This window comes from Streptomyces sp. NPDC058457 (genome assembly GCF_042720695.1).
GTDB lineage: Bacteria > Actinomycetota > Actinomycetes > Streptomycetales > Streptomycetaceae > Streptomyces.
The window spans coordinates 1-55,853 of the sequence record NZ_JBHXLU010000071.1 but is presented as its reverse complement, the minus strand read 5'-3'; the positions used below and the strand labels follow the sequence as shown (position 1 = coordinate 55,853).

The 55,853-nt window shown below is 71.5% G+C and carries 52 protein-coding genes and 2 riboswitches; of the genes, 19 read left to right on the top strand and 33 right to left on the bottom strand.

All coding sequences use genetic code 11. The annotated features are described in order from the left end of the window. Positions 1-24: 24 nt before the first annotated feature. A riboswitch (TPP riboswitch) is annotated at positions 25-136 on the top strand. The 5 genes from thiO (at position 134) to ACFWPS_RS39110 (ending at position 5,437) form a co-directional block, all read left to right on the top strand. After that, entirely contained in the window at positions 134-1,294 is a 1,161-nt protein-coding gene (thiO, locus tag ACFWPS_RS39130) for a glycine oxidase ThiO (RefSeq protein WP_383714631.1), read from the top strand. It overlaps the preceding riboswitch by 3 nt. Next, positions 1,291-1,503: a sulfur carrier protein ThiS gene (thiS, locus tag ACFWPS_RS39125; RefSeq protein ID WP_383714628.1), complete on the top strand. Its 213-nt coding sequence runs from the start codon at positions 1,291-1,293 to the stop codon at positions 1,501-1,503. The genes thiO and thiS overlap by 4 nt, the downstream gene beginning before the upstream one ends. Positions 1,504-1,506: 3 nt before the next feature. Next, a complete protein-coding gene (locus ACFWPS_RS39120; RefSeq protein WP_383714626.1) occupies positions 1,507-2,301 on the top strand; it encodes a thiazole synthase in 795 nt (264 codons plus the stop codon). 264 nt (positions 2,302-2,565) lie between these two features. After that, a complete protein-coding gene (gene pknB, locus ACFWPS_RS39115; protein ID WP_383714624.1) occupies positions 2,566-4,524 on the top strand; it encodes a Stk1 family PASTA domain-containing Ser/Thr kinase in 1,959 nt (652 codons plus the stop codon). Between the two features lie 34 nt (positions 4,525-4,558). Beyond that, positions 4,559-5,437: a deoxyribonuclease IV gene (locus tag ACFWPS_RS39110; protein ID WP_383714621.1), complete on the top strand. Its 879-nt coding sequence runs from the start codon at positions 4,559-4,561 to the stop codon at positions 5,435-5,437. A gap of 18 nt (positions 5,438-5,455) precedes the next feature. Here the strand turns inward: ACFWPS_RS39110 and ACFWPS_RS39105 are convergent, their stop codons facing one another. From ACFWPS_RS39105 to ACFWPS_RS39085, 5 genes are all read right to left on the bottom strand, one after another. Further along, entirely contained in the window at positions 5,456-5,947 is a 492-nt protein-coding gene (locus ACFWPS_RS39105; protein ID WP_383714619.1) for a Pycsar system effector family protein, read from the bottom strand. Further along, positions 5,944-7,062, bottom strand: coding sequence for a hypothetical protein (locus ACFWPS_RS39100; protein ID WP_383714616.1), 1,119 nt, complete (start codon positions 7,060-7,062; stop codon positions 5,944-5,946). Before ACFWPS_RS39100 ends, ACFWPS_RS39105 begins: the two co-directional genes overlap by 4 nt. Continuing rightward, positions 7,059-9,263 carry a hypothetical protein gene (locus tag ACFWPS_RS39095; protein ID WP_383714613.1) on the bottom strand — a complete coding sequence of 735 codons (2,205 nt, stop codon included), beginning with the start codon at positions 9,261-9,263 and terminating at the stop codon, positions 7,059-7,061. Before ACFWPS_RS39095 ends, ACFWPS_RS39100 begins: the two co-directional genes overlap by 4 nt. After that, positions 9,260-10,072 (bottom strand): hypothetical protein, encoded by an 813-nt coding sequence (locus tag ACFWPS_RS39090; protein ID WP_383714611.1) that lies wholly within the window; start codon positions 10,070-10,072, stop codon positions 9,260-9,262. The genes ACFWPS_RS39095 and ACFWPS_RS39090 overlap by 4 nt, the downstream gene beginning before the upstream one ends. A 110-nt stretch (positions 10,073-10,182) precedes the next feature. After that, entirely contained in the window at positions 10,183-10,851 is a 669-nt protein-coding gene (locus ACFWPS_RS39085) for a Crp/Fnr family transcriptional regulator (protein ID WP_383714608.1), read from the bottom strand. Positions 10,852-11,115: 264 nt separating this feature from the next. On the opposite strand from ACFWPS_RS39085, the gene ACFWPS_RS39080 reads away from it, so the two are divergent. Then, positions 11,116-11,625 carry a DUF4396 domain-containing protein gene (locus ACFWPS_RS39080; RefSeq protein WP_383714605.1) on the top strand — a complete coding sequence of 170 codons (510 nt, stop codon included), beginning with the start codon at positions 11,116-11,118 and terminating at the stop codon, positions 11,623-11,625. A 12-nt stretch (positions 11,626-11,637) separates the two neighbouring features. Here ACFWPS_RS39080 and ACFWPS_RS39075 read toward each other — a convergent pair whose 3' ends face one another. After that, complete coding sequence (locus tag ACFWPS_RS39075; RefSeq protein WP_383714602.1) at positions 11,638-12,270, bottom strand: sulfite oxidase-like oxidoreductase; 633 nt, start codon at positions 12,268-12,270, stop codon at positions 11,638-11,640. Positions 12,271-12,469: 199 nt separating this feature from the next. On the opposite strand from ACFWPS_RS39075, the gene bfr reads away from it, so the two are divergent. After that, complete coding sequence (bfr, locus tag ACFWPS_RS39070; protein ID WP_383714600.1) at positions 12,470-12,952, top strand: bacterioferritin; 483 nt, start codon at positions 12,470-12,472, stop codon at positions 12,950-12,952. A gap of 1 nt (position 12,953) precedes the next feature. On the opposite strand, the gene ACFWPS_RS39065 is transcribed toward bfr, so the two are convergent. Both ACFWPS_RS39065 and ACFWPS_RS39060 read right to left on the bottom strand, forming a co-directional pair. Next, positions 12,954-13,190 carry a bacterioferritin-associated ferredoxin gene (locus ACFWPS_RS39065; RefSeq protein WP_383714597.1) on the bottom strand — a complete coding sequence of 79 codons (237 nt, stop codon included), beginning with the start codon at positions 13,188-13,190 and terminating at the stop codon, positions 12,954-12,956. Between the two features lie 148 nt (positions 13,191-13,338). Next, complete coding sequence (locus tag ACFWPS_RS39060) at positions 13,339-14,691, bottom strand: class II 3-deoxy-7-phosphoheptulonate synthase (RefSeq protein WP_383714594.1); 1,353 nt, start codon at positions 14,689-14,691, stop codon at positions 13,339-13,341. Positions 14,692-14,719: 28 nt separating this feature from the next. Between ACFWPS_RS39060 and ACFWPS_RS39055 the strand changes: the two genes are divergently transcribed. Both ACFWPS_RS39055 and ACFWPS_RS39050 read left to right on the top strand, forming a co-directional pair. Next, on the top strand, positions 14,720-14,854 hold the full coding sequence (locus tag ACFWPS_RS39055) for a trp operon leader peptide (protein WP_383714591.1): 135 nt from the start codon (positions 14,720-14,722) through the stop codon (positions 14,852-14,854). A gap of 109 nt (positions 14,855-14,963) precedes the next feature. Next, positions 14,964-16,844 (top strand): anthranilate synthase family protein, encoded by a 1,881-nt coding sequence (locus tag ACFWPS_RS39050; RefSeq protein ID WP_383714589.1) that lies wholly within the window; start codon positions 14,964-14,966, stop codon positions 16,842-16,844. 61 nt (positions 16,845-16,905) lie between these two features. On the opposite strand, the gene ACFWPS_RS39045 is transcribed toward ACFWPS_RS39050, so the two are convergent. The 4 genes from ACFWPS_RS39045 to ACFWPS_RS39030 form a co-directional block, all read right to left on the bottom strand. Next, positions 16,906-17,934, bottom strand: a complete 1,029-nt coding sequence (locus ACFWPS_RS39045) for a 6-phosphofructokinase (RefSeq protein ID WP_383714586.1) — start codon at positions 17,932-17,934, stop codon at positions 16,906-16,908. A gap of 150 nt (positions 17,935-18,084) precedes the next feature. Next, positions 18,085-18,747: a response regulator gene (locus ACFWPS_RS39040; protein ID WP_383714583.1), complete on the bottom strand. Its 663-nt coding sequence runs from the start codon at positions 18,745-18,747 to the stop codon at positions 18,085-18,087. After that, positions 18,744-19,964 carry a MacS family sensor histidine kinase gene (gene macS / locus ACFWPS_RS39035; protein ID WP_383714580.1) on the bottom strand — a complete coding sequence of 407 codons (1,221 nt, stop codon included), beginning with the start codon at positions 19,962-19,964 and terminating at the stop codon, positions 18,744-18,746. The genes ACFWPS_RS39040 and macS overlap by 4 nt, the downstream gene beginning before the upstream one ends. 27 nt (positions 19,965-19,991) lie before the next feature. After that, positions 19,992-20,717, bottom strand: a complete 726-nt coding sequence (locus ACFWPS_RS39030) for a lysophospholipid acyltransferase family protein (RefSeq protein ID WP_383714577.1) — start codon at positions 20,715-20,717, stop codon at positions 19,992-19,994. A gap of 178 nt (positions 20,718-20,895) precedes the next feature. On the opposite strand from ACFWPS_RS39030, the gene ACFWPS_RS39025 reads away from it, so the two are divergent. The 4 genes from ACFWPS_RS39025 to ACFWPS_RS39010 all read left to right on the top strand — a co-directional run bounded on the left by ACFWPS_RS39025 (position 20,896) and on the right by ACFWPS_RS39010 (position 24,075). Next, positions 20,896-21,675 carry an alpha/beta hydrolase gene (locus ACFWPS_RS39025; RefSeq protein ID WP_383714574.1) on the top strand — a complete coding sequence of 260 codons (780 nt, stop codon included), beginning with the start codon at positions 20,896-20,898 and terminating at the stop codon, positions 21,673-21,675. Next, positions 21,668-22,258 (top strand): hypothetical protein, encoded by a 591-nt coding sequence (locus ACFWPS_RS39020; protein WP_383714571.1) that lies wholly within the window; start codon positions 21,668-21,670, stop codon positions 22,256-22,258. The genes ACFWPS_RS39025 and ACFWPS_RS39020 overlap by 8 nt, the downstream gene beginning before the upstream one ends. 196 nt (positions 22,259-22,454) lie before the next feature. After that, on the top strand, positions 22,455-23,078 hold the full coding sequence (locus tag ACFWPS_RS39015; protein ID WP_383714568.1) for an RNA polymerase sigma factor: 624 nt from the start codon (positions 22,455-22,457) through the stop codon (positions 23,076-23,078). After that, positions 23,071-24,075, top strand: a complete 1,005-nt coding sequence (locus tag ACFWPS_RS39010; protein WP_383714566.1) for a CU044_5270 family protein — start codon at positions 23,071-23,073, stop codon at positions 24,073-24,075. The genes ACFWPS_RS39015 and ACFWPS_RS39010 overlap by 8 nt, the downstream gene beginning before the upstream one ends. Before the next feature lie 4 nt (positions 24,076-24,079). Here the strand turns inward: ACFWPS_RS39010 and ACFWPS_RS39005 are convergent, their stop codons facing one another. The 6 genes from ACFWPS_RS39005 to ACFWPS_RS38980 form a co-directional block, all read right to left on the bottom strand. Then, a complete protein-coding gene (locus ACFWPS_RS39005; RefSeq protein WP_383714563.1) occupies positions 24,080-24,829 on the bottom strand; it encodes an endonuclease/exonuclease/phosphatase family protein in 750 nt (249 codons plus the stop codon). A gap of 148 nt (positions 24,830-24,977) precedes the next feature. Further along, the gene (locus tag ACFWPS_RS39000) at positions 24,978-25,931 is read right to left on the bottom strand and encodes an ROK family glucokinase (protein WP_217544645.1); all 954 of its coding nucleotides are present in this window, start codon (positions 25,929-25,931) and stop codon (positions 24,978-24,980) included. Positions 25,932-26,065: 134 nt separating this feature from the next. Then, entirely contained in the window at positions 26,066-26,527 is a 462-nt protein-coding gene (locus tag ACFWPS_RS38995) for a DUF5304 domain-containing protein (RefSeq protein WP_383714560.1), read from the bottom strand. A 63-nt stretch (positions 26,528-26,590) separates the two neighbouring features. Further along, the gene (locus ACFWPS_RS38990) at positions 26,591-27,745 is read right to left on the bottom strand and encodes an ArsA family ATPase (RefSeq protein ID WP_383714558.1); all 1,155 of its coding nucleotides are present in this window, start codon (positions 27,743-27,745) and stop codon (positions 26,591-26,593) included. 271 nt (positions 27,746-28,016) lie between these two features. Beyond that, the gene (locus ACFWPS_RS38985; RefSeq protein ID WP_383714555.1) at positions 28,017-28,460 is read right to left on the bottom strand and encodes an SRPBCC family protein; all 444 of its coding nucleotides are present in this window, start codon (positions 28,458-28,460) and stop codon (positions 28,017-28,019) included. A 141-nt stretch (positions 28,461-28,601) separates the two neighbouring features. Then, positions 28,602-29,399 carry a metallophosphoesterase gene (locus ACFWPS_RS38980; RefSeq protein WP_383714553.1) on the bottom strand — a complete coding sequence of 266 codons (798 nt, stop codon included), beginning with the start codon at positions 29,397-29,399 and terminating at the stop codon, positions 28,602-28,604. Positions 29,400-29,715: 316 nt separating this feature from the next. On the opposite strand from ACFWPS_RS38980, the gene ACFWPS_RS38975 reads away from it, so the two are divergent. Next, positions 29,716-31,512, top strand: a complete 1,797-nt coding sequence (locus tag ACFWPS_RS38975) for an AMP-dependent synthetase/ligase (RefSeq protein WP_383714550.1) — start codon at positions 29,716-29,718, stop codon at positions 31,510-31,512. Positions 31,513-31,531: 19 nt separating this feature from the next. Here the strand turns inward: ACFWPS_RS38975 and ACFWPS_RS38970 are convergent, their stop codons facing one another. After that, a complete protein-coding gene (locus ACFWPS_RS38970; RefSeq protein ID WP_383714654.1) occupies positions 31,532-33,115 on the bottom strand; it encodes a GMC oxidoreductase in 1,584 nt (527 codons plus the stop codon). 157 nt (positions 33,116-33,272) lie between these two features. Here ACFWPS_RS38970 and ACFWPS_RS38965 point away from each other — a divergent pair, with 157 nt between their 5' ends. Next, a complete protein-coding gene (locus ACFWPS_RS38965) occupies positions 33,273-34,742 on the top strand; it encodes a hypothetical protein (protein WP_383714548.1) in 1,470 nt (489 codons plus the stop codon). A 102-nt stretch (positions 34,743-34,844) separates the two neighbouring features. Here the strand turns inward: ACFWPS_RS38965 and ACFWPS_RS38960 are convergent, their stop codons facing one another. Then, positions 34,845-35,987 (bottom strand): glycosyltransferase family 4 protein, encoded by a 1,143-nt coding sequence (locus ACFWPS_RS38960; RefSeq protein WP_383714546.1) that lies wholly within the window; start codon positions 35,985-35,987, stop codon positions 34,845-34,847. Between the two features lie 114 nt (positions 35,988-36,101). On the opposite strand from ACFWPS_RS38960, the gene ACFWPS_RS38955 reads away from it, so the two are divergent. After that, on the top strand, positions 36,102-37,337 hold the full coding sequence (locus ACFWPS_RS38955; protein ID WP_383714543.1) for a glycosyltransferase 87 family protein: 1,236 nt from the start codon (positions 36,102-36,104) through the stop codon (positions 37,335-37,337). Positions 37,338-37,416: 79 nt separating this feature from the next. On the opposite strand, the gene ACFWPS_RS38950 is transcribed toward ACFWPS_RS38955, so the two are convergent. The 5 genes from ACFWPS_RS38950 to ACFWPS_RS38930 form a co-directional block, all read right to left on the bottom strand. Continuing rightward, on the bottom strand, positions 37,417-38,613 hold the full coding sequence (locus tag ACFWPS_RS38950; protein ID WP_383714540.1) for a hypothetical protein: 1,197 nt from the start codon (positions 38,611-38,613) through the stop codon (positions 37,417-37,419). A gap of 30 nt (positions 38,614-38,643) precedes the next feature. After that, positions 38,644-39,660 carry an NlpC/P60 family protein gene (locus ACFWPS_RS38945; protein WP_383714538.1) on the bottom strand — a complete coding sequence of 339 codons (1,017 nt, stop codon included), beginning with the start codon at positions 39,658-39,660 and terminating at the stop codon, positions 38,644-38,646. Between the two features lie 269 nt (positions 39,661-39,929). Then, positions 39,930-40,964: an NlpC/P60 family protein gene (locus tag ACFWPS_RS38940; protein WP_383714536.1), complete on the bottom strand. Its 1,035-nt coding sequence runs from the start codon at positions 40,962-40,964 to the stop codon at positions 39,930-39,932. 210 nt (positions 40,965-41,174) lie between these two features. After that, a complete protein-coding gene (locus ACFWPS_RS38935; protein WP_383714533.1) occupies positions 41,175-42,518 on the bottom strand; it encodes an NYN domain-containing protein in 1,344 nt (447 codons plus the stop codon). A gap of 40 nt (positions 42,519-42,558) precedes the next feature. After that, positions 42,559-42,798, bottom strand: coding sequence for a hypothetical protein (locus ACFWPS_RS38930; protein ID WP_189947664.1), 240 nt, complete (start codon positions 42,796-42,798; stop codon positions 42,559-42,561). A gap of 153 nt (positions 42,799-42,951) precedes the next feature. On the opposite strand from ACFWPS_RS38930, the gene ACFWPS_RS38925 reads away from it, so the two are divergent. Next, entirely contained in the window at positions 42,952-43,695 is a 744-nt protein-coding gene (locus tag ACFWPS_RS38925; RefSeq protein WP_383714651.1) for a rhomboid family intramembrane serine protease, read from the top strand. Next, positions 43,692-43,973: an Lrp/AsnC family transcriptional regulator gene (locus tag ACFWPS_RS38920; RefSeq protein ID WP_020137395.1), complete on the top strand. Its 282-nt coding sequence runs from the start codon at positions 43,692-43,694 to the stop codon at positions 43,971-43,973. The genes ACFWPS_RS38925 and ACFWPS_RS38920 overlap by 4 nt, the downstream gene beginning before the upstream one ends. Here the strand turns inward: ACFWPS_RS38920 and ACFWPS_RS38915 are convergent. The 7 genes from ACFWPS_RS38915 to ACFWPS_RS38885 all read right to left on the bottom strand — a co-directional run bounded on the left by ACFWPS_RS38915 (position 43,970) and on the right by ACFWPS_RS38885 (position 53,780). Further along, the gene (locus ACFWPS_RS38915) at positions 43,970-46,120 is read right to left on the bottom strand and encodes a PQQ-binding-like beta-propeller repeat protein (RefSeq protein WP_383714530.1); all 2,151 of its coding nucleotides are present in this window, start codon (positions 46,118-46,120) and stop codon (positions 43,970-43,972) included. The genes ACFWPS_RS38920 and ACFWPS_RS38915 overlap by 4 nt on opposite strands. Before the next feature lie 68 nt (positions 46,121-46,188). Further along, the gene (locus ACFWPS_RS38910; RefSeq protein ID WP_383714528.1) at positions 46,189-47,565 is read right to left on the bottom strand and encodes an aminotransferase class V-fold PLP-dependent enzyme; all 1,377 of its coding nucleotides are present in this window, start codon (positions 47,563-47,565) and stop codon (positions 46,189-46,191) included. 171 nt (positions 47,566-47,736) lie between these two features. Further along, a riboswitch (SAM riboswitch) is annotated at positions 47,737-47,853 on the bottom strand. Between the two features lie 524 nt (positions 47,854-48,377). Then, positions 48,378-49,442, bottom strand: a complete 1,065-nt coding sequence (trpD, locus tag ACFWPS_RS38905) for an anthranilate phosphoribosyltransferase (RefSeq protein ID WP_383714525.1) — start codon at positions 49,440-49,442, stop codon at positions 48,378-48,380. Positions 49,443-49,574: 132 nt separating this feature from the next. Next, positions 49,575-51,212, bottom strand: coding sequence for a cytochrome bc complex cytochrome b subunit (locus tag ACFWPS_RS38900; protein WP_383714522.1), 1,638 nt, complete (start codon positions 51,210-51,212; stop codon positions 49,575-49,577). Further along, the gene (locus tag ACFWPS_RS38895) at positions 51,209-52,273 is read right to left on the bottom strand and encodes a Rieske 2Fe-2S domain-containing protein (RefSeq protein ID WP_383714519.1); all 1,065 of its coding nucleotides are present in this window, start codon (positions 52,271-52,273) and stop codon (positions 51,209-51,211) included. Before ACFWPS_RS38895 ends, ACFWPS_RS38900 begins: the two co-directional genes overlap by 4 nt. Then, complete coding sequence (locus ACFWPS_RS38890; RefSeq protein ID WP_351715862.1) at positions 52,270-53,082, bottom strand: c-type cytochrome; 813 nt, start codon at positions 53,080-53,082, stop codon at positions 52,270-52,272. Before ACFWPS_RS38890 ends, ACFWPS_RS38895 begins: the two co-directional genes overlap by 4 nt. Before the next feature lie 77 nt (positions 53,083-53,159). Next, positions 53,160-53,780 carry a heme-copper oxidase subunit III gene (locus ACFWPS_RS38885; protein ID WP_383714517.1) on the bottom strand — a complete coding sequence of 207 codons (621 nt, stop codon included), beginning with the start codon at positions 53,778-53,780 and terminating at the stop codon, positions 53,160-53,162. Between the two features lie 178 nt (positions 53,781-53,958). On the opposite strand from ACFWPS_RS38885, the gene ACFWPS_RS38880 reads away from it, so the two are divergent. After that, positions 53,959-54,360 carry a hypothetical protein gene (locus tag ACFWPS_RS38880; RefSeq protein WP_383714515.1) on the top strand — a complete coding sequence of 134 codons (402 nt, stop codon included), beginning with the start codon at positions 53,959-53,961 and terminating at the stop codon, positions 54,358-54,360. 110 nt (positions 54,361-54,470) lie between these two features. On the opposite strand, the gene ACFWPS_RS38875 is transcribed toward ACFWPS_RS38880, so the two are convergent. Beyond that, positions 54,471-55,733, bottom strand: a complete 1,263-nt coding sequence (locus ACFWPS_RS38875) for an Ig-like domain-containing protein (RefSeq protein ID WP_383714512.1) — start codon at positions 55,731-55,733, stop codon at positions 54,471-54,473. Between the last annotated feature and the right edge of the window lie 120 nt (positions 55,734-55,853).

The following is a 55,853-nucleotide window of genomic DNA, read 5'->3' as shown; positions in this document are numbered from 1 at the left end:
GAGCTCCGCGGGCTAGGGTGACGGGGAAGCACACGCGGGAGCCCGGACGCACCGGGCTGAGAGGGAGGCTGGCGGCCTCCGACCGTACGAACCTGATCCGGGTCATGCCGGCGAAGGGAGGGGCTGGACGCCCATGTCCTCACGTACGTCCGACGTCCTCGTCATCGGGGGCGGAATCATCGGCCTGGTCACGGCCTGGCGCGCCGCGCAGCGCGGGCTCGCCACCGCCCTGGTGGACCCCGCGCCCGGCGGCGGGGCCGCGCAGGTCGCGGCCGGGATGCTGGCCGCGGTCACCGAACTGCACTACGGCGAGCAGACCCTGCTGGGGCTCAACCTGGCCTCCGCGCGCCGCTATCCGAGCTTCGCCGCCGAGCTGACCGAGCTCACCGGCCACGACCTCGGCTACCGGCGCTGCGGCACGCTCGCGGTCGCGCTGGACGCCGACGACCGCGCCCATCTGCGTGAGCTGCACGCGCTCCAGCAGCAGTCGGGACTGGAGTCCGAGTGGCTGTCCGGGCGCGAGTGCCGGCGCCTGGAGCCGATGCTCGCGCCGGGCGTGCGCGGCGGGCTGCGGGTCGACGGCGACCACCAGATCGACCCGCGCCGACTGGCGGCCGCGCTGGTGGCCGCGTGCGAGCGGACCGGGGTGGTCCTCCACCGCGACTGGGCCGAGCGCCTGGAGGTGGCACGGGGACGCGCCGCCGGTGTCCGCACCCGTGCGGGTGACACGTTGGGTGCCGGGCAGGTGGTGCTCGCCGGCGGGAGCCTGAGCGGGCGGCTGGCGGGCGTGCCGGACGACGTGCTGCCGCCGGTGCGGCCGGTGAAGGGGCAGGTGCTGCGGCTGACCGTGCCCGCGCGGTACGCGCCGTTCCTCAGCCGGACCGTACGGGCCGTGGTGCGCGGCGGGAACGTCTACCTGGTGCCCCGGGAGAACGGCGAACTGGTCGTCGGCGCGACCAGCGAGGAGCTCGGCTGGGACACGACGGTCACGGCGGGCGGGGTGTACGAGCTGCTGCGCGACGCGCACGAGCTGGTGCCCGGGATCACCGAACTGCCCCTGACCGAGACCCGGGCCGGGCTGCGCCCCGGCTCCCCCGACAACGCGCCGCTGCTCGGGCCGACCCGCCTCGACGGGCTGCTGCTGGCCACCGGGCACTACCGCAACGGGGTGCTCCTCACGCCGGTCACGGGGGACGTGATGGCGGAGCTGCTGGCCGGCGGCGAGCTGCCGGAGGAAGCCCGTCCGTTCACGCCGAGGCGATTCGGCGCCGTCCTTGTGGAGCAGACCGCATGAACATCTCCGTCACCATCTCCGTCAACGGGGAGCGCCGGGAGATCGCCCCGGGCACCGCTCTCGACACGCTCGTGAAGTCCCTCACCGCCGCGCCCTCCGGGGTGGCCGCGGCCGTCAACGAGACCGTCGTACCGCGCGGGCAGTGGGCGGCGACCGGGCTCGCCGAAGGCGACCGCGTGGAAGTCCTCACCGCCGTACAGGGAGGCTGAGCCATGGCCGACGACCCGTTCGTCCTCGGGGGTACGACCTTCTCCTCCCGGCTGATCATGGGGACCGGGGGTGCGCCCAGCCTGGAGGTGCTGGAGCGGGCGCTCGTCGCGTCCGGGACCGAGCTGACCACGGTCGCGATGCGGCGGGTGGACCCGGGGGTACGGGGATCCGTGCTGTCGGTCCTCGAACGGCTCGGGATCCGGGTGCTGCCGAACACGGCGGGGTGCTACACCGCCGGGGAGGCCGTGCTGACGGCCCGGCTGGCGCGGGAGGCGCTGGGGACCTCGCTGATCAAGCTGGAGGTCATCGCCGACGAGCGGACGCTGCTGCCGGATCCGGTCGAGACGCTGGACGCGGCGGAGACGCTGGTGGACGACGGGTTCACGGTGCTGCCGTACACGAACGACGATCCCGTGCTGGCCCGGAAGCTGGAGGACGTGGGGTGCGCCGCGGTGATGCCGCTCGGGTCGCCGATCGGGTCCGGGCTCGGGATCCGCAACCCGCACAACTTCCGGCTGATCGTCGAGCACGCGCGGGTGCCGGTGATTCTGGACGCGGGAGCCGGTACGGCGTCGGACGTGGCGCTGGCGATGGAGCTGGGGTGTGCGGGGGTGATGCTGGCGTCTGCGGTGACGCGGGCACAGGATCCCGAGCGGATGGCTCACGCCATGCGGGCCGGGGTGGAGGCGGGGCGGCTGGCCCGGCTGGCGGGGCGGATTCCCCGTCGGTACCTCGCGGAGGCGTCGTCTCCTGCGGAGGGCCTGGCCGTGCTGGACCCCGAGCGTCCTGCGTTCTGAGCGCCGGCCCGCTCCCGCCTCGTCTCCCACCCACGCACCACCCGAAACCGTCTGCTGAGAAGCGGGACTCTCCCGTGGGGGCCGAGCACCGTCGGCGGCTGCGGGAAGGGGGAGAAAGCATGCCCGAGGCCGGTCGGTGTCGGCGGTCGCGGGTGGGTAGGTGCATATTTCAGCCAGGTGCGAAGCGTCACAGGTGCGCTGCAGTCCCCGGGGGAAAGCGGTCTCACCTGTGGGGCTGTCAGTCGGTCCTCGTACACTCGCTGGGTGGATACGACCCTTCAGGACCCCCTCGTCGGGCAGGTGCTCGACGGCCGGTATCGCGTCGACGCGCGGATCGCCGTCGGCGGGATGGCCACGGTGTACCGGGCCCTGGACATCCGGCTGGACCGCGTGCTCGCGCTGAAGGTGATGCACCCGGCGCTCGCCGCCGACGGGTCCTTCGTGGAGAGGTTCATCCGGGAGGCCAAGTCGGTCGCCCGGCTGGCCCACCCGAACGTCGTCCAGGTCTACGACCAGGGGGCCGACCGGTCGTACGTGTATCTCGCCATGGAGTACATCGCCGGCTGCACCCTGCGTGACGTGCTGCGCGAGCGCGGCGCGCTGCAGCCGCGGGCCGCGCTGGACATCCTGGAGCCGGTGCTGGCCGCGCTGGGCGCCGCGCACCGCGCCGGGTTCGTGCACCGGGACATGAAGCCCGAGAACGTGCTGATAGGGGACGACGGGCGGGTCAAGGTCGCGGACTTCGGGCTGGTGCGGTCCGTGGACAGCGTCACCAGTACGACGGGGGCCGTGCTCGGGACCGTGGCCTACCTCGCGCCCGAGCAGGTCGAGAACGGCACCGCCGATCCGCGCGTCGACGTGTACGCGTGCGGTGTCGTGCTGTACGAGATGCTCACCGGGCAGAAGCCGCACGACGGGGACTCGCCCGCGATCATCCTGTACAAGCATCTGCACGAGGACGTGCCGGCGCCGTCCGCCGTCGTGCCGGGGCTGGCCTACGAGCTGGACGAGCTGGTCGCCCTCGGCACCGCCCGCAACCCCGAGGTCCGGCCGTACGACGCGGTCGCGCTGCTCGCCCTGCTGCGGCAGGCGCGGAGCGCGCTCGGCGCCGAGCAGCTGGACGCCGTGCCGCCGCAGGCGCTGACCGAGGCGCATGACATCGCCGAGGACCGGACCAGTGTCATACCCCGGTCGCTCACCGTGCCCCGCCCCCTGCCCGTCAACGAGGAGGACGAGGGGGTGCTGCGGACCAGCCGGTTCGAGGCGCCGCCCTCCCCCACGCTCGGCTTCGCTCGCGCGGGGGCACCCCCATCCGACCGGCGGCGCGGGGGCCGTCGGTCCCGGCGCGGGCTGCTGACGCTGGTCGTCGCCGTACTGATCGTCTTCGGGGCGGGCGCCGGCGTCTGGTACATCAACACCGGGCAGTTCACCAAGGTCCCGCCCCTGCTGTCGAAGACCGAGGCCCAGGCCACCGCGCGGCTGAAGGAGGCCGGGCTGGACGTCGGATCGGTCGAGCACGCCTACAGCGACACGGTGAAGCGGGGCACGGTGATCAGCACCGACCCGGCGGCCGGCCACCGGATCCGCAGCAACGACTCGGTGAAGCTGACCGTCTCGGACGGCCCCGAGACGGTGAACGTGCCGGATGTGCAGGGGCGGACGCTGGCCAGGGCCAAGTTGCTGCTCACGGCGGACGGGCTCGAACCGGGCATGGTGACCCGCGAGTTCAGCGAGGACGTGCCCAGGGGCTCGGTCATTTCGACTGATCCGGGGGCGGGTACCGAGCGGCACGCGGGGACCGCGATCGCGCTCGTCGTCAGCAAGGGTGCCCCGGTCGACGTCCCGGACGTCACCGGCGACGACCTGGACGACGCCCGGCAGGAGCTTCAGGAGGCCGGGCTGAAGGTGACGGTGTCCGCCACCGAGATCAACTCCGAGTACGACCAGGGGCAGGTCGCCCAGCAGACCCCGGCGGGCGACGCGCAGGCCGCCGAGGGCGACACCGTGACGCTGACGCTGTCCAAGGGCCCGGAGCTGGTGGAGGTTCCGAACGTGGTCGGGGCGAGCGTCGACGCCGCGACCAAGCTGCTGGAGCAGTCCGGTTTCCAGGTCAAGGAGAACCGCGGGCTGCTCGGGCTGTTCGGCGACACCGTGAAGAAACAGTCGGTGGACGCCGGGGAGCAGGCACCCAAGGGGTCGACGATCACCATCACCATCCGGTGACGGGGGCCAGGCCGCGGCGTGACACCCTGGACGGGTGAAGAGCGAGCAGTCAGGTCCCTCCCGCAACCCCGTCGGCGGCCATGTCCCGGTGGCCGGCGGTCTGCACTCCGTGGGGCTGTCGTACGCCCGTGAGCTGAAGGCCGAGACCGTGCAGGTCTTCGTCGCCAACCCGCGCGGCTGGGCCACCCCGGCGGGCAGCCCGAAGCAGGACGAGGCGTTCCGCGCGGCCTGTGCGGAGGAGGCGGTCCCGGCGTATGTGCACGCCCCGTACCTGATCAACTTCGGCTCGCACACCGAGGCGACCGTGGAGAAGTCGGTGGAGTCGCTGCGGCACTCGCTGCGGCGCGGCCGGGAGATCGGGGCGCTCGGGGTGGTCGTGCACACCGGGAGCGCGACCGGCGGGCGGGCCCGGGACGTGGCGCTGAAGCAGGTACGGACGCATCTGCTGCCGCTCCTCGACGAGCTGACCCACGACGACGACCCGTTCCTGCTCCTGGAGTCCACCGCCGGACAGGGCGCCTCGCTCTGCTCCCGGACCTGGGACTTCGGGCCGTACTTCGAGGCGCTGGACGCCCATCCGAAGCTGGGCGTCTGCCTGGACACCTGTCACATCTTCGCCGCCGGGCACGACCTGACCGGGCCGAGCGGGATGCACCAGACGCTGGACCTGCTGGTGGACACCGTCGGCGAGGGGCGGCTGAAGCTGATCCACGCCAACGACTCCAAGGACGTCGTCGGCGCGCACAAGGACCGGCACGAGAACATCGGCGCCGGGCACATCGGCGAGGATCCGTTCCGCGCGCTGATGACCCACCCGGCGACCGCGGGCGTACCGCTGATCATCGAGACGCCCGGCGGCACGGAGGGGCACGCCGCCGACGTCGAGCGCCTCAAGCAGCTCCGGGGCGGCTGACGCCCCCCGCCGGACGGCTCACCCCACCGCCAGCGGTACCGCCGCCAGCAGCAGCCCCGCGCCGAGCAGCGCCATCGACCGGCGCAGCCAGCGGTACTTCGCCGACAGGATCACGCTGACGTCCTGGAGCTGGGTGAGCAGCCAGCCCACCTGGTCCGCCCCGGCGTCGGCGGCGGCGCGGCGCAGCGCCTCCGGGTCGATGCCGTGCAGGGCGTCGGCGTAGAAGGTCGGGCCGGGTGCCGAGCGGACCGTGCGGGTGCGGGGCACGATCACCGCGAGCAGCAGCAGGGTGCCGGCCGCCCAGAGCGTCCCGCCCGCCGCGAGGAAGGCCAGGGCGACGCCCGACGCGCCGGACGGCGCCCCCCTGCCGAGCACCAGCGCCGGTACCGCGACGGCGCCCGAGAGCAGGACGGACGCCTTCACGTCCGCCCTGCCCAGGTCCTCGCGCACGGTCCCCAGCAGCCGTTCGGCGACGTAGTACGCGGCGGCGTCGGGCTCGCCCGGGGTCATCGGCGTGCCTCGGGGCTGGAGTCGTCCTCCACCCCCGTCCCCTGCCCGGGGATGGCGTCCGCCGGCGGCACGGGCGGAACCGGCGGAACCGGCGGGGGCGCGTCGGCCGGGAGGAGCGGAGGTGCGTCGGCCGGGAGCAGCGGGGGCGCGGGCGGCATCGGGGGCAGGGGCGGCACCGGCAGCGAGGTCGGGGCCTGCGGCAGGCCGCCCGGGAAGACGCCGGTGGAGACCGTGCGGCTGTAGTCGATGAGGGCCTGGACCTGGTCGTCGATCTGGTGGCGCTGGACCACGCCCTGGTTGATCAGGTTGGTCAGGTAGTCCAGGGCGCCCTGGCGCTGGTCGCGGGCCTGCTGCTGGAGCACGCCGAGGATCTCGGCCGCCCGGCCCGGGTCCGAGGCGAGCAGGTGGGCGTACTGGACGGTCTCGCCGGCCGTGATCAGCTTCTGGGCGTCGTCCATGTTGGCCGCGATACGCGCCTTGGTGACGTTGTCCATGGCCTCCTGGACCACGCCGCCCTTCTCCACCGCGACCATCTGGGCCTGGTGGTCGGCGGCAGCCTGCCCGAGGTCGATGCGGACGAACACCTGGGTGGCGAGGCCCAGTTCGGCACCGAAGTCGTTCCACCGGCCGCTGGCCAGCTCGTCCTGGATGGCCTCGTCGACCTGCTGGGCCGAGTCCAGGCTGTAGCGGCGGCTGAGCCCGCGCAACCGGGCCTCAAGGGACGGGCGGAGCATCCGCTCCACGTCGACCACGCGCTTCTCGGCGGCGGTGTAGAAGTCGCGGACCTCCCAGTTGACGTCCGCTCCCGCCCGGAACTGGGCCCGGTCGCCGAGGGTGGGCAGCGCCAGCTGGAAGGAGACCTGGTGCTGACCGCGCGCGATCCAGCACACCGAGGTCGGCCTGCCCATCAGCGGCTTGTTGAAGTGCTCGGCGCCGCGGACGGTGAGGATGCTGTGCCCGCCGTTCTTGTAGTAGAGCACCGAGGCCACCTGGCTGTTGCGGTGCCGGTAGGTGGCCTGCGGGGCGAACTCGCGGACGAAGGGGCCTCTGAGGTCGTGCGGCAGGACGAACTCCTCGTCCTGGGGCGGCCACGGCTGCCACTGGTTGTGCGTCATGGTGTACTCGCTCCCTGGACCGCCCCCCACAAGCGGCGGACCTGCTGTTCGTTCAGTGGTTGGTCGGGGTCTTCGGTGAGTTCCCTGATGAGGGCCAGCAGCCGGTTGCGGTCGTCGTGGCTGTGCACGAGGAGCGGCAGGAACCGCTCCAGGGGCTCGGCCCAAGGCTGGTCGGCCGAGCCGCTCAGCCAGTCGGACAGGGTCTCGATCGCCGCCTCGTAGGACCGTGGGGTCTGCAGCGCGGTCCACAGGAGCCCGGCGAGTTCCGGGGCGAGGGCGGGCCGGACGGCGGCCAGGGCCAGCATCAGCGGCCAGTCGCCGTAGCCCTCCAGGTCCTCGTGCTGGTTCCAGAGGTCGGTGACGGGGACGGAGGCGAGGTAGACCGTGGACTGCAGGCCGAGGTCCTGCTGGGGCCGGCGTTCGTCGGAGAGCCAGGCGCGGATCCGGCGCAGGGTCTGTGCCTCGGGGTGGGCGCCGGCGAAGTGGGCCACTTGGACGGCGGCGCCGGACCGCAGCCTGCCCTCGTCCCAGACGCCGACCCCGCCGAGCAGGTCGAGGCTCTCGCGGACGGTGTCGGTGGCCCTGCCCCGGCCGAGCACGGCGCCCGCCGTCCAGCGCAGCTGTTCGTCGCCGTAGCGGGCCCAGGAACCGACCAGGGCGCGGATCGCGGTGCCGACCTCCGGGGAGCGCAGCGCCACGTCGAGGACGGTCGCGGCGAACAGCCGACGGCGGGCCCGCTCGGCCTGGGCCATGGGCTGCACCAGTTCGTGCACGGTGTGCGACAGGTCGAGTCGGCACAGCTGGCCGGCCGCCACCGCGGCCCGCACCCAGACCTGGGGCCGGTCGTCCTCGCAGAGTCCGGCCAGCCAGCGCAGCACGGGTCCGCGCGCGTTGTGCCGGTGCTGCCAGAGGTGGCCGAGGACGGCCGGGGCGAGGGCCTCGCCGCCGAACCGCACGGTGCGCACCGGCACTTCCTCGGTGCCGACCTCCTCGGTGCCGAGTTCGGCGACCGCGCGGGCGGAGACCAGCCGGGCGTCGACGCCGTCGCTGAACAGCGGGCGGCCGGGCGTGGCCTCGGGGTCGACGGTGACGGCCAGTTCCCAGGCGAGCACCTCGGCGGCCTCGGCGACGGCGCTGAGCGAGGCCCCGTCGAGGACGGCGACGGCGATCCGGTAGGCCGCGTCCCGCAGCCGCTCCGGGGTCTCGGAGCGGACCCCGCCGGCGAACCATTCGGCGGCCTGGTTCTCGGCGAACTTCCGGCATTCGGCGAGGAGTTCGTCGTGCGTGAGCTCGTCCCTGGTGTGCCGGGCGAGGAGCCGCGCGTAGTGGGCGGCCTCCGCGGGCCGCAGTTCGTCGAGGCCGCGCGCCTCCAGGACGTCGGGGTCCAGGGCGGTCGCCCTGGCCCGCTCGTACAGCTCGGGGGCCTTGTCGGCCAGTTCGACGGCGAGGTGGCCCTCGAGTACGGCGGTCTGGGCGGCCGGGGTGTGGGCGCGGTAGTAGCGGCCGCTGCGGGAGAGCACGTCTCCGGGTTCGGGGGTGGCCAGCAGGACCGCGTACGCGTCCTTCTCGCCGAGCAGTTGGCAGAGCCGGTCGAGGCCGGTCTCGTCCGGTAACCCGGTGGCGCTCGGCTCCAGGGCGTAGCCGTGGCCGTCGCTGATCTGGTCGTCGTCGAGTCGATCCAGGTCGGTGCGCGGGTCGAGCCGGGAGACCCGGCCGCCGGTCAGGCCGTCCAGCAGGGACAGGGCGGTGTAGGCGCGGCCGGTGCCGGGCTGGCCGTACAGCACCAGGAGGCGTCCGTCGCGCAGTTGCTCGCGGTGTTCGCCGTAGTCCGCCGGTTCCTGGAAGACCTCGCGCAGTCTGCGCAGCTGGTCTTCCGGGAGCGGGCCGGCGAGGACGCGTTCGGCCGCCTGCCGGCTGTAGAAGTTCATGGTGCCGACGGATCCGGAGCTGATGAGGGTGCCGGTGCCGTGCTGGCTGACGGTCGAGCGGTAGATCCGGGAGGCGGCGGCCGCGGCGCCGGGCAGCGCCTCCTCGCCGAGCGGGTCGGCGGCGGAGCCGCCGATGACGTCGGCCTTCTCCGGCTCGAGCGCGCCGCCGGACTCGGCGCCCTGCGGCTTGTCCGGCTCGGCCTTCTGCTGCGGCTGCGGTTGCTGCGGCGGTTTCGGGCCGCCCTGGGGCGGCGGGGGGTTCTGGGCGTTCACCGGCCACCGCCGCGGCGGTCGATGTTGAGGGTCTCGATCCGTTCGGCGGCGACGACCTCTCCGTCGCCGTGCTGGTGGATGTTCTGGACGAAGCGGCCCCCGGTGTCCGGGGCAGCCGTCGGCCGCGGCGGGGTGCTCACCTTCGTGCCTTCCGCAGCGGCCGGCGCGGCCGCCTCGGACAGCTCCGCCGGCTCCGCCGGCTCGGACAGCTCGGGCGGCTCGGGCGGCTCGGGCGGCTCCGAGCGGCCGGGGACCATGAACCAGGCGGTGGTGCGGCCCTCCTTGAGTTCCACGTCGTGCCGGCGGTAGTGCCCGGGGTCCACCCAGCGCCCGCCGGGCAGGACGAAGTCCTCGTGCACGCGGTCGGAGGCGATCACCACCAGGGGCGAGCCGTCCGCGGCCTTGAGGATCGCCTTCGCGGTGCCGCAGTCGCACAGCCGGCAGGCCAGGTCCACGGCACGCCCGGAGCGGCCGTAGGCGTCGGCCGTGACCCGGCCGATGTGCAGTCCCACGCGCAGCCGGAGCGGCTTCCTGAGGTCCCGGTTGCTCTCCCGGAGGTTCTGGTGGAGCTGCTCCACCCACTCCCCCACGACCCGGGCGGGCGGCACGTCGGGCGCCAGCACGCTGAGGATGCCGTCGCCGCGGTCCTCCTGGTAGAGGCGCGGCGGGCGGATGCCTGCCTGTTCGAAGGCGGTGCCCGTGACGTCGTAGAGTCTGCGCCGCATCTCGGGTTTCTCGGTGTCGGACAGCAGGCCCGAGCCCTGCGCGTCCACGTTGACGATGAAGCCGTACGCGGCTTCCCCCTCCATCGTTCTCTCCTCCCTGCCGTCCCGCCGGACCATCGGCCCCTCGGCTGTGATGGTCGCGGAGCCGGACGGTCACCGCTGTAGCCGTTTACACAGCGCGGGACGTGTGCTTGTCAGGTCTCCGTGCCGTGTGGTTGTCCGGCGGCGAGCAGGCGGAGCGGGTCCAGGTCGGCCACGGCCAGGGTGCCGGGGCCGGTGCGGACCAGGCCCTGTTCCCGTAACAGGCGCAGGGCCTTGGCGACGGCCTCGCGGGTGGAGCCCACGGACGCGGCCAGTTCGTGCTGCGCGAGGGGCAGCCGTATGGTCACGGCCTCGTTCTCCGGCCGGCCGGTGCGGTCGGCGAGTTCGACCAGGCGCTCGGCGAGCCGTTGCAGCACGGTCATGGAGGCCAGGGCCCGGCGCTCGTGGTCCGCGCTGCGCAGCCGCTCGGTGAGCTGGTTCATCATCAGCGCGTTGGCGTGCGGCCGGGAGGCGAGGAACCGCCGGAACCGCTCCCCGGGTACGACCAGTCCGGTCATCTGGCCGAGGGTGCTCACCGAGGCGCTGCGCGGGCGACCGTCGAGCGCCGCCATGTCGCCGACGACCTCGCCGGCCCGGCGCAGTGCCAGGATCAGCCGGCCACCGCGCTCGGTCGGCGTCCACACCGTGCACCAGCCGCTGAGCAGGACCACCGCGAACGTGGTGCGGTCGCCTTCCGCGACGACCGTGTCGTACGGCGGGTACTCGTGCCGGGTGCCGAGTCCCGCCAGCGCCTCCCGGTCCCCCGGACCCAGGCCCCCCATGAAGGTATGCCGCTCTCCGAACAGCCCCACCGTCGTCCCCCGACCGCTCGCCCCCGAACCGGATCACAAGCGGAACCCCAAGGGTCCCCCGGATCCGTCTCCGCCCGGCGCGTCTCCCGCCAGGCAAGAATCTCAGCGTAGCGCTCTGGGCACGGAATGTGCGTGCAGTTACCGGAACGAGCCCGACCCCTTCCCCGGAATACCCCTGGGGGGTATACATGTTGGCGTCACAGAAGGATTCGCACCTGACGCCGGGGGTCAGCCATGGACCACGAGCACGCCGTCCACGAGCACACCGAACACACTCACGCACACCAGGAGGCACACGGCGGCACCGGGGCCTCCTGGGCCATGGCCGCCCAGGCCACCCTGCACTGCCTCACCGGCTGCGCCATCGGCGAGGTGCTCGGCATGGTCGTCGGCACGGCGTTCGGCTGGGGGAACCTGCCGACCACACTGCTCGCGATCGTGCTGGCGTTCTTCTTCGGCTACGCGCTCACCATGCGCGGGGTCCTGAAGGCGGGCGTCGACGTCCGCACCGCCCTGCGTGTGGCGCTGGCCGCGGACACCCTCTCCATCGCCGTGATGGAGCTGATCGACAACGGCACGATCCTGGTCTGGCCGGCCGCGATGGACGCCCAGCTGGACGACGCCCTGTTCTGGGTCTCGCTGGCCGTCTCGCTCGTGCTCGCGTTCACGGTGACCGCGCCGGTCAACAAGTGGACGATCGGGCGGGGCAGGGGGCACGCGGTGGTGCACCGGTACCACCACTGAGCGGGCGGGAGCTCAGAGCTCCGGACCGTCTCCCGGCCCCTCCTGGTAGGAGTAGCGCTGCTCCCTCCAGGGGTCGCCGATGTTGTGGTAGCCGCGCTCCTCCCAGAAGCCACGGCGGTCGGCGGTCATGTACTCGATACCGCGGACCCACTTGGGGCCCTTCCAGGCATAAAGGTGGGGGACGACCAGGCGGACCGGGAAACCGTGCTCGGCGGTGAGGAGTTCGCCGTCCTTGTGGGTCGCGAAGAGGGTGTGCTCGGCGGCGAAGTCCGCGAGGCGCAGGTTGGAGCTGAAGCCGTACTCCGCCCAGACCATCACATGGGTGACATCGGGGGCGGGCGGCGCGAGCTCCAGGACGGTCCGCGCCGGGACCCCGCCCCACTCCGCGCCGAGCATGCTGAACTTCGTCACGCAGTGCAGATCGGCGACCACGGTGGTGTACGGCAGGGCCGTGAACCGCTCGTGGTCCCAGATGTGCGCGTCGCCGTCGGCGGTGGCGCCGAAGACCCGGAACTCCCAGCGCTCGGGCCGGAACTTGGGCACCGGGCCGTAATGCGTGACCGGCCAGCCGCGCTGCAGTCGCTGCCCCGGCGGAAGCCCGGCTCCCGCGGCTTCCCGAGACGCGTGCTCCACCGGATGACCCATGCCTTCCATCCTGACAGACCACGAGCGGTGCACCTGACCAGGCAGACCACTCAAAGATCAGCAAATCGCTCAACTAGCACCAGGCATGCACTTACTTACTAAGTACGCACTTACTGGACGATCTTCCGCACCGGTGCAATCATGCGCCGCAAACGTCCCATCTGTCCGGTACGGAACCCATGCGGAAGGAGCCTCTGCGATGCAGGGCGACCCCGAGGTCATCGAATTCCTCAACGAGCAGCTCACCGGCGAGCTCACCGCGATCAACCAGTACTTCCTGCACGCGAAGATGCAGGAGAACTTCGGCTGGTACAAGCTCGCGAAGTACACCCGGCACGAGTCGTTCGACGAGATGAAGCACGCCGAGGTGCTCACCGACCGGATCCTGTTCCTGGAGGGGCTGCCCAACTACCAGCGGCTGTTCCACGTCCGCGTGGGGCAGACCGTGAAGGAGATGTTCGAGGCCGACCGGCAGATCGAGGTGGAGGCGATCGACCGCCTCAAGCGCGGGATCAAGGTGATGCGCGAGAAGGGCGACATCACGTCCGCGAACATCTTCGAGGACATCCTCAAGGACGAGGAGCACCACATCGACTATCTCGACACCCAGCTGGAGCTGGTGGAGAAGCTCGGCGAGGCGCTCTACATCGCGCAGCTCATCGAGCAGCCCGAGAGCAGCTGAGTCACGCCGCTTCGTCGAGCCCGGAGAGATCGGCGGCGAGCACCGGGCGGCCCTGGTCGGCCAGCTCGCGGCGGGGGCAGGCGCCCCGGCCGAGAATCGCCTGGATACGACGGACGCACGAACCGCAGTCCGTGCCCGCCTTGCAGGCGGACGCTATCTGGCGAGGGGTGCAGGCACCGTCCTCCGCGTGCTGCTTGACCTGCGCCTCGGTCACCCCGAAACAGCTGCAGACGTACACGCGGATTCACCTCCCGCCGGGATCGATCAGTGGCGCCGTCCCGATTAATCGGTGAGGCTAACCTAACCTTACCCGTCACTCGGGGGCCGCAAAAGTGGAAGGGGCGCGGATCATTTGTGATCCGCGCCCCACTTCACGCAAAGACCGGTTACTGGTCCCGGTACATCTCCGCGACGAGGAACGCCAGGTCCAGGGACTGGCTGCGGTTCAGCCGCGGGTCGCAGGCCGTCTCGTAGCGCTGGTGCAGGTCGTCGACGAAGATCTCGTCGCCGCCGCCCACGCACTCGGTGACGTCGTCACCGGTGAGCTCCACGTGGATGCCGCCCGGGTGGGTGCCGAGGCCCTTGTGGACCTCGAAGAAGCCCTTGACCTCGTCGAGCACGTCGTCGAAGCGGCGGGTCTTGTGGCCCGAGGCCGCCTCGAAGGTGTTGCCGTGCATCGGGTCCGTCACCCAGGCCACGGTGGCGCCCGAGGCGGTGACCTTCTCGACCAGCTCGGGGAGCTTGTCACGGACCTTGTCCGCGCCCATCCGGACCACGAAGGTCAGCCGGCCCGGCTCGCGGTCGGGGTCGAGGCGGTCGATGTACCGCAGCGCCTCCTCGGCCGTCGTCGTCGGGCCGAGCTTGAGGCCGATCGGGTTGCGGATCTTCGAGGCGAACTCGATGTGCGCCCCGTCCAGCTGCCGGGTGCGCTCACCGATCCACACCATGTGCGCCGAGACGTCGTACAGCTTGCCGGTGCGCGAGTCGACCCTGGTCAGGGCGGACTCGTAGTCAAGCAGCAGCGCCTCGTGCGAGGAGAAGAACTCGACCGTCTTGAACTCCTCGGGCTCCGCGCCGCAGGCCCGCATGAAGTTCAGCGCGTTGTCGATCTCGCGGGCGAGCTGCTCGTAGCGCTGACCGGACGGGGAGGACTTCACGAAGTCCTGGTTCCAGGCGTGCACCTGGCGCAGGTCCGCGTAACCGCCGGTGGTGAAGGCACGCACCAGGTTCAGCGTCGAGGCGGACGCGTTGTACATCCGCTTCAGCCGCTCGGGGTCCGGGATGCGGGCCTTCTCGTCGAAGTCGAAGCCGTTGACCGAGTCGCCGCGGTACGTCGGCAGGGTCACGCCGTCGCGGGTCTCGGTCCCCTTGGAGCGCGGCTTGCTGTACTGGCCGGCGATCCGCCCCACCTTCACCACGGGTACCGACGCCGCGTACGTCAGCACGGCACCCATCTGGAGGAGGGTCTTGAGCTTGTTGCGGATGTGGTCGGCCGACACCGCGTCGAAGGCCTCGGCGCAGTCGCCGCCCTGGAGGAGGAACGCCTCTCCCTTGGCGACGGCCGCCATCCGGGCGCGCAGCTGGTCGCACTCGCCCGCGAAGACGAGCGGCGGATACGACTCCAGCTCCGCAACGGCTGCGCGCAGAGCCTCGGGGTCGGGGTACTCGGGCTGCTGCGCCGCGGGCAGGTTTCGCCAGGTGTTGCCAGCGCCGAGGCTGGTCTTAGCGTTCACGGTCACCTCGTAAACATTACGGGGTCGTGTCGCCATGTTTTCCTCCGGCTCGACTGGTGAGACAGAGCGATTGTCCTGTGGACAGCGGGCGGGGTGCGGTAATGTTTTCCGCATGTTCGCGCATTCGATCCAGAACTGGTGGTGGACCGCTTCTCCGGCGGCCCACTGACTGCGCGTACGCAAGACTTCGCGAAGGCCGCCCGGAGGGGCGGCCTTCGGCGTTCCCGGGGTCGTTCCTCTCTCACCTGTCTCACCTGACAAAGGACCGCAGAGGAACCATGGACCTGAACCGGCTGCTCCACGACGACCGCCCCTTCGCCCTGCTCCGCCGCCGCACCCCCGGCCACGACGAGAACACGGTGGAGCTCCTGCTCGGCCCGGTCACCGCGCACGACCGGCTCGCCGACCTGCCCGAGGAGGGGCTCGCCCTCATTCCGTACCGGCAGATCCGGGAGCGGGGGTTCGACGTCCGGGACGACGGGACGCCGCTGCTGGTGCTGACCCCGACAGTGGTATGTCACATTCCACTGGACGAGGCCCTCGCCACCCTCCCCTCCCACGAAGTCCACGTCGAGTCCGGCGCCTTCGACGTCGACGACGACGAATACGGGCAGATCGTCGGCCGCGTGCTGCGCGAGGAGATCGGCCGCGGCGAGGGCGCGAACTTCGTGATCCGGCGGACGTACGAGGGCGAGATCCCGGGCTTCGGGCGCGCCGAGGCCCTCGGACTCTTCCGGCGCCTCCTCGAGGGCGAGCGGGGCGCGTACTGGACGTTCGTCGTGCACACCGGCGACCGGACGCTGGTCGGCGCGAGCCCCGAGGTGCACGTGCGGATGTCCGGCGGCACGGTGGTGATGAACCCGATCAGCGGCACGTACCGCTATCCCGCCGAGGGCCCCACCCCCGAGCACCTGCTCGGCTTCCTCGCCGACGGCAAGGAGATCGAGGAGCTGTCGATGGTCGTCGACGAGGAGCTCAAGATGATGTGCACGGTGGGCGACATGGGCGGAGTGGTCGTCGGGCCGCGGCTGAAGGAGATGGCGCACCTCGCGCACACCGAGTACGAGCTGCGCGGCCGGTCCTCGCTGGATGTGCGGGAAGTGCTGAAGGAGACCATGTTCGCGGCGACCGTGACCGGGTCCCCCGTGCAGAACGCCTGCCGGGTGATCGAGCGGCACGAGGTGGGCGGCCGCGGCTACTACGCGGGTGCGCTGGCCCTGCTCGGCCGGGATTCCGGCGGTGCCCAGACCCTCGACTCCCCCATCCTGATCCGTACCGCCGACATCGACGCGGACGGCCGGCTGCGGGTCCCCGTCGGCGCCACCCTGGTGCGCGGCTCGGACCCGGTGAGCGAGGTCGCGGAGACGCACGCGAAAGCAGCCGGAGTGCTGGCGGCCCTCGGGGTACGGCCGGCACGGCCGCGCGCCGAGCGGACGCGCCCCCGGCTGGCCGACGACCCCAGGGTGCGGGCCGCGCTGGACGGGCGGCGGGCGTCACTGGCGCCGTTCTGGCTGCGGATGCAGGAGCGGTCCGGGGAGCTGGCCGGGCATGCCCTCGTGGTGGACGCCGAGGACACGTTCACGGCGATGCTGGCGCATGTGCTGCGGGCCGGCGGGCTGGACGTCACCGTCCGGCGGTACGACGAGCCGGGGCTGCGGGCGGCCGTGCTCGCGCACGAGGGGCCGGTGGTGCTCGGCCCGGGGCCCGGTGACCCGTCCGACCTGGACGATCCGAAGATGCGGTTCCTGCGGGAGCTGACGGCGCGGGTGATCCGGGAGCACCGGCACGGGGTGCTGGGCGTCTGTCTCGGGCACGAGCTGATCGCGGCGGAGCTGGGGCTGGACATCGTCCGCAAGGAGGTCCCCTACCAGGGAGCGCAGGCGACCGTGGACCTGTTCGGGCGCCCGGAGACGGTCGGCTTCTACAACAGCTTCGTGGCCCGCTGCGACGAGGAGGCGGCACGGGAGCTGGGCGCGCACGGCATCGAGGTGAGCCGGGCGGAGAACGGCGAGGTGCACGCCGTCCGGGGGCCGGGCTTCGCCGGGGTGCAGTTCCACCCCGAGTCGGTCCTCACGCTGAACGGCGCCGCCGTGGTGCGGGAGCTGATCGGTCAGCTGCGCGGTACCGGCACGTTCTCCGAGGGCCGGCCGGCCCGGTAGGCGAGGACGCCGTTCCGGGCGGGTCCGGCCCTGCCGGGGTGGGGCCCGCCCGGACCCGGGCTCAGCCGAAGAACACCCCGACCTCCTCGTACAGCTTCAGGTCGACGGTCTTCAGCTTGGCGGTGGCCTCCGCGATCGGTACCCGGACGATGTCGGTGCCGCGCAGCGCGACCATCTTGCCGAAGTCCCCGTCGCTGACGGCGTCGACGGCGTGCAGACCGAAGCGGGTGGCCAGCCAGCGGTCGAAGGCGCTGGGCGTGCCGCCGCGCTGGATGTGCCCGAGGACGGTGGTCCGGGCCTCCTTGCCGGTGCGCTTCTCGATCTCCTTGGCCAGCCATTCGCCGACCCCGGAGAGCCGGACGTGCCCGAAGGAGTCCAGGGATCCGTCCTTGAGGACGACGTCGCCGTCCTTCGGCATGGCGCCCTCGGCGACGACCACGATCGGGGCGTACGACGCCTTGAAGCGGGAGGTGACCCAGGCGCACACCTGGTCGACGTCGAAGCGCTGTTCGGGGATGAGGATGACGTTGGCGCCGCCGGCGAGGCCGGAGTGGATGGCGATCCAGCCGGCGTGCCGGCCCATCACCTCGCAGACCAGGACCCGCATATGGGACTCGGCGGTGGTGTGCAGCCGGTCGATGGCCTCGGTGGCGATGCCGACGGCGGTGTCGAAGCCGAAGGTGTAGTCGGTGGCGGACAGGTCGTTGTCGATGGTCTTCGGCACGCCGACGACGGGCACGCCGTACTCGTCGGTGAGGCGGGCGGCGACGCCGAGGGTGTCCTCGCCGCCGATCGCGATCAGCGCGTCGACCTCCAGTTTGGCGAGGTTGTCCTTGATCCGGCGGATGCCGTTCTCCTGCTTGAGCGGATTGGTCCGCGAGGAGCCGAGGATGGTGCCGCCGCGGGGCAGGATGCCGCGCACGGCGGGGATGTCGAGGCGGACGGTGTCGCCTTCGAGGGGTCCGCGCCAGCCGTCCCGGAAGCCGACGAAGTCATAGCCGTACTCCTGCACGCCCTTGCGGACGATGCCCCGGATGACGGCGTTGAGCCCGGGGCAGTCGCCGCCTCCGGTCAGTACTCCGACCCGCATGGAAATGTCCCTTCGCCGCGGTTGCCTGGTGGGACTCACGCTAATGGTGATCCAGCTCACACAGGGATGGGCGCGGAAGGGCAATTCCGGTGAATTGTCGGGCGGTTGGTTTACCCGCTGCCCGAAGATCAGATCAGATCAGTCGTCGGCTCAGTCGTCGTCAAGGCCGGCCTCTATCGCGTACCGCACCAGCTCCACCCTGTTGTGCAGCTGGAGCTTGCCGAGGGTGTTCTGCACGTGGTTCTGGACCGTGCGGTGGGAGATGACCAGCCGCTCGGCGATCTGCTTGTAGCTCAGGCCCTTGGCGACCAGCCGCAGCACCTCGGTCTCGCGGTCGGTGAGCCGGGGCGCGTCGGGCCGGTCGGCGTCCGCGGCCGGGGCGGGCTCGGAGGCCAGGCGGCGGTACTCGCCCAGGACGAGACCGGCGAGGCCGGGGGTGAAGACCGGGTCGCCGACGGCGGTACGGCGGACCGCGTCAAGGAGTTCCTCCGTCGAAGCCGACTTGAGCAGGTAGCCGGTCGCGCCGGACTTCACCGCCTCCAGGACGTCGGCGTGCTCCCCGCTCGCCGACAGGACCAGGACCCGCAACGCCGGGTTGTGGCCGACGAGTTCCTTGCAGACCTGGACACCCGGCTTGGCCGGCAGGTTGAGGTCCAGGACGAGAACGTCGGGCGCGGCGGCCTTGGCACGGCGCACCGCCTGGTCGCCGTCCCCGGCGGTGGCGACCACCTCGAACCCGGACTCGGCCAGGTCCCGGGCGACCGCGTCCCGCCACATGGGGTGGTCGTCGACCACCATGACCTTGATGCTCATCGCCGCTCCGCCTTCCCCGAGACCTTCGGTACCGTCAGCTCCACTTCCGTGCCCTGCCCGGGGACCGAGACCAGCTCGGCGCTGCCGCCGAGGTCGCGCAGCCGCCCCCGGATCGACTGGGCCACGCCGAGCCGCCCCTCCCCCTCGGCCTGCGCGAGCCGGCCCTCCGGGATGCCGGGGCCGTCGTCCCGGACGGTCACCACGACCTCGCCGGGCGCGTCCTCGACCAGGATCCAGGCCCGCGCCCCGTCCCCCGCGTGCCTGCGCACATTGTCCAGGGCGGCACCGACGGCCGCGGCCAGCTCGCGTGCGGCAGCGGCCGGCAGCTCCACCGGCGCGCCGGGTTCGGCGAGGCTGACCCGGGATCCGGCGTACCGCGCGAGCAGCGCCCGCAGGTCGACCGGACCGCTGCCGTCGGGCTCCTCGGCCTCCTCGACCAGGCGGACGACCGCGCCCTGGGACTCGTCCTCCGAGACCCGGGAGAGCGGCAGCAGGCCGCCGGAGACCAGCGTCCGCAGCGCCACCTCCTGCTCCCCGGCCAGCCGGCCCAGTTCGGCCGCGTCGCCGCCGAGGACGGTGCCGCGCCGCTGCACCATGGCGAGCACCTGGAGCACGCCGTCGTGGATGTCCCGGGCCAGCCGCTCCCGTTCCCGGGTCGCCGCCTCGATCTCCAGGGCACGGGCGAGGGTGCGCTCGGAGGCGCGGGCCACCTCGACGACGTACCCGATGGCGATGGAGGCGACCCAGACCAGGACCACGCTGTGGACGGTGTCGCGGGCCGGGCGGCCGCGCTCGACCAGGTTGGCGACGGCGACCGGGGTGGAGGCGAACGCGGCCCAGCGCCAGCCGCCCTTGAGGGCGTAGGCGAGGACCGAGCCGGCGGTCCATATCGACGGCAGGGTCGGGCCGCCCCGGTCGATGTGGCCCTGGGTGACCACCCAGGGGGTCAGCAGGATGCCGGTGAGCGCGACGGCGAGGTCGACGGCGAGGAAGCGCTTGGTGCAGGCCGCCGCGCTCTGCACGCGGGGCAGGGTCGCCAGGGTCCAGACGGTCAGGACGGCGTAGTAGGCGATGGCGACGCCCGCGCGGTCGTAGTCGTCGTAGGCCGAGGCGAACAGGCCGATCGCGTACAGCAGGGTCAGTACGCGGTAGCCGGTGAGGGCACGCCACAGGGGCTGCTCGACCGACATCCGTACGACGCGTTCCCGCTTGCTCATGTCCCCCAGTCCCCCCTGCCGCCGGTCCTAGGACTCGGCGGCCTTCTTCTCGGCTCTCCGCGCCGCGTCCTTCTCGGCCTTGGCGGCCTCCGCGATCTGCCGCTTGGCGGCCGTCGCGTAGATGTCCACGTACTCCTGGCCGGAAAGTTTCATGATCTCGTACATGACCTCGTCGGTCACCGCGCGCAGCACGAACCGGTCGTGCTCCATGCCCTGGTAACGGCTGAAGTCCAGCGGCTTGCCGATCCGGATACCCGGCCGCATCAGCTTGGGCATCACCTGCCCCGGCGGCTGGATCTTCTCCGTGTCGATCATGGCGACGGGGAGGACCGGGGCGCCGGTCGCGAGCGCCACGCGCGCGAGGCCGCCGGGCTTGCCCCGGTACAGGCGGCCGTCGGGCGAGCGGGTGCCCTCCGGGTAGATGCCGAACAGCTCGCCGCGCTCCAGCACGTCTATGCCGCTCTGCACCGCGGCCTCGCCGGCGCCGCGCGCCCCGGAGCGGTCCACCGGGAGCTGGCCGACGCCCTTGAAGAAGGCGGCGGTGAGGCGGCCCTTCACGCCGGGCGTGGTGAAGTACTCGGCCTTCGCGATGAAGGTGACCTTGCGGTCCAGCACCGCGGGCAGGAAGAACGAGTCCGAGAAGGACAGGTGGTTACTCGCCAGGATCGCCGGGCCCTCGGCCGGGACGTTCTCCAGGCCCTCCACCCAGGGCCTGAAGGTGACCTTCAGCGGTCCCCCGATAGCGACCTTCATCGCGCCGTACAACAACCGAGTGCCTCCTGTTTCCGTCGATCAGACCTTAACCCGGAGCGCCGGGAATGGGCCCGACGACCCTGGTCGGTGTCAGTGCCGTCGCGTACGGTGAAGCACAACTGGAGTCGTCGTGCATGCCCCTCGCAGTTCCGCCCTCTCTCAGAATTGGAGACCGAAGGTGCCGGTTCTCCCCGGAGCCGAGCCGTACCGCCATGACGGCGGGGAGGTCGGCGTCCTCCTCTGCCACGGTTTCACCGGCTCGCCCCAGTCGCTGCGCCCCTGGGCGGAGCACCATGCGGCACACGGCCTGAGCGTGTCCCTGCCCCTGCTGCCCGGGCACGGCACCCGCTGGGAGGACATGCAGGTCACCGGCTGGCAGGACTGGTACGCGGAGGTGGACCGCGAGCTGCGGCTGCTGCGCGAGCGCTGCTCCCAGGTGTTCGTGGCGGGCCTGTCCATGGGCGGCACTCTGGCGCTGCGGCTGGCCGCCAGGAACGGTACGGGTGTGGACGGCGTGGTGATCGTCAACCCGGCGAACAAGGTGCACGGCCTGTCGGCGTACGCCCTTCCGGTGGCCCGGCATCTCGTCCGCACGACGAAGGGCATCGCCAGCGACATCGCCAAGCCGGGCGCCGCGGAGACGGGGTACGACCGGGTGCCGCTGCAGTGCGCGCACTCGCTGCGGAACTTCTTCCGCCAGGTGGACAAGGAGCTGCCGCAGGTGACCCAGCCGCTGCTGCTCCTGCGCAGCACCCGGGACCATGTGGTTCCGGCGGTGGATTCCGCCCGGATCCTGAGCCGGGTGTCGTCCACGGACGTAACGGAGGTCGTGCTGGAACAGAGTTACCACGTGGCGACGTTGGACCATGACGCGGACCGGATCTTCGAGGAGAGCCTCGCCTTCGTCGGCCGGCTCGCACCCAGTGTCGGCAAGGAAGGGACGGCCGCAGTTGGCTGAGCACGACTCCGACCGCGAGGACCGCGAGCCGGACGAGACGGGGGTGCCCTTCGACGAGAAGGCCGCCTGGGCGGCGATCGTCGCGGGGTACGGCGAGGAGCCGCCGGACCCGCCGGGCGCCAAGCCCTACAAGCCGGTGCAGGATCTCGCGCTGCCTGCGACCGACGAGGACGAGACCGAGGCGGGCGCCGAGGCCGCCGGGACCGCGGCCGGGGCGGCCGAGGAGCAGCGGCCCGTGCAGCCGCTGGGCGGTTCCGTCTCCTTCGCGCCCGGGGTGGGCCCGCGCGACTACTCGGCGCCTGAGGCGTCCGAGGACGACTTCGACGAGGACGACGACGGGCACTTCGTGCCGCCCGAGCCGCCGCCGCTGCCGGATGCCGACGCCACGGCCAAGTTCGCCTGGCTGGGCGTGGTGGGCGGGCCGGTCCTGCTGCTGCTCGCGGTGCTGCTGGGCTGGGACATGACCTGGTGGCTGGCGACGCTGGGCATCGGCGGCTTCCTCGGCGGCTTCGTCACGCTGGTGACCAGGATGAAGACCGACGACGACGAGGACGGCGACCCCGGGCGGGGAGCCGTCGTCTGACCGATCCACGCCCGCCCGAGGGCCCGTCCGGAGTGACTCCGGACGGGCCCTCGTGTGTTACGGGCCCAACCCCTGTCCCGAAGAAGCCCGAAGAGGGATCTGGAAAAAGGGAACTCGCTTCCGTCGACCGGCGAAGGAGAGGTGAACCACCGAGCCCGAGCCGCAGAGGCGTTCGGACGAACGGAAAGGAGCCGCGATGACCGTAGGACCACCGGGCACCGGTACCCGCGACGGGGATCGCGAGGACAGTGACGCCCGGGTGATCGCGCGGTCCCGGGACGAGCCCGAGCAGTTCGCCGTGCTCTTCGACCGGTACGCCGACTCCGTGCACCGTTACGCGGCCCGGCGGCTGGGTCCGGAGGCGGCGGAGGATCTGATGGCGGAGACCTTCGTCACCGCCTTCCAGCGACGCCACACGTACGACCTCCAACGAGCCGACGCCCGCCCGTGGCTGTTCGGCATCGCGACCAACCTCGTGGGCCGGCACCGCCGGGCCGAGGCACGCCGGTTCCGGGCGCTGTCCCGGCTGCCGGAGCCGGTGGAGCACGAGGAGCCGGTCGCGGACCGCGCGGTCGCCAGGGCCGGTGCCACGGGGGTGCGCCGGGAACTGGCGGCCGCGCTGGGCGGGTTGTCCGCCCGCCATCGCGACGTCGTACTGCTGGTGGCGTGGGCCGGCCTCGACTACGAGGAGGCCGCCGAGGCGCTCGACGTGCCGGTCGGCACCATCAGATCACGGCTGCACCGGGCCCGCGGCAGACTGCGCGAGGCACTGGGCGGAACCGATCCGACGGCTTTCCGGGAGGCGGACGCCCGTGCGTGACATCGACGAACTGCGTGAACTGGGGGACTTCGACATGGGGGCTCCCCCGCTCGACGACGAGACCAGGCACCGGGTGCGGGCCCGCCTGTACGCGGCGATGGACAGCACCGCTGTGCGCGTACGGCCCCGCCGTCCCGTTCTGCGCATCGCCGTGACGGCCGGGCTGGCCGCCGCGGTCGCCGCCGGCGTACTGGTCGCCGTACGGGACGACGACGGGACCCGCACGCACCGCGCGGCCGAGCCGCCGGCCACCAGCGCGCCCGCCATGCGGAACGTGAGCGCGCAGACGGTGCTCAAGGGGGCCGCCGCCTATGCACGCGCGCACGAGCGGACGGTCCGCCCGCGCGACGACCAGTTCATCTACACCAAGGAGATCATCAAGGAGACGAACCAGAAGACCGGTGCCACGAGGAGCTACACCGACGAGAACTGGCGCTCGGTGGACGGCTCCGGGCGGGGCTGGACGATGGAGATCGGCAAGGGCTGGTGGTCGCCGCCGCTGCAGAAGGGCGAGCACGTCTGGCCGCCGCAGGACTGGGGCACGCTGCGGAAGCTGCCGACCGACCCCGAGCAGCTGATCCTGTCGATCGCGAACGAGTTCGGCGGCCGGACGACCTCGCTCGACGACCTCGGCGACGAGGAGTGGTCGGAGATCCACTTCAGCCTCGCAGGGCTGCTGAAACTGGTCCCGGTGATGCCGGAGGGGCTGCGTCCGGCGGCGTACGAGGCGCTCGGCATGGTGCCGGGGGTGAAGGTGGTCCCGGACCAGAAGGACGCGAAGGGACGTACCGGGGTGGCCATCACGTACGACGACCCGACGCTTCCGAAGGGCTCGGCCGGCTTCGGCGGCTACTTCATCTTCGATCCCGTGACGTACGAGTTCCTCGGCTTCCGCGACGTGCGCACCTCGGGCGACGGCGCGGCCATGAAGACGTACACCCAGCTCTCGTATCTCGACAGCTGGGCCGTCGTGGACAAGGTGAAGCAGCGCCCGTAGACCGCTAGGAGACGGCGGGAACCCGGAGGGCGGCCAGGACCGGGAGATGGTCGGTGGCCGCCCTCAGATCCGTGTCGGTGAGGCCGGGAAGGCCGGTCGGTACCCCGCAGCCGAGCACCTCGATGCCCTTCGTCGCGAAGACGGCGTCGATGCGCTGGTGGGGGTCGGTGGACCAGGAGGTGAACTCGCCGCCCCAGGGAGCGGTGGTACGGCAGTCCTGGAAGGCGTCGGCGAGGCGGCGGAAGGTGCGGCCGTCGGGGCGGTCGTTGAGGTCTCCGCCGGCGATGGCGTGCTCCACGCCCATGCCGGCGACCCGGTCGAGGAGCAGGCCGCCCTGCTCGTAGCGCTCGTCCTGCTGGAGGCTGAGGTGGAAGCTGGTGACCCCTAGGCGGGCGCCGCCGAACCGGACGACGGCGGTCGCGAGGCCGCGGCGGTGCAGGCCGGGGGTGAGGGGGAGGAGGACGTCCTCGGTGCGCTCGACGGTGGCGCGCAGCGAGCAGAGGATCGCCGGGCCCGCTGCCGTCGCGCCTCCCGTGAGGATCACCAGGTCGGAGGCCAGGGCCAGCCGGGCAAGCTTCTTGCGCCAGCGGAAGAAACGGGGGGCTTCCTGGATCAGGACCAGGTCGGGGGCGCAGGCCCTGATGACGCGGGCGAGGGCGTCGGTGTCGTCCCGCATGGAGCGGATGTTGTAGCTGAGGACGCGGATGACGGCGGAACCGTCGGGCTCTGTCTGGGAGTTGGGGAGCGGCGCCATGTGGATCAATCTACGCGGTGAGAGGAGGCCGTGCGCCTATGGGGGTGGGGCGCGAGGTAGGTGGGCGACTACCGGTTGTGTGTGGCTTGTCGCGCAGTTCCCCGCGCCCCTGGGGGTTGCAGTTGCCGCGTCCCCAAAGTCCAGGGCGTTACATGATCGGGTCGGGCTCCCGGGCCAGGTCCGCGGCCCCGACCAGGCCCGCCTCGTTCCCCAGCTGGGCGGCGATGACGTCGGCGACCGGGCGCCAGTTGCCGCCTACCAGCCAGCGCTTGTAGGACTTGCGGATCGGGTCGAGGACCAGTTCGCCCTCGTCCGAGAGGCCGCCGCCGACGATGAACGCGGAGGGGTCGAAGAGGGAGGCCAGGTCGGCGAGGCCGGCGCCGGCCCAGCGGGCGAGCTCGCGGTAGGAGTCGACGGCGACCGGGTCGCCCTGCCGGGCGGCCATGGAGATGTGCTTGCCCTCGATGCCCTCGGGGGTGCCGTCACCGAGGCCGAGCAGGATCTCGGCGTGCTCGGGGGTGGCGTTGGCCCGCTGCTTGGCGTAGCGGACCAGGGCGCGGCCGGAGGCGTACTGCTCCCAGCAGCCCTGCGAGCCGCAGCCGCACAGCAGCCCGTCCGGGACCATCCGGATGTGCCCGAACTCGGCGGCCACGCCGAAGTGCCCGCGGCGCAGCTTGTTGCCGATGATGATGCCGCCGCCGAGGCCGGTGCCGAGCGTGATGCAGATGACGTTGCGGTGACCCTTGCCGGCGCCGAACTTGTACTCGCCCCAGGCGGCGGCGTTCGCGTCGTTCTCGACGACCACGGGGAGGCCGACGCGGGCCTCGACCTCCTCCTTCAACGGCTCCTGGCGCCAGTCGATGTTGGGCGCGAAGTAGACCGTGGAGCGCTGCCGGTTCACGTAACCGGCGGCGCCGATGCCCACGCCGACGATCTCGTGCCCGGCGCGCGCACCCTCTACGGCGGAAGCAATGGCGTCCACGATGCCCTCGGGCGTGCCCGGGGTCGGCACCTTGTGGGTCGAGAGGATGTTGCCTTCCTCATCGACCACGCCGGCCGCGATCTTCGTGCCGCCGATGTCGACGCCGATGGTGAGTCCCATGAATCCCTCAGTTTCGGTCGAGCCCCGCTACGGCCAACCGTACCCGAGGCCCTGCCGTCGGGTTCTCGTCGTCCGTCCGGTGAGCGGACCGGTCGGCGGTACGAGGCGCGGGACGGAGGGAATCGACGGGGCTGTCAGTCCAGGTCGATGCGTTCACCGGGGCCGGCGTCGTCGCCCGGGTCGTGCTTGCCGGAGGCCCAGCGGGTCTCCTGGGCCTGGACCGCGGAGCGGTAGGCGGCGAGGAGTTCACCGCCGGCCGCGGCCAGGTGGTCGAAGACGTCCGGGTTGCGCTCTATGACGGGCTCGACGGCGTTCTTCGCCTGCTGGACGACCTGCCGGACCACCTGCTGGGCGGCCGGTCCGGCGACCGCCCCGAGCAGTGGGGTCTGGAGGCCGGAGAGTTTGTCGGCGACGGCGTCGACGAGCTTGCGCAGTTCCTCGGCGGCCGACCCGGGCGGCGGGCCGTACTGGGCGCGGCGGCGGGCCTTCTCCGCCTGCAGGTCCTCGGCGCAGGCGGTGGCCCAGGCGTCGTCGTCCGTCGCCCGTACCTCGTCCGCGGCCTCGGAGGCGTCGGCTGCGGGGCGCTCTTCGCTCATGACGGACTCCTGACTACGGTTCGTCTCTACGACGTTACCCGAACGGGCGTACCGGTTTCACCGTCAGCGCGGCCACAGCTCCGGGTCCGGCGCGAAGCGCAGCCGCAGCTCGCCGTCGCGCAGTCCGGCCCCGGCGACGGTGCAGCGGCGCAGGGCCGACGGCAGGGCGACGATCCGGCGGAAGCCGCCCACGGTGATCACGACCTCGTCGCCGCGCCGGACGAGGTCCAGGCCGTCCCGTATCGCGCCGGGCAGCGGGATGTGCCAGACGAGGACGCCGTCCTCCTCGATCCGGTCGGCGACGGGCCACTCGACCGGGGCGGGCGCGGTGTTGACACCGGGCACGGCGAGCGCGGCGAGGTCGTCGGTGCCGCGCGGGTCGTGCCCCAGGTGGGCGACGGCCGTGACCTCGTACGCCTCTCCCCACTCCGCGAGGGTCTTGCGCTGCTGGGCGACGAGGGTGTGCAGGGGCGTGGCCTCGGGCAGCACTCGGTTGGCGACCAGGGTCGTGGCGGGCAGGCCGCGCAGGGCCAGGCCGAGGCGGGCGGTGCGGACGGCGTCGGCGCCGGCCGGGCCGGGTTCGGCGACCAGGCGTACGTCGGTGTCGCGGTCGGCGAGGACGGCCTCCACGGCGGCCAGCTCGACGTCCCAGCGGGCTGCCGTCTCGTACAGCCAGTCCGCGGGCATGGGCACGCCGGCCAGGCGGCCGAGGACCGGGCGCAGGGCGCGGGCCGCCTGCCGCTCGGGCGGGAGCAGGCGGCGCAGGTACCGGCGGAGTTCCTCGGGGAGGGCGAGCAGGGCGAGCGCCTGCGGGACGGGCGGGAGGTCCACGACGAGCAGCTCGTACCGCTCGGAGAGGGCGGCGTCGCGCAGGGCCCGGAGGAAGGACAGTTCCTCGGCGCCGGGCAGGGGGGTGAGCTCCTCGGCGTCCAGGCGGGAGGCGCCCAGCAGGTCGAGGACGTTGGCGGCGCGGGTCTGGAAGGCGGTGAGGTCCTCGCGGAAGCGGGCGGCGGCGTCGGGGCGCCAGGCGGTGAGGGTGGGGGTGACGCGGGTGGGCTCCGGTCCTGTCGCCACGCCCAGGGCGGCGCCGAGGGTGTCCGTGCGGTCGGCGCTGAGGACGAGGGCCGGGGTGCCCTCGCCTGCGGCGCGCAGGGCGGTGGCCGCGGCGACGGTCGTACGGCCGCTGCCGCCCGGGCCGGTGATCAGGATGGTGCGCATGAGGGTGAACCGTAACTGAAGCGGGCCCAGCTTGAAGGTGCCCGGCGCTGGGGGAGGGAGTTTCGCTTACCGGCGCTCGCAGGGTGCCTCCCCAGCCTTCGGCCGGGGGGACCCCCAGCGCCCACCCGTGCCGCCCCAGCGGCACGACTGCCCGCGGCTATGTGGGACGCGGCCGGACAGCGCCCCGAAAGGGGCGCGGGGAACTGCGCGACCAGCCACCGCGTACCCGCACCCGGGGCCCTACGCGTACCCCTACGGCGCGTCCCCTACCTCACTTCTCCCCCGACTCCACCCTCTTCTTCAGCCCTGCCAGCGCCCGGTCGATGATGACCTTCTCGGCCTTGCGCTTGATCATCCCGAGCATGGGGATCTTGACGTCCACGGTCAGCGAGTACGTGACCTCGGTCGCGCCCGCGCCCGCCGGCTTCAGCAGGTAGGACCCGTCCAGGGACCGCAGCATCTGGGACTTCACCAGCGTCCAGGAGACCTCGTTGTCGCCGGTCCACGTGTATCCGAGGACCTGGTCGTCCTTGATCGCGCCGGCGTCCATGACCAGGCGGACCTGCTCGGCACGGCCCCGGGCGTCGGTCTTCAGGACCTCCGCCTCCTTCACCTCGCCGGTCCAGTCCGGGTAACGGGCGAAGTCGGCGATCACCGCCATGACGTCGGCCGGGGCCGCCTCGATCGTGATGTTCGAGCTGGTGTGTTCCGCCATCGCCGTGGCTCCTCCAGATGCGGGCCGGTGGGACCGGTGGGACCAGAAAAAGGGGTCGCCGTGCGCGAGCGTGCGCACGCGTGTGCAGCGTGAAGGCTACCGCGCGTCCGACCAGCCGACTTCACCCCCTGTCCGGGGTCGTCACCATTCCAGCGCCCAGGGCCGTCCCGTGCCCGCGAAGTGCCCGACGTTCACGCACTCGGTGGCCCCGATCCGCATCCGCTTCACCAGCGGCTGGTGGACATGTCCGAAGAGCGAATACCGGGGGCGGGTGCGGCGGATGGCGTCCAGCAGGGCCCGGCTGCCCCGTTCGAAGCGGCGCGCGACGGTGTCGTACACCAACTCCGGTACCTCCGGCGGGATGTGCGTGCAGAGCACGTCGACCTCGCCGAGCGCCTCGATCTTCGCCGCGTACTCCTCGTCGGAGATCTCGTAGGGGGTGCGCATCGGGGTCCGCAGTCCACCGCCGACGAAGCCGAAGACCCACCCTCCGATCTCCACCCGCTCGCCGTCCAGCACCGTCGTGCCCGGCCCGGCGTACTCCCGCCACAGCGGCGGCATGTCGACGTTGCCGTACGTCGCGTACGTCGGTGCCGGGAACGCCGCGAACATCTCGGCGTACTGCTTGCGCACCGCCTTCTCGATCGCCGTCGCCCGGTCCATGCCGATCCCGCCCCACAGCCGGGCGCCGAGCTCCCGTGCCTCCTCGAAGCGGCGGGCGGTACGGAGTTCGACGAGCCGGTCGGCGTTCTCGACGCCGAACAGGTCGGGGAAGATGCCGCGGGAGTGGTCGGCGTAGTCGAGGAAGAGGACGAGGTCGCCGAGACAGATCAGGGCGTCGGCCCCGTCGCCGGCCCGGGCCAGGTCACGGGCGTTGCCGTGCACGTCGCTGACCACGTGGACGCGGGTCCTCGGGGTGCCGGTGGGTGTGGCTGCCATGGTGATCAAGGGTAGGCCTGTGCGGCAAACGTGAACAGGCGATGGCCGCACCAGCGGTTACTGGTCAGTCACTAAGGCCGTGGACTACCGTACGCGAAGGAACACCAACCTGTGTGACGCAGCGAACATCTCGTCGGACCCCCCTGTCGAAGAAGCCATACCGGCGGGTAACGTCCGGGCAGTCCAGTCGTGCTCAGGATTTCAACCAACGGATCTTCCAGCCCGTGGCGAAGCCCTGAGTACCTGCCCGAGCCTTGGACCGCACCGTCGCATCGCACAACGTCGTGGCGTCGGCGCCCTATGAGGAGCAGCAGTCTTGCGCGAGTTCAGCCTTCCGGCTTTGTACGAGGTCCCCGCGGACGGCAATCTGACCGACATCGTCCGCAGAAACGCCGCGCAGCATCCGGACGTCGCCGTCATGGCCCGCAAGGTCGGCGGTGTCTGGCAGGACGTGACCGCGACCGCCTTCCTGGCCGAGGTGCACGCGGCCGCGAAGGGCCTCATCGCCTCCGGCATCCAGCCGGGCGACCGGGTCGGCCTGATGTCCCGCACCCGCTACGAGTGGACGCTCCTCGACTTCGCGATCTGGAGCGCCGGCGCGGTCACCGTGCCGGTGTACGAGACCAGCTCGCCGGAGCAGGTGCAGTGGATCCTCAGCGACTCCGGCGCGACCGCCTGCATCGTGGAACTCGACAACCACACGGCCGCCGTCGAGTCGGTGCGCGAGACGCTGCCCGCCCTCAAGCACGTCTGGCAGATCGAGGCCGGCGCCCTGGAGGAGCTCGGCAGACTCGGCCAGGGCGTCACCGACGCCACCGTCGACGCGCGCAGCTCGCAGGCGAAGGCGGACGACCCGGCGACCATCGTCTACACGAGCGGTACCACCGGGCGCCCCAAGGGCTGCGTGCTCACCCACCGCGCCTTCTTCGCCGAGTGCGGGAACATCGTGGAGCGCCTGCGCCCCCTGTTCCGCACCGGTGAGTGTTCGGTCCTCCTCTTCCTCCCGCTCGCGCACGTCTTCGGCCGGCTCGTCCAGATCGCCCCGATGATGGCGCCGATCAAGCTGGGCTGCGTCCCGGACATCAAGAACCTCACCGACGAGCTGGCCGCCTTCCGGCCGACGCTGATCCTCGGCGTCCCGCGCGTCTTCGAGAAGGTCTACAACTCGGCGCGCGCCAAGGCGCAGGCGGACGGCAAGGGCAAGATCTTCGACAAGGCCGCGGACACCGCGATCGCGTACAGCAAGGCGCTGGGCACCCCGTCCGGCCCGGCCCTCGGCCTGAAGATCAAGCACAAGACCTTCGACAAGCTCGTCTACAGCAAGCTGCGCGCGGTGCTCGGCGGCAAGGGCGAATACGCGATTTCCGGCGGCGCCCCCCTTGGCGAGCGCCTGGGCCACTTCTTCCGCGGCATCGGCTTCACGGTCCTGGAGGGCTACGGCCTGACCGAGTCCTGTGCGGCGACCGCGTTCAACCCCTGGGACCGGCAGAAGATCGGCACGGTCGGGCAGCCGCTGCCCGGCTCGGTCATCCGCATCGCGGACGACGGGGAGGTGCTGCTGCACGGCGAGCACCTGTTCAAGGAGTACTGGAACAACCCGGCCGCGACCGCCGAGGCACTGGCCGACGGCTGGTTCCACACCGGGGACATCGGCACCCTGGACGAGGACGGCTACCTCAGGATCACCGGCCGCAAGAAGGAGATCATCGTCACCGCGGGCGGCAAGAACGTCGCCCCGGCCGTGATCGAGGACCGCATCCGCGCGCACGCGCTGGTCGCGGAGTGCATGGTGGTGGGCGACGGGCGGCCGTTCGTGGGCGCGCTGGTCACCATCGACGACGAGTTCCTGGGCCGCTGGGCGGCCGACCACGGCAAACCGGCGGGCTCCACCGCGGCGTCGCTGCGTGACGACCCGGATCTGATCGCGGCGATCCAGGCCGCTGTCGACGACGGCAACGCCGCGGTGTCGAAGGCGGAATCGGTGCGGAAGTTCCGCATTCTGTCCTCCCAGTTCTCGGAGGAGTCGGGCCACCTGACGCCGTCCCTGAAGCTCAAGCGCAACGTGGTGGCGAAGGACTACGCGGACGAGATCGAGGCCATCTACCAGAAGTAGAGGGCTACTCGGGGGTTGCTCAGAAGTCCTCGGCGAGAACCCGTTCCATCGTCCGCTCGGCGAGCGCGGTGATGGTGACGAACGGGTTCACGCCGATGTTCCCCGGCACCAGCGAGCCGTCCGTGACGTACAGCTTGGAGTACCCCTTCACCCTCCCGTAGTCGTCGGTCGCCTGCCCCAGTACGCAGCCGCCCAGCGGGTGGTAGCAGAAGTCGTCCGCGAACACCTTGCTGGACGTGCCGAACAGGTCGTACCGGTAGATCGTGGCGTTGGCCGTGTTGATCCGGTCGAACAGTTTCTTGGCCATGGCGACCGAGACCGCGCTCTGGGCCGCGGTCCAGCCCAGCTTCACCCCGCCGCTCGCGGAGTCGTAGGTGAAGGACGCCCGTTGCGGGTTCTTGGTGATCGCCAGGTAGAGGCTCACCCAGGTCTCGAACCCGATGGGCAGCGGGGCGATCTCGGCGAAGACCGGGTTGTCGGTGTTGGCCCAGTCGTCGATGCCCATGACCGGCATGGTCGCCTGGTTGGCGCCGGTGGTGTCCCAGATGTGGTTGGCGCGCCCGAGCATGGTGTTGCCGTTGGTGCTCCAGCCGCCCCCCACACTGGAGTTGAGCGCGGGCAGCGCCCCGGTGTCCCGGGCCCGGACGAGCAGCTCCGTGGTCCCCAGGCTCCCACCCCCCAGGAACAGGTAGGTACAGCTGTACTGCTTGCTCTCGACGACGGTCCCGCTCGTGTCGATCCGGTCGACGCTGAGCACGTACGACCCGTCGCTCGCCCGCGTGACGGCCTTGACCTTCTCCAGCGTGTGGATGGTGACGTTGCCGGTGCCGAGGGCGGCGGCGAGGTAGGTCTTGTCGAGGCTCTTCTTGCCGTAGTTGTTGCCGTAGATGACCTCCTGGGCGAGCGCGGACTTGGTGGCGGTGCCGGCGGCCTCCTGCTCCATGTAGCCGAAGTCGTAGACGTTCGGTACGAAGGTGGTCTTGAGCCCGGTGTTGGCGGCGGCCTTCCGGGACGTCCGGGTGAACTGGTACCACTCGGTCGACTCGAACCAGTTGGAGTCGATGGTGTTGACGCCCAGCATGGTGCGGGCGCGCGGGAAGTACGTGTTGTACATCGCGCTCGCGTCCACGGTCGGGAACTGCTCGGCGAAGTACGACTGGAGCGGGGTGACCGCCATCCCCCCGTTGACCAGCGACCCGCCTCCGACACCGCGCCCCACGTACACGGACATGTTGTCGTAGTGCACCCGGTCGAGCACTCCCGCGTAGGAGGCGATGTCCTTGTTGACGACGTCCAGCCAGAGGAAGGTGGCGAGCGGGGCCTCGGTGCGGGTCTTGAACCACATGGACCGCTTGTCCGGGGCGGCGGTGGAACAGAAGATCTTGCCGTCGGAGCCGGCCGTGTTCCACAGCTGGCCCATCTCGATCATGACGGTCCGGATCCCGGCCTGTCCGAGCCGGAGCGCGGCCACGGCCCCGCCGTAGCCGGAACCGACCACGATGGCCGGGGCGTTGGTGACGTCGGCCGCCTCCTCGGCGGCCTGCGCCGACTGGAGACCGACACGGGTGAGACCGGCCGCGGCGGCGGTCTGGAGGGCGATCATGCCCAGGATGTGACGTCTGGTCAGCTGACGCTGCATCAGTTTTGCTGTCATGCGCGCAGCATGTGCGGATTTTCCGGTTCCGCCTAGGCCTGCGGCAGAGTTGGTCCGAGCGTTTGGAACAGACTTTTCCCGGTCGGTGGAGGGGAAGCACCGCAAAATGAAGGAAGCCTGGCTACGAGGCGTCGCGGCGAACCCGGCGGCCCCGCCCGACGCCCTGCTCCGCCTGCTGGACCCGGCGGCGGGGACGGCCTGGGAGATGCTGTGCGAGCAACGCGCGCTGCCCGCGGAGGTCGTGGACGCGGTGATCGCACATCCGGACCCGAAAGTCCGCAGGATGTTCGCCCGCAACCCGCACGCGAACCCCGCCGACCGCGGCCGGCTGGCCACCGACCCCGACGCCAGGGTCCGCGCCTTCCTGGCCGGCGGCCCCCGCCTGCGACAGCACCCGCGCCGGCCGCTTCCGGACGACGTCATCGTGACCCTGCTGACCGCGCGGGACGAGGACTTCGAGCCCGGTCAGCTCGTCTCGACGGCAGAGGTCGCCCAGGAGCTCGTGGCGTCCGGCCAGCTCCCGGCGTCCTTCCGGCACCGGGCGGTCCGCCATGAGAACCCCGCGGTGCGTGTCCACGGCGCGTACCACTGGCTCTGGCTCGGCCCCGCACAGCGCGACGCCCTCCTCGCCGATTCCGACCCCACCGTGCGCGAAGCCGCCCGCGAGAGCGACCGGAAGCTGGACCCGGCGGCCATGGAGGCCGAACTCCCCGAACCGGACTGCCACCAACGCCACCTCATGCTCGGCGAGTACGCCGTCTCCCGCGCCGTGGTCGAACGCTGTCTCGCCGAGAACCGCAACCTCTACTCCCTCGCCCGCAACCGCCACACCCCCGCCGACGCGGTGGCCCGTCTGGCCCGCGACCCCGACCCCGAGGTCCGCGAACGGGTGGCCGCGAGGGCCGATCTCACCCCCGCCCTGCTGGCGGAGCTCTCCGAGGACCCGGTGCCCCTGGTACGCACCCGGGCCCTGCTCCAGCCGCTCCCCCGCACCTGGGGACAGCGCGCCGCCGTCGACCAGGTCATCGGCCGCACCGCCGAGGAGATCGGCCGGCTCCCCGAGATGCTCACCGAGCCCGATCCGGGCTGGTACACGGAGTGCGCCGGCTCGGCCCATCCGCTGCTGCGCCGCCTGGCCGCGACCCACGCCGGGCTCCCCGAGCCCCTGGCCCGCCGACTGGCCGAGGACCCGGACCCCGAGGTCCGCCGCCTCCTGGCCCTCAACCACCCGCTCGCGCCCCCGGCAACGCTCCTGGAGGCCTTCCTCGCGGCCCCACGCCAACGCCCGTACCTGCTCGCCCTCCCGCACTTCCCCCGCACGGGCCTGGCCCACCTGCTGAACCACGAGGACCCCGAGGTACGGGCCGTGGCGGCGGCCGACCCGAGCCTGGACCACCCACCGGCGGCCTCGCTGACCGACCCCGACCAGAGGGTCCGCAGAGCGGCGGCGGCCAATCCCCTGATCCCGCCGTACCTGGACGACCCGGACCTGGCGGAGGGCGCGGCAGCCAACTCACGACTGACCCCGGAGCAGTTGCACAACCTGCTCGATCAATGTGACTTGCCGCCCCTGTAGCGCCCGTTTTTGGGGGGCGCGGGGCTGTGTTTGATATGCGGCTGCCGCCGCGTGGGCGCGATCAACCCCCACCGGCTGGCGGCCGAACGACGACCCGGCCCTCTACAGCAACGCCTTCAGCCGCTCCGCAAGGAGATCCCACCGCCACTTCTCCTCGACCCACCGCCGCCCGCGCTCCCCCATCCGCTGACGCAGTTCGGAGTCTCCCAAGAGCGCCACGATGCGCTCGGCGGCCTCCTCCGGGGAGCCGCCCCGCACCACCCACCCGGTCTCCCCGTCGAGGACCGCGTCCGGCGCACCCCCCGAATCCCCCGCCACCACCGGCAGCCCGGTCGCCGAGGCCTCCAGGTACACGATCCCGAGCCCCTCCACGTCCAGCCCGCCCCGCCGGGTCCGGCACGGCATGGCGAACACGTCACCCGCGCCGAAGTGCGCGGGCAGCTCGGCCCACGGCACCGCCCCCGTGAACCGCACCGACGCCTCGACCCCGGTCTCCCGCACCAGCCGCCGCAGCTCCTTCTCGTACGGCCCGCCGCCCACGATCAGCAGCACCGCGTCCGGCTCGGCGGCCAGGATCAGCGGCATCGCGAGGATCAGCGTGTCCTGCCCCTTGCGCGGCACCAGCCGCGACACGCACACGACCACCGGCCGCTCGCTCAGCCCCAGCCGCGCCCGCACCTCGGCGCCCCCGGAACCGGGATGGAAGGTCTTCTCGTCCACCCCCGGCGGCAACTGCACCATCCGCCCCGCCGCCCCGGCGCTCAGCGCGGTCGCGATCCGGGACCGCGTGTACTCGCCGAGATAGGTGATCGTGTCGGTCGCGTCCCCGATCCGCCCGAGCAGCTGCCGGGCCGCGGGCAGCTGCGCCCAGCCGGCCTCGTGCCCGTGGGTCGTGGCGACCAGCCGCTCCGCCCCGGCCTTCCGCAGCGCCGGCGCCATCAGCCCGAGCGGAGCCGCCGCCCCGAACCACACGGACGTACACCCGTGCTCCCGCAGCAGCCCGACCGCCGTCCGGGTCGCCCCGGGCGTCGGCAGCAGCATCGTCGTACGGTCGCGTACGACGGTGAAGGGCTGCTCCGCGTCGAACGCGGCGGTGGCCTCGGCGCCCTCCCGGCCCCGCTTCCACGTGGACGCGTAGACGACGAGCCGCTCCGGGTCCAGCCGCAGGGCCATGTTGTGCAGGAACGCCTGGATGCCGCCCGGCCGGGGCGGGAAGTCATTGGTCACGACGAGGGTCTTGTCCATCGGCGCCGACCCTACCTGCACAGTGTGTTCGGCCGTGCTTCATGGCCCCCGCACAGGACGCCGGGAGATCATGTGGCCCACTCGACACGGCGATGCCGACGGACAGGGGCTCAGGTGGACAGGACGGGCGTGCGGCGTGCCCTGGTGTTGCTGCTGTTCACCTGGGGTGCCACCCGGCTGGTACTGCTGCTGTTCGTCCTGAAGGTGCTCGTGTTCCCCGGCGCGGACGTCACCACCGACGTGTCCGTCATCTACCAGGGCTGGTACGAGGTCCTGCGGCACGGAACGTTCCCACTGGACGACGTCACCTGGCAGTACCCGCCCGCGGCCGCCCTGGCGATCCTCTCCCCCGCGCTGCTGCCCTTCCTGGACTACCCGACCGCCTTCTTCGTCCTGGCCTGCCTGGCCGACCTGGTGGTCCTGGCGCTCCTCCTCTACGCCGGCCTGCGCCCCGGCCGCACCCTGCGCGGTGCCTCGGTCTGGGTGCTCGGCGTCCCGCTGCTCGGCCCGACCGTCTACTCCCGCTACGACCTGATGGTCACCGCCGTCGCCGTCGCCGCGCTGCTCGCCGGGGCCCGGCACCCCCGGCTCATGGGCGCCCTCGCCGGCTTCGGCGCGATGGTCAAGGTGTGGCCGGCGCTGCTGCTCGTGGGTGCCGTACGGCGGCGGGCCTGGGCGTCGGCGGCGGTCACGGCGGGCGCGGTCGGCGCACTGCTCGCGGTGGCCATGCCGGGCGCGTTCGCCTTCCTGACCTTCCAGCGGGACCGGGGCACCGAGGTGGAGTCGCTGGGTGGGCTGGTCTTCCACATCGCCCGGCACTACGGCTGGCACGGCGAGGTGCTGCTGAACTACGGCTCGATCGAGTTCCTCGGCCCGGACGTGAAGGCGGTGAGCACGGCGGCCCTGCTGCTCACCGCGCTCGCGTTCGGCTGGCTGCTGCTGTGGCGGCTGTCGGCGGTCCGCTTCCGGTCCCACACCCTCGCGGACGCCGCCTTCACCGCCGTCCTGATGTTCACGGTCACCAGCCGGGTGATCAGCCCGCAGTACATGGTGTGGCTGGTGGGCCTGGCCGCCGTCTGCCTCTGCTTCCGCGCCAGCCGCATGACCCTGCCCGCGGTGCTGCTCCTCCTGGCGGCCTTCGTGACGGTCCTGGAGTTCCCGGTCGGCTTCTCGCACGTCGTGGTGAGCGACTGGTACGGCATCACCCTGCTGGTCCTGCGCAACGGCCTCCTGCTCGCGGCGACGGTCACGGCGGCCCGCGTGCTGTGGCGCGCCACGGTGACCGAGACCGCCGTCGCCCCCTTCCCCGCTCAGACCACCCGCACGAAGGAGACTCCGGTCTCCTCCTGAGCCCGGAACGGCAGCACCGCCGGGGAGCGGAGCAGGGTGCCGAGCGGGCCCGGCCTACGGAGCCGATCGCGCGGCCGGCTCAGTCGCCGACCTGAGCCGTCAGGTAGTCGCGCCAGCGGGCGGTGAAGTCCGGCAGGGTCGTCCCTAGTTCGGTCTTCAGGGCGTCCTCGACCGCGCCCGCCCGCTCCTTGTGCGCGCCGACGGCCCGGTAGAAGGCGCCGAGCTTCTCCTCACCCCAGTGGCCGGCGATCATCCGGCAGGCCAGCCAGCCGCCCTCGTATGCCTGGGCCAGTTTGGTGGGGTCGTCGGTGAAGCCGAAGTCCTTGTCCGCCGGGAGGTTCTCCGGGACGTCTCCGGCCTCGACGGCACGGGCGAGTTCCGGCGCGGCCTCGGTGGGCGTGCGGCCGGTGTCGAGGTAGCCGATCCAGTCGGCGTAGCCCTCGGAGAGCCAGAGCGGGGTGGCGGCCGTGGTGTGGGCGCGGGTGGCCACGTGGGTGGTCTCGTGGGTGAGGACGACCTGCCTGCCGACCGGGCCGAGGCCGGCGTACGCCTCCGGGTTGAGGATGACCCGGTCCGCGGGCGTCCGGCCCGAGCCGCCCGCCTCGCCGGTGGTGACGGCGGCGATGCCCCGGTAGTTGGAGGCGGGGGCGCCCAGCAGGCCGGCCATCCCGTTCAGCGACCCGGGTACGAGCAGCACCACCCGCCGGGTCCAGTCCGTGCCCCAGGCCTTGGAGACCTCGGGGACGGCGGTGTCGGCGAGCCGGGCGTAGCCGCGCAGCGTGGCCCCGGACTGGCCGACGCCGAGGACGAGGGCGTGGGTGCTCTTGAGGGCGGTGACCTTGCCCTGGTCCCAGAGTTGCTGCGCGGACTTCTTGGCGGGCCTGTCGTATGTGACATACCACTGTCCGTCGGCGGTACGGCTGAGCGTCAGCGTCCGGTCCGCCGTGACCGGCGCCTTGTCGTAGCCCTCGATCCGGTAGCTGAGCTGCGCGTCGGCGGTGGCTCCGGCGCCGTCGGGGTGGAGGGCGGTCAGCCGGTAGCTCCAGTCGGCGAGCGGTACGGCCCGCAGGTTCGCGTACGAGCTCCGGGTACCGGTCTCGGCGTACGCCTTCTCGTCGTGGCCGAGGACCGCGGCCGCGCGGCGGTCCAGGACCTGCTGCACGGCGGCCATCGCCGTGCCGGTCGACGACTGCCCGCCGCCGCATCCGACCAACGGCAGGAGCAGCAGACACAGCCCCACCGCTCCTGAGCGCCACGCCCGTCCACGACCAGCCACTTTCCGATCGTACGGGTCGGGGCCCGGAAGTCAGGGCCGGGTGACGGAGGAGACGGGCATCATTCCGACCGGGTCGTAGCGGACCGGGGCGCCCGGGTAGGGGGCGTGGATGACCTGGCCGTTCCCGACGTACATGGCCACATGGCTGGCGTCGGAGCGGTAGACGACCAGGTCACCGGGTTGCGCCTGGGAGAGCGGGACCTGGTGGCCGGCGTAGCGCTGCTCCTGCGAGGTGCGCGGGAGGTGGATCCCGGCGTGCGCGTACGACCACTGCATCAGGCCCGAGCAGTCGAAGCCGGAGGGGCCGCTGGCCCCCCAGACGTACGGCTTGCCGAGGGCGGAGCGGGCGGCGGCGATCGCGGCGGCGGCGCGGCCGTCGGGGGCGGCGACGCCGGAGAGGTCGGGCAGGTCGGCCCGGCCGTCGCCGCGGGAGGCGTGCTCGAAGGCGGCGCGGTCGGCGGCGGGCATCGCGTTGAGGAGCTGCCGGGCCTTGGCGAGCTTGTTCTCCACGACGGCCTTGTGGGAGGCGACCGCCCGGCGGCTGTGCTCCAGTTCGGCGAGCTTCCCGGCCGCCTCGGAGCGCTCCTGGGCGAGTTCGCGCATCGCTGCCCGGAGCTGCCGGAGCTGCCCGGCCTGGCGGACGTCGATGCGGTCGATGAGGGAGGCCCGGTCGAGGTAGTCCTGGGGGTCGTCGGAGAACAGCAGGGCCACGGTGGGGTCGATGCCGCCGGAGCGGTACTGGGCGCCGGCGAGCGAACCGAGCGCCTCCCGCATGGTGTTGATGCGCTGCTGCTGGCGGGCGATGCGGTCCTGGGAGTCGTGCACCTCGCGGCGCAGCGCGCCGGCCCGCTCGTCGGCCTTGTCGTAGGCCTCGGTCGCCTCCTCAGCCTGCTGGTACAGCCGGTCCACCTCGGCACGGGTGTCGGCGTGCGGCGCGGCGCTCGCCGGTACGGCACCGAGCGCGGCTGCCGCGGCCGACAGTACGCAGAGAGCGGCACCGGCGCCCCGGTTGAACCCGGACGGTGCGAGACGGCGATGAGACCCCACGGCGGTCCTTCTGCTGGCGGACAGGTACCGCTTCCCCCGGCGCGGGGGACGGGGGTGCCCGGGCGCCGGAGGAAACGCGCCCGACAGTAGCCGCGCGACCGCACCCCGGCCAAAGACCTCCACGGCCACGCAAACGCGACGCCCCGCCGCTGACGCAGGTCACCGGCGGGGCGTGGAGTCAGTTCCGGTTGCCGTGATTCGCCCGTTCGGGCGCCACGGCAAGTTGATCTTCGGCCGTACGGGTGTCGGCGTAACCCGGTGGGGTCAGATCAGATCCGGACGCCGAACTCGAAGGTCATGTCGCTGATCGACTCGTAGCGGACGACGGCGCCGGTGTGCGGGGCGTGCAGCACCTGGCCGTTGCCGGCGTACAGGCCGACGTGGTGGTAGTCGCCGTAGAAGATGACCAGGTCGCCGACCTTGAGGTCGCTCTCGCTGTAGATGCGGGTGCCGGCGTTGGCCTGCGCCTCGGAGGTGCGCGGGATGGTGACGCCGGCCTGGGCGTAGGCCCAGGAGGTCAGGCCCGAGCAGTCGAAGGAGGACGGGCCGGAGGCGCCGTAGACGTACGGCGAGCCGATCACGGACTGTGCGGCGGCGAAGGCGGCGGCGGCCCGGCTGGAGGCGGAGCCCGTGTTGCCGAGGTCCACGCGCGAGGAGGCGCGGCTGGCGGCCTGGGCCTGCTCGGCGTCGAGGGCGGCCTTCTCCTTGGCCGTCAGGGTGTTCAGGAGCTTCTGCGCGTCGGCGAGCTTCGACTGGACGGCGCTCTTCTGCTTGGCCAGCTCGGTGCGGGTGGCGGAGAGGTCCTTGAGCTTGTCGGAGGCCTCTGCCCGCTCCTGGGCGAGTTCGCGCTGTTTGTCCTGAATCTTCTTCAGGGCCTCGACCTGCTGGCTGCTCAACTGGTCGAGCGTGGACGCCTTGTCGAGGTAGTCGTCCGGGTCGGACGAGAGGAAGAGCTGGACCGACGGGTCGATGCCGCCGGAGCGGTACTGCGCGGTGGCCAGCGAACCGAGGCTGTCCCGCAGCTTGTTGAGCTCCTCCTGACCACGGGCCACGTTGTCCTGGATCGTGGATATTTCCTTCTGGAGCTTCTGCTGCTTGTCCTTGGCCCCGTCGAGCTTCTCGGTGGCCTGCTCGGCCTCCTCGTAGAGCTTGTCGACCTTCGCCTTGACCTCGCCCTTGCTCAGCTTCTCGCTGGGCGCCGCGTTGGCGGCGTTGGCACTGAGGACTACGGCGGCGGCTGCCGCGGTGGTGAGCACGGTCACGCGCGCACGGCTCGGCTGCTTGGGTCGACGATGGGACGCCACGGAGACGGGCTCCTTCGTTTGAGTGATCACCCGTGTGGAGGTTCGAGGCCAGACCCTAGTGACCTACCTGTGATCAGTTCAAACCCAGCAGCCAAAAAAGTGGTCACGCAACGCACTCTTTGCATATAACTCACGAGCAGTAATGCGCGATTGACGCTACGTTGCGTGACGGTTCGGTCAATTCGGGCATTGCATATGCGGATTGAACGTTCAGGACAGTCGCTTCAGAAGCATCGCAGAAGCCACCGGACGGGCACCCGCCTTCGCGACCCCGTCGGCGACCTCGCGGTCGGTCGAGGCGACGATCACCGGGCGGCCCGGCGGCTCGGCGCGCACCAGCTGACGGATCAACTCGTCGGCCGTGACGCCGGGCTTGGAGAAGAGGACGCGGACGCCGCGCGGCGGGGCGAGCAGCACCGGCGCGGCCAGCTCGGCGCCGTCGAAGACACAGGTGACCTCGGCGCCGGTCTGGGCGGCGAGCTGGGAGAGCTGGCCGAGCAGCCGCAGCCGCTGCTTCTCCAGCGGCATCTGCGGATAGCCGGTCTTGGTCACGTTGTAGCCGTCGACGACCAAGTGCACCTGGGGAAGGGCGAGCAGCTGGTTGAGGATGGCCGGGTCGTTCTCGGACAGCGCGCGCGCCGCGATGTCCTTCGGGGTCATTCGTCCCGGTTCGACCGCATCCACGGTCTCGGCGGGCCGCATCGACACCGGCGGCAGGGCCAGCTCCCGGCGCAGCCCCTGGGCCGCGTCGAGGACGGTGTCGAGCAGCAGCCGCAGCCGCATGTCCTCGACGCTGCGCCCCTCGCGGGCGGCCCGGCGGCTTGCCTCCAGGGCCGCCTCGACCTCACCGAGCCGGGCCTTGAGCCGCCGGCTCTCACTCTCGGCGGCGGACACCTGGGCCTGCCCCTCGGTCCGCCCGGCCTCCATCTCGGCCTGCAGCTTGCGCAGGGCGGCCTCACCGCGCTTGACGTCACTCAGTGCGGCCCGCAGCTTGCGATGAAGCGATTCCGCTTCCTTCTTGGCCGCGTCCAGCTCGGCGCGCAGCCGCTCCGTCTCGGCACGGGTCAGCTCCCGGGCCCGGTCCAGCTCCTCGCGCAGCCGCTCCAGCTCGGCCCGGCTCTCCTCGTCGGCCCGCTCGGCGTCGGCCCGCTGGGCCTCCTCGCCGGCCGCCGCCACCAGCTTCACCCAGCCCGTGGGGCGCAGTACATAGGCCGCGGCCGCCACATCGAGCGGGTCCGCGGCCGGGGGCGGGGAGCCGGAGTCCAGGGCGCCGGCCAGTTCCGGCTGGGCCTCTCTCAGCTTCTCCCCGATCCGCTGCCGGAAGAGGGTGTCCGTCTCCAGCGCGGCCGCCATCGCGTTCCCGGCGAACTTGGCCCGACGATTCGGGGCGAAACGGGCGTACTGTCGTAGCTGTGCAGGGAGTTCGGCGACGGTCAGCCCGCCGAACCCGTCCGACACGATCTGCACGACACGCCGTCGCACGCCGTCGGGCAACGGACGGTCAAGCACCTCGGCGGTGCCGTCGCCCGGCCCCCCGCCTGTGGTCTCCACCATCCGTCACACCCCATCACCTGTACGGGGCCGGCTCCCGGTCTCAGGAGTCGGCGCCCGGCCTGTCCACGAGTTCCACCTGGTCCACCGCGTTGCACCAGCGGCAGCGCACCGACTCGATGGTCTCACTGACCACCTCGCGCTCCTCGACCCTGGGCTCACCGGCCAGGTCGAGGTGCACGTACTCGACCACCTTCGACGAGCGGGTCACGTCGAAGCGGGTGAGGTTGCCGCAGAGGGTGCAGCGCCACCGCGTCGTGGCGGTCGGCAGGGGAACCGTCATCGTGGCTTGTTCGCTTCCTTCTAGTGTCCGTGACGCGCCGTCCCGACGCGTGTGGCTCGTAACCCTACGGCCTGGCGGGTACTCGATGCCGCCCCATCTGCGGCGGCGAGGCGATCTGCACCGGTGCATCCCGTTACGCCATGCTCTATGTCCATGATCGGCAACTGGAACACGACGGCCGCCCGGACCCTGCGGAGCCTGAGGGGCACGTCCGCGCCCATGACGTACACCCTGATCGCCGTGTGCTGCCTGATCTTCGTGCTCGGCCCCGCCTCCGGTCTCACCCCGTCCTACGGCACCGGGGAGGCCCTGACGGCCGCGCAGCGGGCGTATTTCCGGCACTGGGGGGTGGTCCCCGCCGACCTGTTCGACGGTCCGGCCCGGGAGGCGCTCACCCCGGCCACGGCGCTGTTCATCCACGGCAGCTGGGTGCACCTGCTCGGCAACATGCTCTTCCTCTTCGTCTTCGGGGCGATGACCGAGGAACGCATGGGCCGCGTGGAGTTCACGCTCTTCTACATCGGCTGCGGCTACCTCGCGCTGCTCGGCTACGCGGCCGCCAACGCCACGTCCCCGCAGTCGCTGGTGGGGGCGTCCGGGGCGATCTCGGGGGTCCTCGGCGCGTTCCTGTACCTGTTCCCCAGCGCCCGCGTGACCAGTCTCCTGCCCTTCCTCTTCTTCCTCCCGCTCCGCTTCCCGGCCTGGGTGGTCCTCCCCTTCTGGGCGGCCCTGCAGTGGCTGGCCCTGAACCAGGCCCCCTCAGGACCCGGCGTGGCCTACCTCGCCCACCTGGTCGGCTTCGGACTGGGCTTCGGCTACGCGTGGGTGCGGTACGGCCGTACGACTAAAGTGAGAACCGCCCCAGCTCCGGCACCCGAGGGAGAGAACCAGCCGTGATCACCGCGATCGTCCTCATCAAGACCAGCGTGGACCGGATCCCCGAGATCGCGGAACGGATCGCCGCGCTGGAGAGCGTCAGCGAGGTCTTCTCCGTCACCGGTACGTACGACCTGATCGCCATGGTCCGGGTGAAGCAGCACGAGGACCTGGCCGAGGTCATCCCCGGCTCCATCAGCAAGATCCCCGGCGTGGAGGCCACGGACACGCACGTCGCGTTCCGCACGTACTCCCAGCACGACCTGGAAGCGGCGTTCGCGATCGGCCTGGACAGCTAGGCCCTGAGGGTGAGGACGGTGATGCCGTCGGCGGTCGCGACGTAGATCCGGCCGTCGCGGACGACCGGGCTCTGGGTCCCGGTCGACGCCCCGCCCTCGACGCGCTGCCGCCAGGTGCGCGCACCCCGGCGGTTCACGCCGAAGAGCGTCGAGCCCTGGCGTACGTAGAGGGTGTCGCCCGCGACCGTGGGATCGCTGTACTGGTTGCCCTCGCCGGAGAGCAGGAGGCTCCACGCCTTCGATCCGTCGGCGGGATCCAGGGCGAACAGCTCGTAGGAGCTGGCGGTGACCGCCAGACCGCCGAACGCCACGCTCGTGAAGTAACGGCCGCCGCCCGGCAGCTCGTTGCCCGACTTGTGCCAGAGCTCCTTGCCCGCCCGGCTGATGCCGTGCAGCATCTGCTCGCCGCCCGACCCGACCACCAGGACGTCCCCGACCTGCGTGGGCCGGCCGGTGTCGCTGCCGGCGGCCGTCGCCCACAGCCGCTTGCCGCTCTTCGCGTCCAGGGCCAGTACCTGGTCCCCGAACGTGCCGACGTAGACCATCCCGTCCGCGACCATGGGCTCGCTGGTGGGCGCCGGCCCGGTCGCCGTGCGCCAGGCCTCGCTGCCGTCGGGGGCGTACGCGCGCACTCCGCCGGCCTCCGACGTGGGGCCGTACGACACCAGGACCAGGTCGCCCGCGGCCACCGGAATCTGGCTGTTCCCGGCGACCGGCGCGGTCCAGCGCACCCGGCCGTCCCGGTCGAGCGCGCAGAGTTTCGTGGCGCCCTCCCGGTTGTCGTACAGCAGGCAGTACACGCCGTCGGCGGTGGCGAGCGGGGGCAGGACCGGGCCGCCCAGCGCGGTGTGCCAGACGGCACCTCCGTTCAGGTCCACGGCGTGCAGCGAGCCGTCCGCTCCGCCGACGTACACCAGGTCCCCGTCGGGCGACACCGCCGCACACGGCCCGCGCTGCCCGCCGAGTCCCTGGACCTGGTACTGCCAGCCCACCCCGGGCGGGCCCGACGAGACCGTGCCGCCCTTCGCTCCCCCCACCGACCGGCCCGTGCTCCCCGAGGAGCCCCGCGACCACAGCCACCCGCCGACGCCCCCGCCCGCCACGACCGCCGTACCGCCCGTCAGGGCGGCCAGCAGCCGTCGCCGGGAGGGTGCGGCGGGGTCCGGCGTGGCCGCGGGAGCGTCCGTGACCGTCACCGGAGCCATGTACTCGACCCGGCTGTCCCGCTCCCCCGAGCCGTGCTCCGGCATCCAGCGCGCACCACTGTCCGCGGTGCCGGGCTCCGTCGGGGGCCCGCCGGTGTACCACCCCGCCCGCAGCCCCTCGCGCAGGCTGCCCGCCGTGTGCTCCGCCGCCGCGACCACGTCCGCGGGCGTCGGCCGGGTGCCGGGGTCGTCCCGCAGACACGCCTCCACCAGCGGCAGCTGGTCCTTCGGTACGGCGGACAGGTCGACGTCCCCGGTCAGGATCCGCAGCAGGACGACCGAGTCCTGTCCCTCGCCGAAGGGCTCCCGCCCGCCGGCGGCGTAGGCGAGGACCGCGCCCAGCGAGAAGACGTCACTGGCCGGCCCCACGTGGGCGCCGTTGCGGATCTGCTCGGGCGAGACATAGCCGACCGACCCGACGATCACCCCGGTCCGGGTCAGCGCCGTCCCTTCCAGGGCCCGGACGATCCCGAAGTCGATGACCCTGGGGCCGTCCGGCGCCAGCAGGATGTTGGAGGGCTTCAGGTCCCGGTGCACCAGCCCCTTGGCGTGGATCGCGGCCAGCGCCTCGCCGAGCGCGGCCGCGAGCAGTCGTGCCGCGTCGCCGGACAGCGGGCCGCCGTCGAGGATCGCGTCCCGCAGGTTGGGCCCGTCCACGTACTCGGTGGCCATCCACGGCCGTACGGCCTCGGTGTCCGCGTCCACGACCCGCGCGGTGTACGTGCCCGCCCCGCCGACGGTCTGCGCGGCCCGCACCTCGTGCCGGAACCGGGCCCGGAAGGTGCGGTCCTCCGCGTGCTCGGCGCGCACCACCTTCACCGCGAGCCGCAACCCGCCCCGCGCCTCGGCGAGATAGACCTCACCCATGCCTCCGGATCCGAGTCTGCCCCGGACCTCGTAGGGACCGATGGTCCGCGGGTCGCTCTCCCGCAGCTCCTGCACCCCGTGCTCCCCCTGCCCTCCGTACAGCTGCTGAGGGGAGCGTATACGCGCGGCTGGACGTCAGTCCGTCAGACGGCCGGTACGCAGCGGCCTTCCTCCGTACGGTAGTTCCACTTCGCGCCATCGCGGACCAGCTCCTTGACGGCGGTCACGAACCGTTCGACGTGCTCGTCCGGCGTCCCCGCGCCGAAGCTCACCCGGATGGCGTTGAGGGACTTCTCGCCCGGTGCCGCCTCCGGCGCCCCGCACTCGCCCTGGGTCTGGGGGTCGGAGCCCAGCAGCGTCCTGACCAGGGGGTGGGCGCAGAAGAGGCCGTCGCGGACGCCGATGCCGTACTCGGCGGAGAGGGCGGCGGCGAAGTGGGAGCTGTTCCAGCCGTCCACCACGAAGCTGATCACTCCGACGCGCGGGGCGTCGTCGCCGAAGAGGGAGAGGACCCGGACCTCGGGAACCTCGGCCAGTCCCGCCCGCACCTTCTCGATCAGGTGCTGCTCGCGGGCGACGAGCGTGTCGAAGCCGGCCTCGGTGAGTGCCTTGCAGGCGGAGGCGATGGAGTAGGCGCCGATGACGTTCGGGGAGCCCGCCTCGTGCCGCGCCGCGCTCTCGTGCCACTCCACGGCCACTCCCCCGTCCTCGCGCCGGGTGACCTTGCGGCTGGCGCCGCCGCCCGCGAGGTAGGGCTCGGCCGCCTGGAGCCAGTCGGCGCGGCCGGCCAGGACGCCGGAGCCGAAGGGGGCGTACAGCTTGTGGCCGGAGAAGGCGACCCAGTCGACGTCCAGGTCCCGGACGGACACGGGGTGGTGCGGGGCCAGCTGGGCGGCGTCCAGGACGATCCGGGCGCCGTGCGCGTGCGCGGCGGCCGCCAGCTCGCGGACCGGCCACAGCTCGCCGGTGACGTTGGAGGCGCCGGTGACGCAGACCAGGGCCGGGCCGTACCCCTCCTTGTCGGACACAGTGCGGTCGGCGAGGGCGCGCTCCAGGGTCTCGACGGCCTGCCGCGGGGTGCGGGGCGCGTTGAGGTAGGTGACCCGGGCGTCCTTCCAGGGGAGCAGGCTCGCGTGGTGCTCGGTCTCGAAGACGAAGACCTGGCAGTCGGCGGGGACGGCGGCGGCGAGCAGGTTGAGGGAGTCGGTGGTGGAGCGGGTGAAGATCAGCTGGTCGTCGGGGCGGCAGTCGAGGAACTCGGCGACGGTCTTCCGGGCGTTCTCGAAGAGGTCGGTGGAGAGCTGGGAGAGGTAGCCGGCGCCCCGGTGGACGCTGCCGTAGTAGGGGGCGTACGCCGCCACGTCGTCCCAGACCCGCTGCAGGGCCGGGGCGCTGGCGGCGTAGTCGAGGGCGGCGTAGGCGACCTCGCCGCCGGTGACCAGCGGGACGGTGACATCCCTGCCCAGAACGGGCAGCTGGGCACAGAGAGGCTGGGCGGAGGCAACGGTGGAGACGGACATGGCGGAACTCCCGTGAGAGGCAAGGCGAAATCGCCGTGCGAGCGCGCGGACGACCGCGGCTCCAGCACGGAGAAAAAGGAAAAGGGGATGCGGAGGCGGGGCTCTGCGGCCCTATCGCATTCGCTTGCTCACGGAAGACTCCTCGACGACCAGGACCCCTGGTGTACGAGGGGTCCGCGCTTGCCGTAGACCTCACTGCCTACAGCCTGGTCTTCACCCGGGGCACCCCGCCACGGACGGAGGGTTGCCGGACAGTCGGCCGGGGCCTCATGACTGTCACTCATGACCTGGGAAGAAACGTAAGTGAAGTGATCGCCGACGCGCAACTCCTGTCCGGATGACGGGACAGGGACGGGGGCCGACGCCGACTCGGCACCGCCGGGACGGCCGTGTGTGGTTGCTCGCCGTTGCGGCGGAGAAACATGACCGACCAGCGGAAGAGGCTGGTGGGGGACGCGGCGGAAACAGGGAGCGCCGACGGTTCCCGAGCGAGACGGCCGCGCACTTGAAGAACGGCCGTGCCCGAGCGGAACGGCCGCGCCCGCGGCCGTGCCCGAGCGGAACGGCCGTCCCCGCGGCCGCGCCCGAGCGGAACGCGGCCGTGTCCGAGCGGAATGGACGCGTCGTGCAGAGCAGCAGTGCCCGTGGAGCATCGGGCACCGCCGCTCACGTTCTTCTCCGCCGCAACGGCGGTCGGCCTGTGGAACATCAGGCACCGCCGCTCACGTTCTTCTCCGCCACAACGGCGGTCGGCCACGACGGCGTGGTCCGGCGGTGCCGTACCACGCCCCAGCCCCCTGACCGCGCCGCCCCTACCTGTTCGTCGCCGCCGCCCAGCGCTCCAGCGCCCGCTTGGCGGCGCCCGAGTCGATCGAGTCCGCCGCCTTGGCCATGCCCGTGCGGAGCTGTTCGGCCAGCGTCCCCGTGCCGGGGTCCAGGGCCACCAGGGCCGCCGCCGAATTGAGCAGCACCGCGTCCCGTACCGGCCCCTGCTCGCCGTCCAGCAGCCTGCGGGCGACCTCCGCGTTGTACGACGGGTCGCCGCCCCGCAGCGCCTCCACGGGGACCAGGCCGATGCCCGCGTCACGGGGATCGAAGGTCTCCTCCGTGACCTTGCCGTCGCGGACGATCCAGACGTGGGACGTGGCGGTCGTCGTCAGCTCGTCGAGGCCGTCGTCGCCGCGGAAGACCAGGGAGGAGTTGCCGCGCTCCGCGAAGACGGCCGCGACCACCGGGGCCATGCGCGGGTCCGCGACGCCGACCGCCTGGGACCGGACCTTCGCGGGGTTGGTCAGCGGGCCGAGGATGTTGAAGACCGTGCGGATGCCCAGCTGGCCGCGTGCGGCGCCCGCATGGCGCAGCGCCGGGTGGAACTTGATGGCGAAGCAGAAGGTGATGCCGGCTTCCTCGGCGACCTCGGCGACCCGCTGCGGGGTCAGGTCGAGGTTGACGCCCAGCTTCTCCAGGACGTCCGAGGCCCCGGACGCGGAGGAGGCCGCGCGGTTGCCGTGCTTGACGACCTTCGCCCCGGTGCCGGCCACCACCAGCGCCGACATCGTGGAGATGTTCACCGTCTTCGCGCCGTCACCGCCGGTGCCGACGATGTCGACGGTGCGGCCCGGCACCTCGATGACGTTGGCGTGCTCGTACATCGTGCGGACGAGGCCGTTGATCTCCTCGACCGTCTCGCCCTTGGCGCGCAGGGCGACGACGAAGCCCGCGATCTGGGCGTCGGTCGCCTGGCCGCGCATGATCTGGTCCATCGCCCAGGCCGTCGCGTCGGCGTTCTGGTCCTGGCCGTACAGCAGCGCGTTCAGTACCTCGGGCCAGGAACGGCCCGCCGCGGTGTCGCCTCCAGCGGGGGTCACAGCGCTCATAAGGCCGCTCCTGATCGTCGTACACGAAATGAAGGTCTCATGGCCTACCCTATCCAGCTCCGGGCACCGCGAAGGGCCCCCGTCCGGTGTACGGACGGGGGCCCTTCGGCTGTGGCGTGGCGACGCGGTGGATCAGTGGTGGCCGTGGCCGCTCGTGATCTCCTTGTACTCCTCTACGGTCGGCTTCGGGATCTGGTTGTCCTCGCCGTAGTAGGCGTTGCTCAGCTTGGCGCGGAGCTTCTCGGACCCCTTGATCTTGCGTTCGACACCGTTCTCGTCGACCGCCGGGCCGACCTGGGCCGGCTCGTACTGGTGGTGCGCCGTGAGGGTGTGCAGCTGCTCCTGCGAGAGCGGCTCGTGGACCTCGATGAACTCACCGTGCGGCAGCCGCTTGATGATGCCGGTCTCGCGGCCGTGCAGCACCTTCTCGCGGTCCCGGCGCTGCAGGCCGAGGCAGATGCGCTTGGTCACGATGAACGCGATCACCGGTCCGGCGAAGAAGAAGATCCGGACGAACCAGGTCACGTCGTTGATCGACAGATGGAAGTGGGTGGCGATGAGGTCGTTGCCACCACCGATCAGGCCGATCATGTACACGGTCACCCAGGCGACACCGAACCCGGTACGGGTCGGGGCGTTGCGCGGGCGGTCCAGGATGTGGTGCTCGCTCTTGTCTCCGGTGACCCAGGACTCGATGAACGGGTAGAGCGCGATCGCGCCCAGCACCAGCCCGAACAGGACCAGCGGGATGAACACGCCCAGGACCAGGGTGTGGCCCCAGAAGTTGATCTCCCAGCCGGGCATGTACCGGATCAGACCCTCGGCGAAGCCCATGTACCAGTCGGGCTGGGCGCCGGTGGACACCTGGTCCGGACGGTAGGGGCCCATGGCCCAGATCGGGTTGATCTGGGTGGTCGCCGCGATGGCCGCGATGACACCGAAGACCAGGAAGAAGAAGCCTCCGGCCTTGGCCATGTAGACCGGCAGCAGCGGCATGCCGACGACGTTCTTCTCGGTCTTTCCGGGACCCGCGAACTGCGTGTGCTTGTGGTAGAAGACCAGGATCAGGTGGCCCACCACCAGGCCGAGCATGATGCCCGGCAGCAGCAGGATGTGGATCGAGTAGAACCGCGCCACGAAGTCGTGGCCGGGGAACTGCCCGCCGAAGAGGAAGAAGGAGATGTACGTGCCGACGATCGGCATCGACAGGATGGCGCCCTCGGTGAAGCGGACACCCGTGCCGGAGAGCAGGTCGTCCGGGAGCGAGTAACCGGTGAAGCCGGTGAACATGCCCAGGACGAACAGCAGGAAGCCGAACAGCCAGTTGATCTCACGCGGCTTGCGGAACGCGCCCGTGAAGAACACGCGCATCATGTGCACGAACATGCCGGCGAGGAAGATCAGCGCGGCCCAGTGGTGGATCTGCCGGATGAGCAGACCACCGCGCACGTCGAAGGAGATGTGCAGGGTCGAGTTGAACGCCTCGGACATCAGCTGTCCCTGGAGCGGGACGTAGCTGCCGTGGTACACCACCTCGTTCATCGACGGGTGGAAGAACAGCGTCAGGTACACACCCGTGAGGATGATGATGATGAAGCTGTACAGGCACACTTCGCCCAACATGAACGACCAGTGGTCGGGGAAGATCTTGCGCATGTTGGACTTGGCCAGGGAGTAGATCCCGAGCCGTCCGTCGGCCCAGTCGGCGACACGCTCGCCGGCCGGTGCCTGCCCGCGCTCGCGGGACTCGGAGTTCTCGTTAGTGCTCATCCGCGCTCCCAGAAGGCAGGCCCGACGGGCTCCTCGAAGTCGCCGAGCGCCTGGAGGTAGCCCTCCTCGCTCACGCCGATGCGCAGCTGCGGCAGGGCGTGACCGGCCGGGCCGAAGATCACTCGGGCTCCGTCGGAGAGGTCGAAGGTGGACTGGTGGCACGGGCAGAGCACGTGGTGGGTCTGCTGCTCGTACAGCGAGATCGGGCAGCCCACGTGGGTGCAGATCTTCGAGTAGGCGACGATGCCCTCGTGCGACCACTCGAGCTCGCGCTTGTCCTTGATGTTGTCCGGCTGCAGCCGGATGATCATCAGGGCCGCCTTCGCCATCACGTTCTGGAAGTCCTCCTGGGACTCCTCGACGCCCTCGGGCTTGGCGAAGGTCAGCGAGCCGACGGCGACGTCGGAGGGACGCAGCGGCTCGTTGGTGTTCATGTTGACGAGCAGCTTGCCCTTCGACCACGCCGTGTGGCGCAGCGAGGTGCCGGGCAGCGGGCCGAGGTCGCGCAGCAGCACCACACCGGAGAGCGGGACCAGGGTCAGCGCGCCGAACATGGTGGTGCGGATCAGCTTGCGCCGGCCGATCGCCGACTCCTTGGCACCCTGCTTGAAGTCGGCCAGGACCTTGGCCTTGACCTCCGGCGGGGCCGAGATGGCGTGCCGCTCGTCGGCGACCTCCGCGTCGGACATCAGGGTGCGGGCCCAGTGGACCGCGCCCGCGCCGATGCAGAACAGCGCCGCACCGAGGGTCAGGCCCAGCGCGAAGTTCAGCGCGCTGATGTGACCGATCGGGAAGACGAAGATCGACTTGTCTTTCGGGATCGTCACATAGGAGGCGATGAAGCCGACCGTGGCCAGCATCGACACCGTGAACAGCATGGCCACGACGCGCTCGGACCGCTTGGCGGCCCGCTCGTCGATGTCCTGGATCCGGTGCTCGTGGGGCGGCAGACCCGGATCCGAGAACGGATCCTTCTCGTCCGCCACGGTCACGGCGGTGTGCGCGTGAGCGTGGTCCTGCTCAGCGGGCAGGTTCTCTTCTGGAATGTCTTGGCTACTCATGACTTCTTGGCCTTTGCGGTCCGAGCGGCGACCCAGACGGCGACCGCGATCAGTGCACCGAGACCGAAGATCCACGCGAACAGACCCTCGCTGACCGGCCCGAGGCCGCCCAGGTTGAGACCGCCGGGGTTCTCCGTGTTGCTGCTGTTGACCGCGTTCAGGTACGCGATGATGTCCTTCTTGTTCTTCTCCGTCAGCGTGGTGTCGGGGAAGGACGGCATGTTCTGCGGGCCCGTCTGCATGGCCTCGTAGATGTGCTTCGGGTCGACACCCTCAAGGCTCGGGGCGAACTTGCCCTTGGTCAGCGCACCGCCCGAGCCCACGAAGTTGTGGCACTGCGCGCAGTTAGTGCGGAAGAGCTCGCCACCCTTGGCGATGTCGGCACCGTCCGGGCCGTACTGCTCCGAGGTGGGGACCTCGGGACCGGCGCCCAGCGAGGCGATGTACGCCGCGAGCTGGTCGATCTGGGCCTGGGTGTAGATGTTCTTCTTCGCGACGACCTGCGGGCCCTGCGAGGTGGCGGCCGGCATACGGCCGGTGCCGACCTGGAAGTCGACGGCCGCGGCGCCCACGCCCACCAGGCTGGGTCCGTCGGACGAACCCTGACCGCCGGTGCCGTGGCAGCTGGCGCAGCCGACCGAGTAGAGCTTCTTGCCCTCCTCGATGGTCAGGGACTGGGATGTTTCATCGGCCTGCGCCTTGCCCGCGGGTGCGAACGCGGCGTACAGCCCCCCTGTGCATGCCAGCGCGAGGAGTAGGACGACGACCGCCGCCAACGGATGGCGTCGTCGTGCGGAGAGCTTTTTCACGGATTACCCCGGTGTCAGGATCTTCTGCGTCGATGCTTCTGGAAAATGCGCTTCTACGGCGCGTGGTGCCGGCCCGGCTACTTGATCAGGTAGATCGTGGCGAAGAGGCCGATCCAGACGACGTCGACGAAGTGCCAGTAGTAGGACACGACGATGGCCGCGGTCGCCTGCTCGTGCGTGAACCTCTTCGCCGCATAGGTGCGCCCCAGGACGAACAGGAAGGCGATGAGGCCGCCCGTCACGTGCATGCCGTGGAAACCGGTGGTCAGGTAGAACACCGAACCGTACGGGTCGGAGGAGAGGGAGATCCCGTCCTCCTTGACCAGGCTCGTGTACTCGTAGATCTGACCGCCGATGAAGATCGCACCCATGATGAAGGTGAGGATGAACCAGCCCCGGAGCTTCTTCACGTCCCCGCGCTCGGCGGCGAAGACGCCGAGCTGGCAGGTGAGGGAGGAGAGCACCAGGATCGTGGTGTTGGTCGCCGAGAAGGGGATGTTGAGATGACTCGCCATCTCCTTCCAGTGAGCCTCGCCGGTCACCGATCGCAGGGTGAAGTACATCGCGAAGAGGGCCGCGAAGAACATCAGCTCGGAACTCAGCCAGATGATGGTTCCGACGCTGGTGAGGTTCGGCCTGTTGACCGACGGGTGCGCGTGCCCGGTTTCTACTGTCGTTGCTGTCGCCACGACCGACATTATGTCGGTCGCTTATCTCGCGCTCACTCCGGGGGGTGCCGTTCGGAGTGTCCGCCCCCTGTGTAGTGCCCGGATGGCCCATCGAAGCGGTGTTCCAACAGGTGTTGACGAGGTGTTCAGGGGAGTAGCATCCGGCGCATCGGTCCTGTCCGTACGACGCTGACGTCTCGGAGGAACAATGCAGCCGACCGCCACGGTGCTGGTCTACAGCGACGACTCCAACACCCGCGAGCAGGTACGGCTCGCCGCCGGCCGGCGGCCGGCTCCCGATGTGCCGTTCGTCGAGTTCGTGGAGTGCGCGACGCCCGAGGCGGTCATCGCCGAGCTGGACAAGGGCGGCATCGATGTGTGCGTCCTGGACGGCGAGGCGGTGCCGCTGGGGGGCATGGGGCTGTGCCGGCAGATCAAGGACGAGGTGTTCAACTGCCCGCCGGCGCTGGTGCTGATCGGGCGGCCGCAGGATGCGTGGCTCGCCACGTGGAGCCGCGCGGAGGCGGCTGTGACGCTGCCTGTGGAGCCGGTGGAGTTCGCGGGCGCGCTGGCTTCGCTGTTGCGGCAGAAGAGGCTGCAGAGCGCCTAGGAGGGGGTGGGGCGCGGGTGTCGTGCGCGGGTGCGGCCCGGTGGGGGCCGTTCGCGCCCACGCGGCGGTAGCCGCATATCGACTACCGCCCCGCGCCCCTTTGGGGCGCGTCACACTGACGTCGGCTGCAAACGCACCGCGTCCTCCGGCTTCGGGCCGTCCGGGGTGCCGTTGGTGAGGGCGCTGCCCTTGCGCCAGTCCTTCCAGGCGATGTTCCAGTCGCCGAAGCCGTTGCCGAAGTTCTCCATCTGCTTGCCGTTGGAGTTGACGACCTTCACCAGGTCACCCGGGTGGAAGGTGTCGAAGAACCACTCGGCGTTCGAGGTGTTCATGCCGGTGCAGCCGTGGCTGACGTTCTCGTAGCCCTGGGAGCCCACCGACCAGGGCGCGGCGTGGACGTACTCGCCCGACCAGGTCACCCGGGTGGCGTAGTAGACCGGCAGGTCGTACGAGTCCGAGGTGCCCTCGGCGATGCCGACCGTGGTGCCGCGCATGCGTACGAAGTACTGCTTCTCCAGGACGACCTTGACGCCGTTGCGGGTCTCGTAGCCCGCCTTGCCGGTCGTGACGGGGATCTGGTTGATCTCCTTGTCGTTCCTGTAGACCGTCAGCTGGTGGGCGGCGGCGTCCGTGACGGCGAGGAGCTTGTCGCCGACGGTGAGCTTGAGGGGCTTGGCCGCGCCGCCCCACAGGCGGTCGCTGATCCTGACGCCGTCCAGGTTGCTGTGCACCTGGACGGTGGCGTGGGCGGGCCAGTAGTCCTTGGGCCGGTAGTGGAGTTCCTTGTCGCTCACCCAGTACCAGGAGCCCTGCACGGCCGGGACGGAGTCGACCCTGAGGGCGCGCTCGACGACGGCGCGCTGGGCCTTGTCCTTGATCTCGTGGTCGAGTTGGGCGGTGACCGGCTGGCCCACGCCGTACTCGCCCGCCTTCGGTCCGAAGGTGACCTTCAGCCGCTGCCGGGTGGTGGGCACGCTGGTGTCGAAGGTGAGGACCTTGCGGCCGGGCGCGCCGTCCTGGTCCTCGGTACTGATCTGGACCGTGTAGTGGGCGTTGGCGGCCAGCGGGGAGGTGCTGTGCCAGCGGTGGCCGTCGGCGTCGAGTTCGCCCGCCACGAAGCGACCGGTGGCGTCCTGGGCCGTGACGTCCGTGATGCGGTCCTCGTCGCTCTTGGCGACGACCTCCAGGGGCTTGTCGGGGTCGGCCCGCTTCCCCGCGCCGGTGGGGGTGCTGAAGGAGATCTGGTCCGCCGCGTCGTACGGCTTGTCCGCGAGGGGGTTGCCGTCCGAACCGCAGGCGGTGACGCCCACACCGAGGGCGATCACCAGCAGGGTGCAGCTGACGACGGTACGGGCGCACGGAGAATGACTCATATTGTCACACTATGAGATGTTTTTCGGACCGGCGCGACAGGTAGGCCGGACGGGGGACCCGCACTGCGCCGAAGGCGGGAGCGGGCCGGAAACGGCGGGAGCCCGGACCCTCCTGACGGA

Bases quoted from the DNA above. Each gene is read 5' to 3' on its own strand.
- ACFWPS_RS39090 (WP_383714611.1), bottom strand. From the start codon at position 10,072: ATGGAGGGGGAAGCCGCGTACGGCTTCATCGTCAACGTGGACGCGCAG.
- ACFWPS_RS39045 (WP_383714586.1), bottom strand. From the start codon at position 17,934: ATGCGGGTCGGAGTACTGACCGGAGGCGGCGACTGCCCCGGGCTCAAC.
- ACFWPS_RS39030 (WP_383714577.1), bottom strand. From the start codon at position 20,717: ATGAAGGTCGCTATCGGGGGACCGCTGAAGGTCACCTTCAGGCCCTGG.
- ACFWPS_RS38965 (WP_383714548.1), top strand. From the start codon at position 33,273: ATGAAGGAAGCCTGGCTACGAGGCGTCGCGGCGAACCCGGCGGCCCCG.
- ACFWPS_RS38880 (WP_383714515.1), top strand. From the start codon at position 53,959: ATGCAGCCGACCGCCACGGTGCTGGTCTACAGCGACGACTCCAACACC.
- ACFWPS_RS39040 (WP_383714583.1), bottom strand. From the start codon at position 18,747: ATGAGCATCAAGGTCATGGTGGTCGACGACCACCCCATGTGGCGGGAC.
- ACFWPS_RS39050 (WP_383714589.1), top strand. From the start codon at position 14,964: ATGGACCTGAACCGGCTGCTCCACGACGACCGCCCCTTCGCCCTGCTC.
- ACFWPS_RS38935 (WP_383714533.1), bottom strand. From the start codon at position 42,518: ATGGTGGAGACCACAGGCGGGGGGCCGGGCGACGGCACCGCCGAGGTG.
- ACFWPS_RS39105 (WP_383714619.1), bottom strand. From the start codon at position 5,947: ATGACCCCGGGCGAGCCCGACGCCGCCGCGTACTACGTCGCCGAACGG.
- ACFWPS_RS38885 (WP_383714517.1), bottom strand. From the start codon at position 53,780: ATGTCGGTCGTGGCGACAGCAACGACAGTAGAAACCGGGCACGCGCAC.
- trpD (WP_383714525.1), bottom strand. From the start codon at position 49,442: ATGAGCGCTGTGACCCCCGCTGGAGGCGACACCGCGGCGGGCCGTTCC.
- ACFWPS_RS38875 (WP_383714512.1), bottom strand. From the start codon at position 55,733: ATGAGTCATTCTCCGTGCGCCCGTACCGTCGTCAGCTGCACCCTGCTG.
- ACFWPS_RS39015 (WP_383714568.1), top strand. From the start codon at position 22,455: ATGACCGTAGGACCACCGGGCACCGGTACCCGCGACGGGGATCGCGAG.
- ACFWPS_RS39100 (WP_383714616.1), bottom strand. From the start codon at position 7,062: ATGACGCACAACCAGTGGCAGCCGTGGCCGCCCCAGGACGAGGAGTTC.
- ACFWPS_RS39075 (WP_383714602.1), bottom strand. From the start codon at position 12,270: ATGGGTCATCCGGTGGAGCACGCGTCTCGGGAAGCCGCGGGAGCCGGG.
- ACFWPS_RS39055 (WP_383714591.1), top strand. From the start codon at position 14,720: ATGTTTTCCTCCGGCTCGACTGGTGAGACAGAGCGATTGTCCTGTGGA.
- ACFWPS_RS38895 (WP_383714519.1), bottom strand. From the start codon at position 52,273: ATGAGTAGCCAAGACATTCCAGAAGAGAACCTGCCCGCTGAGCAGGAC.
- ACFWPS_RS39000 (WP_217544645.1), bottom strand. From the start codon at position 25,931: ATGGGACTCACCATCGGCGTCGACATCGGCGGCACGAAGATCGCGGCC.
- bfr (WP_383714600.1), top strand. From the start codon at position 12,470: ATGCAGGGCGACCCCGAGGTCATCGAATTCCTCAACGAGCAGCTCACC.
- ACFWPS_RS38985 (WP_383714555.1), bottom strand. From the start codon at position 28,460: ATGGCGGAACACACCAGCTCGAACATCACGATCGAGGCGGCCCCGGCC.
- ACFWPS_RS38900 (WP_383714522.1), bottom strand. From the start codon at position 51,212: ATGAGCACTAACGAGAACTCCGAGTCCCGCGAGCGCGGGCAGGCACCG.
- ACFWPS_RS38990 (WP_383714558.1), bottom strand. From the start codon at position 27,745: ATGCGCACCATCCTGATCACCGGCCCGGGCGGCAGCGGCCGTACGACC.
- ACFWPS_RS38995 (WP_383714560.1), bottom strand. From the start codon at position 26,527: ATGAGCGAAGAGCGCCCCGCAGCCGACGCCTCCGAGGCCGCGGACGAG.
- ACFWPS_RS38980 (WP_383714553.1), bottom strand. From the start codon at position 29,399: ATGGCAGCCACACCCACCGGCACCCCGAGGACCCGCGTCCACGTGGTC.
- ACFWPS_RS38970 (WP_383714654.1), bottom strand. From the start codon at position 33,115: ATGATCGCCCTCCAGACCGCCGCCGCGGCCGGTCTCACCCGTGTCGGT.
- ACFWPS_RS38910 (WP_383714528.1), bottom strand. From the start codon at position 47,565: ATGTCCGTCTCCACCGTTGCCTCCGCCCAGCCTCTCTGTGCCCAGCTG.
- thiO (WP_383714631.1), top strand. From the start codon at position 134: ATGTCCTCACGTACGTCCGACGTCCTCGTCATCGGGGGCGGAATCATC.
- ACFWPS_RS39005 (WP_383714563.1), bottom strand. From the start codon at position 24,829: ATGGCGCCGCTCCCCAACTCCCAGACAGAGCCCGACGGTTCCGCCGTC.
- macS (WP_383714580.1), bottom strand. From the start codon at position 19,964: ATGAGCAAGCGGGAACGCGTCGTACGGATGTCGGTCGAGCAGCCCCTG.
- ACFWPS_RS38925 (WP_383714651.1), top strand. From the start codon at position 42,952: ATGATCGGCAACTGGAACACGACGGCCGCCCGGACCCTGCGGAGCCTG.
- ACFWPS_RS39120 (WP_383714626.1), top strand. From the start codon at position 1,507: ATGGCCGACGACCCGTTCGTCCTCGGGGGTACGACCTTCTCCTCCCGG.
- ACFWPS_RS38960 (WP_383714546.1), bottom strand. From the start codon at position 35,987: ATGGACAAGACCCTCGTCGTGACCAATGACTTCCCGCCCCGGCCGGGC.
- ACFWPS_RS39080 (WP_383714605.1), top strand. From the start codon at position 11,116: ATGGACCACGAGCACGCCGTCCACGAGCACACCGAACACACTCACGCA.
- thiS (WP_383714628.1), top strand. From the start codon at position 1,291: ATGAACATCTCCGTCACCATCTCCGTCAACGGGGAGCGCCGGGAGATC.
- ACFWPS_RS39085 (WP_383714608.1), bottom strand. From the start codon at position 10,851: ATGGGGGGCCTGGGTCCGGGGGACCGGGAGGCGCTGGCGGGACTCGGC.
- ACFWPS_RS38930 (WP_189947664.1), bottom strand. From the start codon at position 42,798: ATGACGGTTCCCCTGCCGACCGCCACGACGCGGTGGCGCTGCACCCTC.